The following is a 57,671-nucleotide window of genomic DNA, read 5'->3' as shown; positions in this document are numbered from 1 at the left end:
ATGACTTTACTTCCGATGGACATGACGAATCCGTAGATCATGGATTTGGTCTCAGGGTCCAACCCGTCGAGCTGTTTTTGCGATAATCCGAATTTATTGTTAATGGCAGGCAGTAGCTGCATGAGCATTCCCACATCAGCCAGGACGTCTGTACCTGGAAGAGGAACGAGTGTTGTACCAGCGGAAGCGGTGGCTCTCTTTTTGACCATGGTGCGGCATTCCTTGCGAACTTGCTCTAATTGTTCCAACGTTGCTGGAATCATAGGGAATCCCTCCATTCGTATATGGTATAGATATAACCGTTTTGACTCGTTTTGAATGGTGTTTTCTACAGTAGAAATTGGTGACCTTGGCATATGAGTGTAAAGTAACCTTTTTTCTCAACCGTACGTCTAGTAAAAAAAGGGAATCAGTAAATTGCTATGACGGGTATCTGAGTATTACGGATGAGGGGGGATTACGATGCATGCACGGTTAGGAGTACTACTGTTATTATGCTGTATAAGTGGGCTGATCATTACGAGCTGTTCAGCAAAGGGGGACCCGAACAAGATGCAATTCAATTCGAATCAGGAGCTGTCCGAGTCAGAACGAAAAGCTGCTCTGAAAGAGATCGAACCTGAAACAATCCAATCCATGAACACCATGGGACTGCACATCCTTCAACAGATGGGCGCAAAAGAGAAGACTGATGGGAATAATCTGCTCATCTCTCCTTATAGCATTGAGGCAGCGATTGGCATGGCATATAACGGTAGCGTAGGTGAGACTAGGCGAGAGATGGCAGAGGTCATGGGCTGGTCGGAGCTAGAAATGGAGCAAGTGAATGCTTCTCAAGCGGCTTTGCAGCAGTTGTTGACCCATCCGGGAAAAGGCATACAGATCGGTATTGCGAACTCCATGTGGGTGAAGGACGGAATTCCGGTAGAGGAAACGTACCAAACAGCCGTACAGCAAACGTATGAAGCCGAAATCAGGACACTCAATGGACAACCAGCACAAGCAAAGGAAGAGATCAATCAATGGGTGAAGCAGCACACCGAAGGTATGATTCCAAACTTGATGCAGGAGCCACCTGCAAAGGAAACCCTGATGATTCTGGTGAATGCCATTGCATTTGATGGAAACTGGATGGCTGAGTTTGACCCGGAGTACACGACGGATGATGAGTTTAAGCTGGCAAATGGAAAGGCATTATCTGTGCGGATGATGCATCAGACAAAGCAGTTCCAATACTCGGAGAATGAGGATTGGCAGGCGGTGAGGCTGCCTTACGGAGATGGCCAGATGCATCTGCTTGTCGTTTTGCCACGAGAGGGGCGTACGCTGGATGAGGTTCAGCAGCAGTTGCTGGATGACCCAAAACGGCTTGATCGTGGCTCCGAATATAGCCTAGTTGAGCTGTCCTTGCCACGTTTTCGTGCGGAGTATGGCATGAACCTGAAAGAGACGTTGCAGCAGATGGGGATGGAAATGGCCTTTGATCCGTATGCTGCCAATTTCACGGAAATGATGTCTCCCGGACCGAACTTGCAAGCATACATTGGTCAGGTAATGCATCGTGCCGTGATGGAAGTGAGCGAGCAAGGGACTGTAGCGGCAGCTTCAACGCTGGTAGAGATGCAGGCTGGAAGTGCTCCACCAACTGATCCAATCAAGATGGAGGTTAATCGTCCATTTATGGTTGCTGTAGTGCATAAATCCACTGGAGCATGGTTATTTGCCGGGAACGTAAACCAACCGGATGAGATTCCCTCCCGGTAGCACGTAGTCTTCGTTATCCAAGTATGCTGACATGCCGCTCTCGGAATTCATTCTCCAGCATGCTCATCTGAATGGAATCGTGATATTGATGATTGTAATACAAGGCATCTCGCCGTAAACCTTCACGTTGAAATCCTAGTTTCTCATATGTACGAATCGCACGTTGATTGAAGGCATACACTTCGAGCTCGATTCGGTGCAGATTGCAGATACCGAAGCCGTAATCCAGCATAAGCAGCAATGCCTCGCTGCCATATCCTTTTCCTTGATGCTCTGTATGATCAATGGCGATTCGGATGTGCGCACTGCGATTTTTGGTATGCATATCCATCAGGGCAATCTCCCCGATGACCTGGTCATTCTCCTGCAAGACAATCAGCAGCATCAAGCGTGAGTCATCCTGGGCCGCGTTTTCGATGTAACGTTCTACTTGGGTACGGGTGAAGCTGTTTTGTGTTCCAGTAAGTCTGCGCATCTCGGCGTCAAACAATCCGGGGAAATAGGTATCAACGTCAGTCGATTCAAATGGACGCAGATAGATGCGCTTCGTTTCCAACAGACGTGGGATGCGTGCGGATGGTGTTGGTTGAGACATGGGTTATTCCTCCTATGGGTTCAAATCGTCATGCAGGACTGATTGAGCTGGTATCGCCGCATTGGCAAAAGCATGGAGAGATCTTTAAGCCTTGTGAGCGGCTCCGTCCAAAAATAAAGCTACCAGCTCATGTGCCAGATCGGCAATCGTTGCATGCATGTCGCGCACGCCTTCGCGGTTTGCCAGCATCAGCAAGGACGTAAACGCATGGGCAAGCAGCATCGGATTGGCAGATCGCAAATAACCGTTGTCCATCTCCCGCTTAAAGTGGGTGGCGAGGACTTCATAGATGCGGACTTCGGCTTCACGGATCTGGGCCAGCTGATCTGCATCCAGATAGGTATTGGCTTCACGCATCATGGTCTCGGTATCGACGTGGGATTGTTGCATCCGTCCTTCCGCAACTTTCTCCAACCGCTCTTGTAATGTACCTGGTGCATCCATAAAGAGAGCTGTCTGCTGCATGCCCATAGCCATCATACTGGTGATGGCGACGGTGAATAGCTGCGGTTTGCTGGAAAAATGATAATAGATCGATGCTTTGGTTACGCCGCATAGCGAGGCGATTTGCTGGAGAGAGACGGGCTCATACCCGTATTCCATAAATAGCCGCGAGGCGGTCATTAGTATTTTTGACTGGGCTGAAGCCTGATCGGCACCGGCTTTGGGCCTGCCCGGCGAGCGGGGAGGGTTCGTTTTTTTGCTCATGGTTGCATACCTCTTTACTTATTCATGTTGGCTGTACAAAAGTGTTCACAAAATTAGTATTTGCAATATTAACCTTCCGGTATATATAATTAAGTCAATTATACTATGACCCGTGGTTCATTTCTATATTTATCACATAAAAACGGCTTCATAGAACCAAAATAGGGAGATGAAGAGACAATGCAAGAAGGTTCGGGCTACGGCCGCTGGGTTGCCGGCAAACGAAGCAAATGGATTACACTGTTGGTATGGATCATCATCGCGGTTGTTCTTGGTGTGGTGTGGCCTGCTGTTGGTGACCGTGAAACCAATAACGCGCAGGATCTGAGTGATTCCAAGCCCTCGGTGCAGGCGGCAGCAGTTGCCCAGAAAGAATTTCCCGGCGGCGAAGGTGTTCCCGCTCTTATCGTATGGCGTCAAGCCGGCGGGCTGACGGATGAACAGATTAAGAACATTCAGGCGTTAACGGAGCGACTGGATCAAGATCCGGTGGAGCAGCAGCAATCTGTGGTGCCACTATATCAGTTGCCGCCAGAGGCTCTGAAAGGTCAGCTTTCGGAAGACGGAAGCACCTTGGTTATGCCGCTCTTTTTCAATCAGGAAGCTGATTCGTCACAGTTGAAAGAAGGCATTGAAGCGCTAGAGCAGAAAACGAAAGATATTTTTGGCTCCGATCCATTTGATGTTGCCATTGATGATGCCAGCGCACTAAGTGCACGGGTTACAGGTCCGGTGGGGATATCGATTGATGCAAGTGGATTATTCTCATCTGCGGATGTATCTCTGCTGATTGCAACAGTTGTGCTGGTACTCGTGCTGTTGCTGTTGATCTACCGTTCGCCCGTACTGGCGATTATCCCGATTATTGCAGTTGGGTTCGCTTATATGGTCACCAGTCCGATTCTCGGATTTATGGCGGATCAGGGCTGGATTACAGTGGACGCGCAGTCCATCTCTATTATGACGGTGCTGTTGTTCGGTGCAGGAACGGACTATTGCCTGTTCATGATCTCCAGATTCCGTCAAGTTCTCTATCATGAGCCGGATAAAAAGAAAGCACTCTTCCAGGCGATTACCGGATCGTCCGGTGCGATTGCCATGAGTGGATTTACAGTTGTTGCAGCACTGCTTGTACTGCTGTTCGCAGAATATGGTGCCTATCACCGTTTTGCCGTACCATTCAGTTTATCCATCTTCATCATGTTTATTGCGAGCCTGACGCTGGTTCCGGCTTTGCTCGCGATCTTCGGTCGGGGTTCATTCTACCCGTTTGTACCGCGTACGCATGATATGGAAGTAGAACGTGCGAAGAAAAAAGGCAAACCAGCGCCTGCTCCGCGTAAAATCAAGGAAAGCTGGATTGGCCGTACAGTAGTAACCAAACCGTGGACAGTACTGGCGATTACACTGGTGTTGTTGGGTGGACTGGCTGCTTTCTCTAGCCAAATTAAATTCACGTATGACTTGCTATCATCCTTCCCGGAGAATGTTGCTTCTCGTGAAGGTTTCAAAGTCATTGGAGAACAGTTCTCGGAAGGTGAACTCGCTCCGGCGAAAGTGATTATCGATACAGAAGGCAGCCAGACAGATCTGAAACAACGCCTGGAATCGCTGGATTACGTAAGCAAGGTAGGTGAAGCGCAGCAGGGTGCTGAGAATGCAAACATCACCGCTTACGATGTGGAATTCAATCTGAATCCATACTCTATGGAGGCGATGCAGCATATCCCGGATCTGCGGGCAACGGCTGAACAGGCATTGAAAGATGCTGGAATAACAAGCGTGGACAGCCATGTCTGGATCGACGGTCAGACGGCTGAGCAGTATGATATCGAAGTCACTGGAGAGCGGGATGCCAGCATCATTATTCCAGTGGTGATCGGAATGATCACATTGCTGCTGCTGTTATACCTGCGTTCCGTCGTAGCGACGGCGTATCTGATCGCGACAGTAGTACTATCCTACTTCTCTGCATTGGGCCTGGGTTGGCTCATTATTCACTATGGATTGGGAGCAGACGCCATTCAGGGAGCGATTCCGCTGTATTCCTTCGTATTCCTTGTGGCGCTGGGTGAGGACTACAACATCTTCATGATCTCAAGCATCTGGCAAAAACGCAAAACGATGCCACTTCGCCAAGCGATCAAGGAAGGTGTGGGTGAAACCGGATCTGTTATTACTTCCGCAGGTCTGATTCTCGCAGGTACGTTTGCCGTGCTGGCAACACTGCCTATACAGGTGCTGGTGCAGTTCGGTATTATCACGGCTGCGGGTGTCTTGCTCGATACGTTCCTTGTTCGACCGTTCATGGTGCCAGCCATTACAACGTTGCTGGGCAAATGGGCTTTCTGGCCAGGCAAGTATGTGCCTGTTGCAGAGAAAGCCAAAGAGAAACAAAAACAATCCATGTAATCGATGGATAGATTCAGACAAGGACAGTGGGGCCTCTAGCCCACTGTCCTTGTTTTTTTTCATTTTCTTATTGGAGTGCAGGTTGATCCGGGCAATTGCTGAGATGGAATGGAGGAACTGTAAAATATCCGCAGAAACAAACCTGGTCGCTATTTTCTTTGTACGAGGAAGGTTTACGTAGCCAAGGGTTTTGGGACATAATAGAGGTAACGTCAGCCACGGGCAGACGGATGGGATGAACATCAATGGGACAACCAGGGGGAAGGATGAAAACTAGCATGACGAACCAACTTAATGTGTACTTTAACCATGACGGCGGCGTGGATGACCTCGTATCGCTGTTCATGCTTCTGCAAATGGACAATGTAAATGTAACCGGTGTATCGGTTATTCCGGCAGACGGATATCTGGAGCCAGCTACAGATGCCAGCCGTAAAATTATCGATCGCTTCGGCACATATTCCGTAGAGGTAGCGAAATCCAACTCCAGAGGGAAGAATCCGTTTCCTGCGGCGTGGAGATTGCACTCCTTCTATGTAGATGCACTTCCAGTACTGAACGAATCCGGCAAAATGGAAGCTCCTTTGTCTGCCGTTCCGGCTCACCAGCATCTGATTGAGAAAGTGCGCAGCACCGAAGGCAAAACGCTGCTCCTGTTCACAGGCCCGCTGACTGACCTCGCGCGTGCACTGGACGAAGCACCAGACATTGAAGAGAAAATCGACAAGCTCGTGTGGATGGGTGGAACGTTCGAAAGAGGGAACGTCGAAGAGCCTGAGCATGATGGCACAGCAGAATGGAACGTATTCTGGGACCCGGAAGCGGCTTACCGTGTATGGCAGAGCGGTATCCAGATTGATCTGGTAGCCCTGGAAAGCACAAACAAAGTGCCTCTGACACCTGCTGTACGTAACCGTTGGGCTGCAGAGCGCCGCTTTGAAGGCGTTGACTTCCTGGGTAACTGTTACGCAGGATGTCCGCCACTGGTGTACAGTGAAACGAATTCCACGTACTATCTGTGGGATGTGTTGACTACGGCTTCCGTTGGACGTGAGGACATCGTGAAGAAGAAAACGGTGAACTGTATTGTGATCCCGGATGGTCCAAGCCAGGGCCGTACGGTGGAACAAGCAGACGGACGTCCAGTACAACTCGTGTATGATACCGATCCAGAAGCGTTCTTCACATACATGACGGATTTGGGCAAAAAAGCTGCTCCGCAGCGTTATTAATTCAGGCAGCCGCGAGGCCAGCCTCCATTAAAGGTAGAACAATAAAAAGCCGCAGGCAGAGTGAGCAGGAATGGGGTAAACCCCATGTTCCTGTTCCCTGCCTTGCGGCTTTTTTGTATTCATCCGGTGGGCTCCCATGGATTGCCCACCTGCAATCCGATTTATATTTTGAATCGGCTTATCAACCCGTTCAATTCACTAGACAACACACGAAGGGATTCCGCGGACGTACTCATCTCATCCATCGATTGAAGTTGCCCGTCAGTTGCAGCCGATACTTCCTGAATGCTGGAAGAGGACTTGCGCGAGATATGTTCCATATCCTCAACGGAAGCGGATACTTCTTCTGCACTGGCGGAGAGCTGTTCGGAAGCGGCGGACACTTCGTGCAGGCGTTCATTCATCGTCTCAATGCCGGAATGAATGGACGTGAATGAACGTCCTGCTTCCTGAACAACAGCAAGACCGGCTTGAACTTCTGAGGTACTGGCCGACATATGCGAAGATAAAACGGCAGTCTGTCTCGTCATTTCGGCGATCAGTTCAGTCACATGCTGGGACGATTGCTCTGATTCCCCCGCAAGCTTCCGAACCTCGGAAGCAACAACGGCGAATCCGCTGCCATGTTCCCCGGCCCGAGCAGCTTCAATGCTTGCATTTAATGCCAGCAGACTGGTCTGAGAAGCGATGCCCTTCATCATGTGGGCTACCGATTCAATTTTGCTGGAGTATTGCGCAAGCTGGGAGGTAGATGCTTCCATCTGGGCGTTGGCCTGATGAATCTTGTCCATGCGGTCGATCGCGGTGTTGATGTTGGTCTGGCCCTGTATCGCGTTATGGGTCGTCTCCTCGGATACATCAGCCACCATGGAAGATGAATTCGCAATATGCTGCATGCTGCGTGTAATTTCCTCCATCGCTACAGTAACTTCCCCCGCGCGTGCAACCTGCTCCGCAGCCCCTTTGGCTGTGTGATCCGTGTGCTCAGCAATGCGCTGGCTGGCTTCCGCTGTCGCCTGCGAGTGTCTGGATACCCCTTCGGCTGCTTGCAGCAGGGAATCGGAGCTTTTGCGGATGCCTGTCATGACATCTCTTGTATCCGTGACCAGATGTTTGAACTCCGAAGCCAGTTGTCCGACCTCATCCTTCCGTCCAAGCTCGACATCGACGGTCAGATCACCATTGCCCACCTCAGCAATGATCTTCTTCAGTTTCACCAGAGGACGGGTCAAATAATGAGCAAATCCATAGACCAGCAGCACGCTGAGTAATACGATGGCAAGGGCAGTCCAGATCATGGTCATCCGATTGCGTGTCATTAACTCGTAGACGGCGGTGGAGTCGAGGTCGGCGCCAACCAGACCAAGCAGTTCCCCATTAGCCCCGTGAATTGGTACATAGGCTGTAATCGTTGCGCCGTACTCATCCTGGGTCAGATCGCCCCGGAAAGGTTCGTTTTGTGCAAAGGCTTGCAGCATTCCCACATAGTGGTTCTCTTCTGGGGACCCGTAGGGAGAGAAATCATCCTCTTCCACATCCGGAGCAGCGCCATCCACCACGTAATAATACGATGCGGCTCCGTTATCTTCACGCTTACCAAGCGTGTATAGATACTTCAATCCATTGGACTGGCGAAGCTGGCTGAGTTGTTCGCGCAATGTATCGTAATACTCGGTTTGATCCTGTCCTGTACTAAGTGGCGCATACAGGGAGGTGTCGATGGATTGCGCTGCTCGTTCGGCAACAGCCTGTGCCTGCATGCCCATCGATTGTTCAACCAGCTGTGCAGATGAGCGATACATGGTAATGCCAAGAACGGCTCCTGCCGCCAGCATCAGACAGGAAAAAAATAAAAAGATACGCATAAACAAACTGTTCATTAGTAGAAATGTTCCCCCTTGATATGTAGGACTATGAATTCTTATATTGAAGTTGGATGAATCTTCTTATTGGGAATGCGTTTGCTACTTTGCTAACGTACATATATGTATTTCATTTCTATTTAAAATATCGGCATCTGCATGATAAAGAATTAGCCCCCGGATCAAGTAGATCCAGGAGCTTATCTTGTTTGAAACGTATAAATGGATATCTCATCTCTTGGACTCCCCATGATTGCAGGAACCATTTGCTGCTGTTACTACAAAGAGGGCATTACATCGTCCCGCCACCCTGGCGGATGGAGGCAGGGATCTTCTCAGGTCCCTGATTAATATATTTATTAATAAAAGTGCCTACTTTGGCATCATCGAATTGGTCCAGCTTCATCGTTTTGGTCCATGCCGTCACGATGACCTCACTGCCCTCGGGGATGTCTTTGTTCGGTACAGCGAGAATACCTGATCCAGCTTTGCGGAACTTGGCAAGGTATTTCAGATGCTCCTTCAGCTCATCACTTGCATTCTCACGGTAATAAATGATGATATCCCCATGCTCTAGATTATGTACTAGATATGGATAGCCGGGGAAATCGGTGTAGAATCCAAATTTGATATCATGCGGGTTATGAGGCCCCGATGTCGGGATGGTCATCTCATATTGAATCGGCTCTTCCGTATGATCGGCTCCGTAGTATTTATCGTCAGTCACTTCGATCGCAGCACCGGCATTCAGATCCGCAACGTCATACTTGGTAAATGCGCCCTGCATGAAGAAAAGAACAAACGCAATGATCGATACCCCCAGTAGTGCATGAGCAGCCAGGCGGATAGATCGGGTTTTCTTTTTAATCACAGCTCGTTCATTCTTCTTCATATGTGCCAGTACAGACTTCTGGGTGCGTGAAGACCAGATATAAGCTGCGATGGAGAGCAATAGAACGACTGCCCCAATGATAAGCCAAAGATAGGATGTCCCTGCCTCGTGCTCCATTTGCATATGATTCATATTCATATCCATTTCCTCTACCCTTCTTAATAAAATAAATGATCACAACAATACACTACATAATGTAGTGTTAATGACAATGGTGCAGATCCGATATAAGCATGGAGTGTTTCTCACCTCATATCCTTACGTAAAAAAGGACATACCTTTTACACTACACATTATAGTGTATGGAACGCAACGAGTGCAATCTGCTGACGTTGAAAACAAAAGAAGACCCTCCTCGCATAAGCAGGGAGAGCCTTCGTAAGAGCTTTTGAACTAGATACTACATACGACCGTATGGAGAAAACATGAAACTAATCAATCCAATGATTGTAGTGCCCAGAAAGCGAGATAGAATAAAAAACAATACAACATTGGCAATCAACACGCTGTACATGCTATCGATGGCTGCCTTCGTACGATTCAGCGGATACTGGAACAGCACCGTGTTAAGAGATACAAAGATAATCAAATACGAGACAACGAGGAAGAAGATAGCGATGGAATACGAGATAACAATAAACAGATTCGCCAGAACGAGCGACGCTACAGCGGGAACTAGTAATGATCCAAACTGGGCAACCAGCGTTTTGGGGCGAAACGTTATTTTCTCAATCTTCAGTATGGCATACATCAATGCGATCGCAACGATCAAGGAAATGGCGGTGAACAATAGCGGTCTGATAAACCCGCCAATGAACAATCCGTCCATATCCATCCGGCCGAATGTAATCAAAAAGTATGTAGAGGATAGGACCGCAATCAGAGCCATCGTGATCCAGCCGTTAAGAGAGTGCTGTTCACCAACGGTTTTCATGGTTTGATAAGGACGAGTGAGCACACTAAGGAAATAGGATAGATACTGTTTGCTTACTTCTTTGGCTTGCTGAAATTTCTCATTTTGTACGATGTTATTCCACTGATTGGTGTTTTTGTCTCCTGAAGATGAAGCGCCCTCTGTGCTGGAAGAGTCGGATACATGTTGTACAGGTCTGGGAGCAGAAGGTGTGTTGGGAGAAATGGGAGCGTGAGAAGGTGTCGTCTGTGTGCTCGACCAACGGGTATATTCAGGTTCGGCAGCAGCGGATTGTTGCTCCTGAGCGGAATTTGCAGTAGGGGAGGAAGGGGCTAGATTAGCGCCGCACCTCTCGCAAAAACTGGCATTTCCATTTTCATGATTACATACTGGGCATTTCATGGCATGAGCCTCCAATTTGATAAATTAAAGTAATCTAGACATTTTGTCTCATTTTAACGGCTGATGACGAAGTTTGTCTATGTTTTCAAGGGAATTAATACCCGGTATTTTCCACCTGAGTATATGATTAAACCGGTCCCCTTATTTTCATATTGACATAAGTATGCGCCGGAATTATGATGTCATTACCGAAATTGATAATCATTATCATTAAATGAACGTTAATCCAAGGGTTTGTACTCATCGACATATTAATCGCACGAGTATAGACAAATCAGTCTAACCATAGGGAGTGTATCGTGTTGAAAAAAATATTGACATTGCCGGCTGTTGTGCTGGCAACTTCGGTTTTACTCGCCGCTTGCGGCAATAATGAAGCGGCTTCGGACAAGCAGGCAGAAACGCCTGTTGCTCAAAGCGAAAACCAAACTTCCACAGAAACCACGGATGCAGCAGATCAGGAAGCGACCGGGAGCGATTATACAACCGCAGTGGATGGCTATCGCGCGTTTGCAATTGAGCAGATCGATGAATTCGTGAAGCAAACGGAGAAGTTCACGGATGCCGTGAAAGCTGGTGATCTGGAGACTGCCAAATCATTATATGCACCAGCTCGTATGTATTATGAACGCATTGAACCGGTAGCCGAAGCACTTGGCGATCTTGACCCGAATATCGATGCACGTGACGGAGATGTGGAGGCTGCCGACTGGCGCGGATTCCACCGGATTGAGAAATCACTTTGGGAAGACAAGACGACCGAAGGCATGACTGACTTTGCGGATACATTGTTAAGTGATGCGAAGCTCCTGCGTGCTAAAGTCGAGACGATGGATATCGATGCGAGTCTGATGGTAACGGGTGCGGTAGAACTTCTGAATGAGGTTTCCTCCAGCAAGGTAACCGGTGAAGAAGAACGTTATTCCCATACGGATTTGTATGATTTTGCAGCGAATGTAGAGGGAGCACACGAGATTTATAACCTGCTCAAGGATGATCTGGCTGCCAAAGACAAGGATCTGAATCAGCAAATTGCGGACCGATTCGATGCGCTGGAGAAAGAGCTTGCTCCATTCAAGGATGGAGACGGGTACGTTTCCTATGAGAAGCTGAAGGATGAAGACGTGAAGAAGCTGAGTCAGAACCTGGATGCATTGGCTGAGCCACTGTCGAACATGGGACAAGTACTGGGAGTGTAGAACAATGACTGAGCAGAAAAAGGATTCGCTGAAAAAGCCGTTGTCACGGCGTGAAATGCTGAAGCTGACCGGCGTGGCCGGATTGGGTCTGCTCTTGGGCGGAGGCGGTGCCAGCGGACTGATGGCGCTGGGCCGCAAAAGCAGTTCGGCGGTAGTGAAAGAGGCCGCGCCAGACAAGGGCCTGCCCTTCTATGGCAAGCATCAGGCGGGCATCACCACCCCGGCTCAGGATTTCATCTGCTTCGCTGCCTTTGATGTGACGGCGGGAAGTGCGGATGATCTCCGCCGTCTGTTCAAGAACTGGACGGCTGCCGCCGCTGCCATGGCCGCCGGAGAAATGATTGGCGAACATAATACAACGCTGAATACGCCCCCTACCGATACGGGCGAAGCGGCAGGCCTGACACCGTCACGAACCACGTTGACGTTTGGTGTGGGGCCCTCTTTGTTTGACGGGCGCTTCGGGCTGCAGGGCCGGAAGCCCAAGGGCCTGCGCGATCTGCCGGCATTCGCCGGAGATGCGCTGGACCCGCAGTGGTGTGGTGGCGACCTGTGCGTGCAAGTCTGCGCAGACGATATGCAGGTCGCCTTCCATGCCATCCGCAATCTCGCGCGCATCGCACGCGGGCATGCGGTATTGCGCTGGACGCAGGAAGGATTCCAGCGCACGGGCCGAGCTGACCCTGCGGGTGGAACACCGCGCAACTTGCTCGGCTTCAAGGATGGCACCGGCAATCCGGATACAACGGATGCCGTGCTGATGGACCAGACCGTCTGGGCGCAGCCTGCTGACGGTCCGGGATGGATGGCTGGCGGCAGCTATATGGCCGTCCGCCGGGTTCGTATGCGTGTGGAGGTGTGGGACCGCTCCACACTGAAAGACCAGGAGGCGACATTTGGCCGCCACCGGGATAGCGGAGCGCCGCTCGGCAGCCGCGGCGAGTTCGATCCGGTAGATCTGAAGGCCAAGTCTGCCGATGGACAGCCTGTCATTCCGGCAACGTCACATCTGCGTCTCGCGAAGGGTGATGGCAGTCAGCAAATTTTACGCCGCTCCTACTCGTATTCGAGTGGGCTCGATGCCAAGACCGGACAGCTGGATGCAGGTTTGCTGTTCATTAGTTATCAACGGGACCTGGAGAAGCAGTTTATTCCGATTCAGAAACGACTGGCAAAGAACGACAAGCTGAACGAATATACCGTGCACACAGGCAGTGCTGTATTTGCCTGTTTCCCGGGGATTACGAATGGCGGATATATTGGGGACACCTTGATTTAGTAGAAGGTTAGATGGCACTGATCGGTTTCAGAGGAATGGGGAGGATGACAAAGATGAGCAGGATCGCAGATCGGAAGGCGCAGAAGCGGCTGCTGCACAAAGGAAGGTTGATGCGCTCCTTGCTGATGCTGCTGGTGTTTCTGATGGTGGGGTCCAGTGTAATTCGTTTACCGGGCATGCCACACGCTTCTGCTGAGGGGCTCCAAAACAATGAGCAGTCCGTGCAAAAACAACTGGATAGTCTATTGCCGCCTGTGGGCAGCGCCTTAGTTGAAGCGGGACAGGGCAAGCTGGCAGAAGCCACGGAGGACGTCGCCGAATTCCGGCAACTGTGGGATGCTGCCAGCACGTTGGTGCCGGAGCAGAACGCAGATCAGGTTGCGACGACCGCCAGCGTTGTAGTTGAAGCTTTGTCTAAAGCGGAACAGGCACTGTCGGGCAATGATTCTGATGCTGCCAAGAAAGCATTGGCGGATCTTGCCCGTGCGACCAATCAGTACATTGAGGCGTTTCAGGGTGCGGAAGAGAGCAGCGACGCAGGCCGTAAAGCGGCCGAAAGGCTGCTGCCAGACGCACGTAAAAGTCTGAGTGCAATGGAACAGGGCGATTGGACCCAGGCAGAGCATGCCTATAAACGGATTGTTACGGCCTGGAAAGGCACCGAAGCTCCGATCCGTCAGGATCATTTTGGCGTATACAGCCAGTTAGAAAAAGACATCAGCCTGGTTCGTATTTCAATGCAGGCCGAGCCCCGCAAGGAAGAACAGGCAACAGAGCGTATGCAGGAACTAGTCACGTTGCTCACGGACTACAGTGCAGGGACACTCAAGGAAGGGGAAGTTGAGGATACGTCAGCATCCTCTGGTGTTTCTTCATTGTCCGACCTGCTGAAATTACTGGAGCAAATAGAGCAGCAGATTCAAGCCGGGGATACCACTTCTGCTGCAACGGGATTGGAGCAGTTTATCGTGGCCTGGCCTTTGGTTGAAGGTCAGGTACAAATATCATCTCCCGCTTCATATACGGCCATTGAGAATGAAATGGCGGAAGCATCCGGATATGTCGTCTCCAATCCGCCCAATACGGCGAAGGCAACCGAGGTTGTAACCCGCATGATCAATCGGCTGGAGCCGTTAACGGCTACTACCTCATACACGGCATGGGATGCAGCATTGATCCTGCTTCGCGAAGGATTGGAAGCCATTCTGGTACTGGCTGCATTGCTCGCTTATGCCAAGAAAAGTGGCGAGACTGCGGCCCGGCGCTGGATCTGGGCTGGTGCCGGTAGTGGTCTGCTGCTTAGTGCGGCGCTGGCCGTTGTACTGTCGCTGACCCTTGCTGTGGCATCATCGGGTAGCACACGGGAGATGATTGAGGGGTATACGGGGCTTGCAGCCGTTGTACTAATGTTGACGGTTGGACATTGGATGCATAGCAAATCGAATACCCGCTCCTGGAATAGTTATGTACAGCGACAGGTAGGTGGTGCACTGGCAAGGGGGAGTCTGTGGTCACTCTTTGCTGTGGCGGGACTCGCCATCTTGCGAGAAGGTGCGGAGACTGCGATCTTTTATATTGGCATGGCGCCTGCAATTGATACCTCGCAGATGTTGATCGGTATGGGGGCAGCATTGCTCATCCTGATTGTATTGGCTGTGGCCATTATTCAGTTCAGTGTACGTCTGCCTGTACGATGGTTTTTCCTGACCGCTACGCTGCTGATTTATTATCTGGTATTTCGTTTCCTTGGAGAGAGTATTCACTCCCTTCAAGTCTCAGCAGCGCTGGGGGCTCATGTTGTGCCGAGTCTGCCAACGATTGGCTGGCTTGGCATGTATCCGACATGGGAGACCTTTATTCCACAACTCGTTGTTCTGGTCTTTATGATCTTTAATTTGATTCGCACAGAGGTACGTTCGGCCAAAGGAGCATCCAAGGCATCCGTGTAGCACGGAGCTACGAATGTTGGTTAAAGGCTGCGTCCTGTTCGCATCATATTGTGAATGCATCATACAAAGGGCATATAGAAGTCCCTTTAAAAAAAGCCGTATCCTTCACGATCTACTCTGCGTGAAAGATACGGCTATTTATTTTTTTAGAGATTCATGAGATAAGTTAAACGGTTTGTGGATTGGCATTCATAAGTGTGGGAGTGGACTCCCGTATGATCGGTTTGGTCACGATATGCGAGACCTGATAAGGCTGTGACGGATGATCAATCCGGGATAACAGCATCTCCGCAGCCTTGATGCCCATTTCGTTGCTGTAGATATGAACCGTCGTTAATGCAGGCTCAATAATCCGTGATTCAGGTGCGTTATCAAAGCCGCATATGACGATATCCTGCGGCACTGTAACACTCCTCGCTCTCAAAGCTCTGATGAGATCGACTGCGATAAAGTCGTTGGCACACACATACGCATCAGGCAGTGACTTCATCTCCGCTACTCGCTCGTTCAACCAGCCGGGCTTCGAGAAGAACAGGCGGTCATCATCCACAATGCATTCGGATGGATCGACCTGCAGGCCCGCTTCCAGCATGGCCCGCTGATACCCTACCCAACGTTCATTAAAGCTTTTGCAATGATTGTAATCCCCGGCAAATCCAATATGGTTATAACCGCTCTCAATTAACTTTCTGGTTAACTGGTACGTGCTGTGCTCATTCTCCATCAGCAGCAAATCTGCATGAAATTCCGGAAAACATATGTCAGAAGCGCAATCGATGAAGATTGTGGGAATTCCCAGATCGGTAATAAGCTGCGTATATTTCAGATCGAACAATTCAATGCAGATGATGCCATCTACGTTGGAAATATCAAAATTGTTAGGAAGTGTAAGTGAATCCTGATCAACCTCACGCACAATATGAATGGAGAGATTGTACCCCTCTGCGCTGATTCTTTTCTCCAGACCGCTGATTAACATTGAACCAAAGTGAGATGTATTGGGCAGATTTTCCGTTAACAGGGCGATATTGCTTGGAGCTTTGGTTAGAACATGCTCATTTTCCATATAGGCAAACTGTTTATATTTAAGTTCAATTGCTTTTTTAATTACACGATTACGTGTCTCATCCGGGATGTTTCCGCTATCATTCAAGGCTTTGGAAGCTGTATTCCGGGAGATGCCCAAAGCATCCGCGATGTCCTGTATCGTAACCTTTTCTTTTGCCATCTAGTGCTTCACCTCTAATGATCATATGGTCGTCCATAGTATTATCTTAGTCAAATGTATAATAGATCGAAACAAATAGCAATCTCAATTTTACATATGCACAATTTAGTTTACATTTTTAATTCAGATAATGCGCTATTATTTATATTCAGAAGTTTCGTTACAAATGATAATTAGTACAAAATATCCTACCTCTGATAAGGAAAATGACAGGTTGAAGGCTAAAGAGTAAACGTTATATATACCATTTAATGCACATTCATAACTCGAAAAATACACAAAATGTTATCAAATGCACAATTATTTTTTTACAAAATGTATTGACTAATGCCTAGATTACCTGCTAAATTGTAAATTATTAAATGAGCAATTGTAAATATTGAAAGCCCTTACTACAAACAATTGTCAACTTCAGGAATGAACGGAGGTCATGTGTTGGATAACACGGTGGATACCAAAAAGGGTACTGGAAGGGCGTTGAAAGAGAGGACATCAACCGGTCACAGGATGCAGCAGTTCAAAAAGAATTATTTTTTGTATTTGTTACTCGCACCAGCTCTGATCCTGACCCTTATCTTCAAATACATCCCGATGTACGGAGCCATTATCGCATTTAAGGATTTTAGTCCAATCAAAGGCATCATGGGCAGTGAGTGGGTAGGACTGAAGCATTTCGAGAAATTTATAGCTTCACCCAATTTCGATATCATTTTAATGAATACGCTTAAACTGAGCTTTTTGGGGTTGATATTCAGTTTTCCGGTGCCCATTCTACTTGCTCTTATGCTCAATCAGGTACGTAAAGCCGGAGTGAAAAAAAATATTCAACTGTTTCTGTATGCACCCAACTTCATATCGGTTGTTGTCGTTGTGGGTATGCTGTTCATCTTCCTATCCCCGACAGGACCGGTTAACCAATTCGCGACATGGATTACCGGTCATCCAATCATGTTCATGTCCGAGCCGGAATATTTCCGCTGGATCTACATTTTGTCGGATATTTGGACCGGAGCAGGCTGGGCTTCCATCATTTATGTCGCTGCTTTGGCCAATGTCGATCCGGAACTTCACAATGCAGCCAATCTGGATGGAGCCAATCTACTTCAGCGTATACGCCACATCGACCTTCCGACGATTCGTCCGATTATGGCTATCGTATTTATTCTTGCCGCTGGCGGAATCATGTCAATTGGATTTGAGAAGGCCTACCTGATGCAGACGTCCATGAACCTGCCTTCCTCCGAGATCATTGCCACGTATGTCTACAAGGTGGGCTTGCAGTCCGGAGATTACGCTTATTCTGCGGCAGTGGGATTGTTCAACTCGGTCATCAATGTCATTTTGCTGGTGACTGTGAATCTGATTGTGAAGAAATTGAATGAAGGCGAAGGCCTCTATTAGGAAAGGAGTATTATCCATGGTAGTCAAACACACGGGAATGGATCGTCTGATCCTCGCACTGAACGCCATCTTTCTCACCTGTGCTGTACTGGTTGTGGTCGTTCCTTTGATTTACATCGTTATCGCCTCATTTATGGACCCTACTGTGCTGCTGAATCGGGGATTGTCCTTCAATGTATCCGACTGGAGTCTGGACGGGTATCAGATGATTCTATCCAATCCGGCCATGATTCGAGGGTTTGCCAATGCGGTGCTGTACTCGGTTTCCTTTGCACTCGTAACGGTGACTGTCTCGATATTTGCAGGTTATGCCTTGTCTGATGAAAGGCTGGCTGGGCGGGGATTTTTCATGATTATATTTATCATCACGATGTTCTTCGGTGGCGGTTTAATTCCTACCTATCTGCTTGTTCGTAATCTCGGCATGCTGGACACGGTATGGGCCATTATCATCCCAGGCGCAGTCAACGTATGGAACATCATTCTCTCCAGAACCTTCTTCAAAGGGGTACCGCGAGAACTGAGAGAAGCCGCCAATGTGGATGGCGCCTCCGAGATGAAGATTTTCTTCCAGATCGTCATTCCGTTATCAAAACCTATCATTTTTGTCCTCGCGTTGTACGCGTTTGTAGGGCAGTGGAATTCCTATTTTGACGCCATGATCTATCTGGACAACCCGAACCTTCATCCGTTACAGCTCGTTCTGCGCTCCATTCTGATTCAGAATCAGGCTGCACCGGGCATGATCAGTGATCAGCTTGCGATGGCAGAACTGAAACGGCTCTCGGAAATGATCAAATATTCAGCCATTGTCATTTCGAGTCTGCCACTCATCATCATGTATCCGTTCTTTCAGAAATATTTCGAAAAAGGTGTCATGGTAGGTTCGCTCAAATAGTGAACAGCCTGAAATATAGCGCGCTCGATCCAACATAATCCACGGAGGTCATTATCATGAAAAAAGTGAACAAGTCCAGAAAAGCCGCTACAACGGCATCCATCTCCATGTTGTCAGCTATGCTCCTGCTCTCGGCCTGTGGCGGGGGAGGAGGCGGTGCAGCGAGTGAAGCCCAGTCGCCTGATGGCAAAGTGACATTGAATTTTATAACACAGAGTTCTCCGCTGGCCCCTGCTGATCCGAACGAGAAGTTGATTAACAAGAGACTCGAAGAGAAAACCAATGTGCATATCAACTGGAAAAACTACACGAGTGATGTGTTCGCGGAAAAAAGAAACCTGGCGGTAGCCAGCGGTGATTTGCCGGATGCTATTTTTGACGCAGGTTATGGGGATTATGATCTCCTGAAACTGGCGAAGGACGGGGCCATCATTCCACTGGAAGACCTGATTGAGCAATACATGCCGAATCTGCAAAAGGTGCTGGAGGAAGCTCCCGAATACAAAAGCATGATTACGGCACCAGACGGACATATTTATTCCTTTCCCTGGATTGAGGAGCTCGGAAGTGGCAAGCAGCGCATACAGGCGGTTGATGACTTGCCCTGGATCAATGTGGAGTGGCTGAACAAGCTTGGATTGAAGATGCCAACGACGACCGAAGAGCTGAAACAAGTGCTGATTGCGTTCAAAACCCAGGATCCCAACGGTAATGGTAAGGCGGACGAAATCCCGTTGTCTTTCATTAACAAGCCTGGCGGAGAAGATCTGACATTTCTCTTTGCCGCATTTGGACTTGGAGAGAACTCGGATCACACGGTTGTAACCAACGATGGAAAAGTGGTATTCACGGCAGCTGATGAAGGCTACAAGGAAGCGGTCAAATATATTCACGAATTGGTTCAGGAAGGTCTCGTGGACATCGAAGCGTATCAGCAGGATTGGAATACGTATCTGGCCAAGGGCAAAGACAACAAGTATGGCATGTACTTCACTTGGGATAAGGCCAACATTACAGGCATGAATGATACCTATGATGTTCTGCCTCCGGTTGCCGGGCCCAATGGAGAGGTTAATGTTGCACGTACGAATGGTATTGGTCTCGACCGCGGACGTATGGTTATTACGAGTAGCAATAAAAATCTGGAATCCACGGCGAAGTGGGTGGACCAATTGTACGATCCGCTCCAATCCGTGCAGAACAACTGGGGAACCTACGGCGATGAGACACAGCAGAATATATTTGAATTCGATGAAGCCAAAGGCATGCTGAAGCATCTTCCGCTGGAAGGCTCTGCACCTGTTGAGCTCAGACAGAAAACGAGTATATCAGGACCACTGGCCATTCTCGACAGTTACTATGATAAATACACGACCAAACCGGATGATGCCGCATGGCGTATGGAATTGCTTGACAAAGTTATGGTTCCACATATGAAAGCAGAAAACGTCTATCCAAAAGTGTTCTTCTCGATTGATGAACTCGACCGCCTCTCCACGATTGAGACCGATCTGTTCGCCTATGTGCTGCGTATGCGCACGGAATGGTATCAGAACGGAAAGATCGATCAGGAGTGGGATGCTTATCTGAAAGAGCTGGATCGTCTTGGCTTGCAAGAGTGGCTTCAAATTAAACAAGCGGGATATGACCGCAATACCCAATAAAACAAACTCGATGAGGAGACTCTGCCGTACATAGCATTAAGGTGCGTGAGTGAAGCAAGTCTCCTCTTCAACGGTTTGAATCAAAGGAGTAAACCAACATGTCTACCATTTCAACAACGGATTACCGGGGCGCCTATCACTTCTCGCCCAAGAAAAATTGGATGAATGACCCCAACGGTATGGTATTTTTCAAAGGCGAGTATCACTTGTTCTATCAGCATCATCCATTTGGCACAACATGGGGACCGATGCATTGGGGACACGCGGTGACCAAGGACCTGGTTACCTGGGAAGAGCTGCCTGTGGCTTTGGCGCCGGATGAGCATGGCATGATATTCTCCGGCAGCGCCGTGGTGGACTGGAACAATACGTCCGGATTCTTTGACGATGAGCCAGGACTTGTGGCTATTTTCACCCATCATCAGGAGGTGCCTAACAATCCTCCCGTTCAGTCTCAGAGCCTCGCATATAGCAAGGATAGCGGCAGAACATGGATGAAATACGAGGGCAATCCGGTACTGGAGCATGAGTCGTTCGTGGATTTCCGTGATCCCAAAGTGTTCTGGCATGAACAGACCAAGGAATGGATTATGATTATCGCTTGTGGTCAAACGGTATGTCTGTACCATTCCCCCAATCTGAAGGATTGGACACTGGGCAGTGAATTCGGCGCAGGGATCGGTTCGCATGATGGCGTATGGGAGTGCCCTGATCTGTTCCCGCTGGCCGTGGATGGAGATGCGAGCCAGGAGAAATGGGTGATGCTCGTCAGCATTGGTGCAGATCCGGCCTTCAAAGAAGGCTCCAGAACGCAATACTTCACCGGAGATTTTGATGGCATTACATTTGTTCCTGATGAAGCTTCCCATACCGTTCGCTGGCTTGATCATGGTCGGGATAACTACGCAGGGGTCAGTTGGTCCGACATTCCGGCCGAAGACGGCAGACGTCTGTTTATGGGCTGGATGAGCAACTGGATGTATGCCAATCAGACACCAACCGAAGCATACCGCGGCGCGATGACCATTGCGAGAGAGCTGACATTGGAGAAAAGGGACGGAGAAGTCCTGCTGGTTCAGCGTCCTGTACGCGAGCTGGAGCACGCACGCACGCCAGTACTGTCCTTACAGAATACTTCTATTAGACAAGTGAGTGAGCAGTTGAACACCTTGGGCCTTGTAAACTATGAGATTCATGCGGAATGGCCTTCTGATCAATCTGTTCAATTTGCATTACGAAGTGGTGCGGACAATGAAACTCTCATCGGCGTGGACGTTCGTCAGAATGAGGTATATGTTGATCGCAGTCGATCGGGTATTATCGATTTTCATGAACATTTCCTGGGTCGCCATGCAGCTGGATTAAAAGCAGTGGACGGCAACCAACATCTGCGTATCTTTGTGGATTACTCATCCGTAGAGGTATTTGCCAATGACGGTCAAGCGGTGATTACCGATCTGATCTATCCGGATGCGGGTTCTGAGGGAATCTCTGTTCAGTCCGAAAATAAGGATGTAGTATTTGCTTCGCTTCATATCTACGAGCTATCCCCTATCCGAGCTGAAGTCCAATTGAAATGAGCACTAGGGGGACAGCAAGATGCGTATAGGAGCAATAGAAGCCGGTGGAACAAAGTTTGTATGTGGTGTAGGTAATGAGCGAGGGGGAATTGAAGATTGGTGCAGCTTTCCAACGGAACATCCAGAGACCACACTGGCGAAGGTTATTGACTATTTCAGGGATAAAGGAGTAGCCGCAATCGGAATCGGCTCCTTTGGTCCGATTGATCTGCAACCGGATAGCCCCACCTGTGGTTACATTACAACAACGCCCAAGCCAGGGTGGGGAAACTGTAATGTTATTGGAACCTTGAAGCGCGAATTCCCGATTCCCTTCGGATGGGATACGGATGTGAATGCAGCGGCCCTTGGAGAAGTCACTTGGGGAGCAGCAAAGGGATTGGAAAACTGTGTGTATTATACAATCGGCACAGGTGTTGGGATTGGACTTGTAGCGGGAGGTAAACGTGTGCATGGATTGCTGCACCCAGAGGGTGGGCACATCCGGACGAGACGGCACCCGGAGGATCATTTTGCCGGATTATGTCCGTATCATGGCGATTGCTTGGAGGGCATGGCTGCGGGGCCAGCCATTCAAGCCCGTTGGCAGAGCCCTGGCAGCGAACTGCCGGCAGACCACCCTGCCTGGGAGATCGAATCCTTTTACATTGCGGAGTCCATCACGACAGCCATTCTGCTTCATTCCCCGCAAAAGGTCATCTTGGGCGGAGGGGTGATGCAGCAAAGTCATCTGTTCCCCATGATCCGGGAGCGGGTTGTACGAAATCTGAATGGTTATGTGAATGCAGCCTCAATAACGCAACATATCGATCAATATATTGTCCAGCCGGGATTGGGCCAGCACGCAGGACTATGCGGTGCCCTTGCATTGGGTTTAGAGGCATTGCAGCAACATCCAACGTCGGCTTTATAATTTCTTATATTAATAATGTCCCAGAAGGGACGGATGCAGGTTCACTTGGCTATGTGACCTCACCGTCCTTTGTGGGATTTTTGTCTCATTTACTACAAGAAAAAGTACGCCACGGTTCAAGGCGGATCAGGAAAAGGTGATGCTCAGTCGTTTTGAGTTTCATCCAGAGAACGAGTATCAAAATTGGGTTTTTAAGCAAGAATAATAGAGAAAAGAGATACAGGTAACGCTAAGCACGCTCACGGTGAATATTTACGAATTGTTTTCGCTAGTTTATACCTATCGTTCGCTTTTATGTGTTATTTGCATGTTAACTATATCTTTTGGGTTGCCTAAAATCGTAGATATATGTATAATCAATCGTGTTAACACGTCGAACGTACGGTAGTAAATGATGTGGGTGAGTTCATGGAACTGCTGGACAGCAATGAGAGCAAGAAGAAGATGTGCCAGTATTATAACGAAATTTCGAAGGAACTGTTCGGCTTTGGGACCACTCTCCTGAGAGTGACCATTGATCAGAACATTGTGACCTTCTACGCGAAGCACCGACGTTCACCGCGCTCTGACGCCCTGGAAGGGGAGGCCCCCGGCTTGAAGCTGGAAGTGGACTTCCGCATGTCTGCCTTGTATAAGAAGAAATTCAGGGAGAAGTTGGAGCAGCACATGGGTTTGCCAATCGAAGCTGTATTACGGGATTATGATGCGTCCACGCAGTGGGCCATCACGAATGTGATATTGGAACAAGCATAGGATGGATCGACAGGTTCGATGTATGCGTTGCACACGATTCTAATTCATAATTCGGATTCCAAACAATTTCATATGATGGCGTCTGACTTCGGATTGATTCTGAAGCAGAAACCGATGATGTACCGGCAGCGGGTGTCGCTTTCCTTTGTTTACGAAGAAAAGTGTTCTTGTTTATACAAGAATGCTTTTCTTTTTGTTTTTTTAAGTTGAACTAGCCCTAAATAACGCATGTACCCTTCGAAAATCAGAAGACCTTCCGATCGCTGTTATCCCCAGATTTCTTTTATTCCCTTTAATAAAGGTAGAAATCTTGTGATAGCTTATGCTTTCGAAGAAGCTTTCTTTCAGAAAGCTTTTAGGCGAACACTTCGTTTCTCCAGGTTCTTTCTGTTTTCTAGGTGAAATGCGTTATCAAGCTAGTTCAACTTAATGGTTTGGGTTGTTAAATCACACATATCAGGGGGAATCAGGATCATGATGAAAAAGTGGATTAGCGGTTTGGCGGCAGTGGCAATGACATCGGTATTACTTGCAGGTTGCGGCAGCAGCACAGAGAACGCAACAGGCGGATCAGGCAGCGGAGGCACGGCGCCAACTAAGCTGGTCATCTCCACTTGGGGGTTCTCGGAAGATTTCTTCAATGAAGAAGTATTTGGTCCATTTGAAAAAGAACATAATGTAGACATCGTGCTTGAAGTGGGTAACAACGCTGAGCGTTTGAACAAAATCCGCCAAGGTACATCCAATGTGGATGTGATCTATTTGTCCGATTACTATGCACAGCAAGGTATTGATGAAGGTTTGTTTGAGAAAATCAACCGCTCCAAAATTCCGAATGTGAATGATATTTATGATATTGCCAAAGCACCGCTTGGCGAAGATTACGGCCCGGCCTATACGGTTGGACAGCTCGGAATCGCTTATAATCCAGACCTCGTTAACAAAGAAGTCACTTCATGGGCAGATCTGTGGGACCCGGCGTTTGCGGGTAACCTGACCATTCCGAATATTACGGCAACAGCAGGCCCAATGGTATTGGATGCAGCTTCCCGTGTAGCCGGAAACGAAACGTTTAATGAAGATGCAGCATTTGCGGAACTGAAAAAATTAAGCAGCAACGTTGTTAAATTCTACACGCAAACTTCCGAATTCGTGAACATGTTCTCCCAAGAAGAGATTGCGGGCGGACCGATTATGGAAATGTACTTCAAAGACCTGAAAGCTGCAGTTCCAAATGCGAAGTTTGTTACACCTAGCGAAGGTGCATATGCAGTCATGAATACGATCAATGTCGTGAAAGGCAGTAAGAACAAAGAACTCGCCGAAGAATTCATCAACTGGCAGTTGAGCCAGGATGTACAAACCAAATCCGCCAAAGCTAAAGTGGATTCCCCGGTAAATACGAAGGTTGAATTGAATGCCGAAGAAGCTGAAGGCGTAACATATGGTGCGGACGTAGTTGGCAAGCTGAACAAGCTGGATATGGAATTTGTGAATCAACAGGCTAAAGCATGGACAGATCGTTGGAACCGCGAGATTGCACAATAAGCATAATTAGCGTTAGAACGATAAGGTTTAGAGACAGGTATAGATTGTGCTCGACAAACAAAAATTTGCAGCAAGCAATCATTGAACGACAGAGGAGTTGGGAATGTATGAGTGAAACAGGAAATCGCATCATTCTGGATGTGGATACCGGTATTGATGACGCGCTGGCGATCTTGCTGGCCGTCAAGAGTCGGAAGCTGGACATTCTCGGAATTACCACGGTCTGTGGGAATGTATCGCTCCAGCAGGCAACGGATAATACATGCAAAATTCTCGAGCTGGTGGGAGCACCCTCCATTCCGGTCATTGCCGGAGCGGCTGGGCCACTCACACGCAAGTCTCACTATGAGCACCGGGTACATGGGCAAGACGGATTGGGTGGTGCGCTGCCCGATCCGGCCGTGTCCAAGCAGGCTGATGAAGGTTTTGCCCCGGAATTTATCGTTGAACAAGCGAAGTTGTACCCAGGCGAACTAACATTGATTATGACTGCGCCGTTAACGAATCTGGCGCTTGCGTTAATGAAGTGTCCTGAGCTGCCTACATTATTGAAGGAAGTCATCTTCATGGGTGGCGTCGTTCGTGGACATGGCAATGTTACCCCTACTGCGGAGTACAACACGTACGCCGATCCCGAAGCCGCACGCATTGTATTGCATGCAGGTTTCGAGAAGCTTACGCAGGTGGGCTTGGATGTTACCCGCCAAACGCTGCTGAATGAAGAAGCCATCGGACGATTAACTGATCCGGTATTGCGCAATTACGTGGCACAGAGCACGGAGATTTACATCAAGCGGTATGAAGAAATGAACGGCATTCGCGCTTGTGCCCTGCATGATCCACTGGCCGTTGGTGTCGCTCTTGCCCCGGAACTGGTTGGACGCAAATCGTATTACGTTGATGTAGAGACGGCCAGCCGTTTGTGCGATGGTCAGATGGTATGTGACTTCCAAAACCGTTTGGGTGAACAACCCAACACATTGGTATGTGAAACGGTAGATGCCGAAGCATTCCTTGAGTTGTTTATTAATGCGTTAAATTCTTAATTGCTCGACCCAATAAGATATTTATACGATTGCGGAGAGTGCAGAACCGATCTGGAGAAGCGAAGCGTTCCCCTTTATCCCCCGATTTTCTCCATTGATAAGGAATCAGAAAAATCGGGGGATAACAGGGATCGAAGGACGGTACTGCAATCGGAGTATCCGAGTATAAATCTCTAATTCTTATGTCAGGAGTACCGCGATGAAGAAATCAGTATACTGGCTATTGCTGCCGGGATTTGTGTTTTTGGCGGCATTTATGATCATTCCGATTGTCCTGACGATCGGATCGACGTTTTTTCAAGAAAACTCCTTCACGTTTGAAGGATACATGCATTTTTTCAGAGACCCTTACTTTTTGAAAATATTGCTTACGACGCTGCAGGTCAGCGTGGTCACCACCATCGTCTGCGTGGTGCTCGGATTCCCGACAGCTTATTATATTTCACAGAAAGCGCCGCGCCGCAAAGGCATTCTGCTCGCGCTGGCAATCTTCCCACTGCTGACGAGCCCGGTTGTGCGCTCGTTTAGCTGGATGATTATTCTCGGACGCAAAGGGCTGATCAACAACGCTCTTGTTGGGCTTGGTATCGTGGACAAGCCGCTGGATATTCTGTATACGCCGGCAGCCATGATGATTGGTTTGACCCATCTGTTCCTGCCACTCATGATCATTTCCCTGGTCGGTGTGCTTGAGAACATCGATGGTGATCTGCTCAAGGCAGCACAGAGCCTGGGTGCATCCCGCTTCACGGCATTTCGCCGGGTGGTGTTCCCGCTGGCTGTGCCAGGGCTCGTTATCGGAGCCGTACTTGTTTTTGTCGGAAGCCTGACGGCTTATACAACGCCTGCACTATTGGGAGGCAAACAGCGTGTAATTGCGACGTTCCTCTATCAGAACGCCATGACCCTGAACGACTGGTATCTGGCCTCGGTCGTTGCTGCGATTATGATTGTCATTACGTTTGTCGTGGTCGGTGTCATGAACAAAATGGCCAAAACTTTAAATCCGAAGGGGTAGACATATGCGGGAGAAACATATCGGGCTGGGCCTGTTCAGTCTGCTGGTCTTTATCTTTCTGCTGGGCCCGCTTCTGATCATCTCGGTGACTTCGTTTGAACCGGGGACGGTACTCAAATTTCCGCCGGAGGGCTTTTCCCTCCGCTGGTACGAGAATATTTTCAACACAGGCGGTTTCCTCCGCACGTTCCAGACGTCCATCATCATTTCCCTGCTGGGGAATTTGCTGGCGCTGTTGCTCGGGGTTCCAGCTGCGTACGCACTTAGTCGTTATGATTTCAAAGGCAAGTCCGTGCTGAATGCATTGTTCCTGTCTCCGGTACTCATTCCGGGAATCGTGCTTGGTTTTACATTGATGAAATACCTGATCGTGATCTATCATCTGCCGATGTATTTGGGTTTGCTGATCGGTCACACGATTATTATGCTTCCATTTATCATTCGCGTTATCGCATCGAGTCTGTCGAGCTTTGACTTTGCAGTAGAAGAAGCAGCCCTGAGTCTCGGCGCAGGACGGGTTAGAACGTTCTTCCAGATCGTGCTGCCCAACATTCGCTCAGGAATTCTCGCGGCGGTGCTGATTGCCTTTTTGGAGTCGTTCAACAACGTGGACATTTCCGTGTTTATGACCGGACCAGGGGTAAGCACATTGCCAATTCAGATGCTGACCTATGTAGAAAATTATTTTGACCCAACCATTGCAGCCATTTCCGTGCTTTTGATGGTATTAACTGGACTTTTAATGTTCGTGATCGAACGGATCATGGGCGGATTCTCATACTTTACTAAACGTTAATTGGAGGCGCAGAACGCTATGGCATTGCTGACATTGGATTGCGTATCGGTGGCTTACGATAACCAGACGATCCTGAAGGATTTTCAATTGGAGCTGGAAAAAGGTAAGCTGCTCTCCCTGCTTGGACCGAGCGGTTGCGGCAAAACAACTACGCTGCGCCTCATCGCCGGATTCCTGGAAGCAACACAGGGCAAGTTTATGTTCGGCGGCAAGGATTATACGAAGGTTCCGGTAAACAAGCGGAATTTCGGATTTGTATTTCAGAGTTATGCGCTGTTCCCGCATCTGTCTGTCTATGACAACGTGGCCTTCGGCCTGCGGATGCGCAAGGTAAAAGACAAGGATATTTCTTCACGCGTAATGCGCATCCTTGAAGTGGTGAACCTGAACGGCTTCGAGAAACGCTTCCCGCAGGAACTGTCCGGTGGACAGCGTCAGCGTGTGGCGATTGCCCGCGCACTCGTCATTGAACCGGATTTGCTGTTGTTTGATGAACCGCTCAGTAACCTGGATGCCAACCTGCGGCTGAATATGCGGGTCGAGATCCGCCGGATTCAGCAGGAACTGGGCATTACGACACTTTATGTCTCTCATGATCAGGAGGAGTGCTTCTCCATCTCGGATCAGGTAGCGATTATGAACAAAGGCGTTGTCGAGCAGCTCGACCGCCCAGAGACGATTTTTAAATACCCGGCCACAGAATTTGTAGCCCAATTTATCGGCTTCCACAATTTTATTGAATTCGCAGAGCGCAGTGATGCAGGAGAGGTGATCACGCTGAAAGCGGGTGGTCGTTTGTTCACGGCAACAGCGCATCCCGGAACAGCACGTCCCGGTGCACGCAAAGGTGCGATTCGTCCGGATGATCTGATGGTTAGCGGAGATACCTCTGGGGACATGGCAAATGCTTTGCCAGGGATTATCAAAGTAAGCACGTATCTTGGACGCAGTTATCAGTACGTCATTGAGACAGAACTTGGCGACTTCACAGCCAATCAGGAGATGGAGACACCTTATCTCAGCGGACAGCGGGTTAATCTGATTTTCCCGCAGGATAAACTTGTCCTTGTGGAATAGCCGCAGGAAGCAGAAGCAGCAAAAGAGGCATTTATCAGCTGAATCCAGAGCAATATAGCTAGTTGTAACTGCTGCTCTGGATCGCTGTAAGATGCTCATGAAGAAGGAGATTATGCCCCATGCGTGCAGATCAACTAATTAAGAATGTACATGTGTATAACAGTTATTATAAACGATTCGAAATGAACAACGTGGCTGTACTGGACGGTAGATTTATGTATGTTGGTCCAGGTGGACCGGAGATGATTGAAGCCGATGAAGTGATTGATGCACGCGGACGTTACATGATTCCGGGCCTTATTGATATTCATCTGCACATTGAGAGTACGATGGTGACACCGGCAACCTTTTCCCATGGCCTGATCCGCTGCGGGGTAACGTCCATTGTGGCGGAACCGCATGAGATGGCGAATGTGTTTGGGCTGGAAGGTGTGCAGGAGATGATGTCGGCCAGTCGTGAGACAACGGTGGACATGTTTTACGCCATCCCAAGCTCCGTTCCGGCGACTCCCATGGAAACAACAGGTGGTTCAATTGAAATCGAAGACATGGATGTGCTGCTCGCTACTGGAGAGATCATCTGTCTGGGTGAGATCATGAACTATGTGGACGTCATCCGTGATCCGGAATGCAAGACCAATCAGATTCTTCAGCATATTCGCAAAAACTATCCAGATCTTGTGATCGAAGGTCATACACCGAAATTGCTTGGGCTGGATCTGCACCGACTGATCTATGCGGGCATCGATTCCGATCATACGCATCAGAGCATTGAGGGCTTGCAGGCGCGAATTGCGGCAGGTATGTTCATTGAAATTCAGGAAAAATCGATGACGCCAGAAGTCATGGAGTACCTGATTCAGCATGATGTCGCTCAGCATTTTTGCTTCGTAACGGACGATGTTATGCCGGATTCGCTGGTAGAACGGGGACATCTGGATCATATCGTACGTAAGGCCATTCGGATGGGTATGCGCCCCGAAGATGCGATTTACGCTGCAACCTCTACCCCTGCAATCCGTATGAAAATGACTGATCGCGGTAGCATTGCCCCAGGCAAAGTGGCGGATTATGTGCTGCTGTCCAACTTAGATACACTTGCTGTAGAGCAGGTATACAAAAATGGCCGTAAAGCTTATGACGACTACGAACCGTACAAGCAGGACCGAATTAGTGGACAGTTCCCACCTCACTTTTACAAAAGTGTGCAATTGGATCTGCTGGGAGCCGAGGATTTCGCAATCCGTTTGTCTGATCCAAAGGTGAATGGGCAAAGTGAAGCATCTGACTCAGACGCGCAGTTATCTGAAAATGGTTTAAACAACTGCCGGGTTATGATGGTGAAGGATGGTTCAACCTTTGTGGAAGAGCATATTGCACAGGTTCAGGCTGCGAATGGTGAACTTCTCTGGGAAGAAAGTGAATATGGACAGATTGCGACCTTTGAACGTTATGGTGTGAACGGTAACCGAGCACATGGTTTGATTGGTGGAGACACGATCAAGCGTGGTGCCATTGCAACAACATATTCACATGATAACCACAACCTATTGGTCGTAGGACGCAATCGTGAAGATATGATCTTAGCAGCTAACACGGTAATTTCGAGCCAGGGTGGGTTCTGTGTGGTGGAAGACGGCAAAGTGTTGTCCCATCTCGAACTTCCTGTGGGTGGTATATTGACGGAGGAACCGCTGGCAGTAGTATCACACCAAGTGAAAGAGCTGCGTGCAGCGATGTTGTCTCTTGGTTATGTGCACTATAACCCAATCATGTCCATCAGTACCCATTCCCTTGCGGTAAGTCCGGCTCTGAAAATTACGGATCACGGCCTGATTGATGTGAATGCAGGCAAGGTTGTACCGTTGATACTTTAATTGGAATACACATAATCCGTAGGTATCTCTAATTAGATGATTGATCGCGGAATACTGTAAATAAGTTAAAGTGAAGAATTAGAAAAAGGTAGGTATACTGTAGAGAAAGAATACAGTGCACCTACCTTTTTTTTGAAGCTCATTTATGGCAATGATAACATTTATATATTCGATGTGAATTATCAATGCGTCTTCATTTTCTTGAGAGTTGCTGCATAGTACACTGATCTTATGGCACAACTGATCATAGGACCCATGAGTATTAAGTTGCTGTATGTTGGTACAGCAGTGTAACTATAATGGATATAAATTAGCACTGATGCCGAAACAACAAAAAGGAAGAGATTTAAGACTAAGTTGTATACTTTTCGCTTGTGTTCTTTGGGATATAAGGAGAATGTCATATAATCTACCTCCTTGCAATATTCGTTATAGAAAAATGCTAGCATTTATCAGGATTTATTTCCACATTATTGTAATTATTAATTAAATTTTATGAGATCGAATAAGGGAGATCCATCATGTTATCTAACGACAACGCCCCAAAAGCTATATTTTTCGATGTAGACGATACTTTGTATGACCACTTGCAGCCGCTTCGTGGCGCTTTACAGCAAGTTCTTGGTTTATCAGATGAGTTCCCATATGGGGAGGCATACCATCGCTTCCGTTATTATAGCGACTGGCTGTCTGCCCAAGAAGACTTGTCTGCTGTACCGGAACCGGAAGCGGTGGAACGGATGCGTCATCGCAGATTTGAGCTAACCATGGCGGAATTTGGACATCCTCTACAGCCGGGGCAGGCTGAAGAACTGCAAGCAGAGTATTTGAGTAGACAGTTTCAGATCCAGCCCTTTGAGGGAGTATATGAGCTTATTCGAAGACTTCTTGCAGAAGGGCATATGGTAGGGTTAATTACCAACGGAGAAGGAAAGCATCAGCAGCGGAAGCTCGAAGCACTGGATGTATTCAGCCTTATTCCCGAGGAACGGATCTTCATATCGGGTACCCTTGGTTACGCCAAGCCGGATCGCAGATTGTTTGAGCATGTAAGCGGGAAGACGGGATCGGATTCCGACTCCAGTTATTATATCGGCGATTCCTGGCGCAATGATGTTGTCGGTGCAGTGGATGCCGGATGGAAAGTGATCTGGTTCAACCATCGTGATGCTTTGCCAGAATCAGAGCATCAGCCTCATCACGTTGCGCGTAGTTATGAAGAGGTAAGCTGTATCCTTACATCCGAGTTAATTCAACAATAAAGCGTGCGCTATGTGCGTTGGTGCAGTCCTGATCCTCAATGAGGATTAGGGCTGTTTTTTGTTATATGGGACGTGAGGATTGTCATTGTACATCGGTGAAAATCGAGGTATAGATACTGTGTGTAAAGGTGTTTAAGGGGTCTTCTCACACTGTCCAAACATGAAGCGTAGCTTCATGGAATCTTCATTCGAAAGAGTAGGCTAAAGCCTTCACAAAGGATAAGGGCAGTGTTATAATTAAAACAAGATTTAGATTAAGTCTAAATTAAAAAAACGGAAGCGAGTTAAATTACGTGATCAAAATCAAAACTATATCGTATTCGAGAGGGGATAAATTCCATGAGCACAATCCAAACTAGAAACAATACTTTTGCAAACCATGCCACTGAACTTCAAGAGGTCCTGAACCGCCAGATCGCTGGTTGGTCTGTACTGTATACTAAATTGCACCACTTCCACTGGTATGTGAAAGGTCCTCATTTCTTCACTCTGCATGCTAAATTCGAAGAGTTGTATAACTTGGCTACGGCGAATATGGACGAAGCCGCAGAACGTCTATTGGCGATTGGTGGACGTCCGGTCGCAACGATGGCTGAACAACTGCGGTTGTCACCTGTTGAGGAAGCACAGGGACAGTTGTCGGCTGAAAAAATGGTAGAAACCGTAGTTACTGATCTGCAAGCGATGGTGGGTGTAATTAACGAGGGTATTCAAGCAGCTGGCGAAGCTGAGGATAATGCAACTGAAGATATGTTGATTGGATTCACTGCTGCATTGGATAAAGAGGTCTGGATGTTAAACGCATTTCTGGGCAAATAAGCTAAGTTACCCTGCATCCTGAACAACGATATGTAGAGTCCGTGAACAAAGTGCCCGTTCGCTTACAAATCCGGTGTGCTTGCCGTATAATGATGGCATTCAAGATGTATAGATTGGTGGAGTGAATAATGCGGACAGACCTGGAAGAACTGCGGGATGAAGCTGAACGGTTTATATATAGATGTTATGAAGAGCTGGGCCATTCGCGTGAAGACGCGCAGGCCCGGCTTGTTGCAGTTTTGAACGAGATTGAACACACAGGCACATATGTGCATACTGCGGAGGAACTGGAGCATGGCTGTAAAATGGCATGGCGGAACAGCAATCGCTGCATCGGGCGGCTATTCTGGGATAAACTGCGCATTGTGGATGCACGTCATGCAGATACGGTTGGAACGGCAGCGGATGCTGTGATGGCGCACATCAGAGTGGCCTCCAACAAAGGGAAGATTATTCCCATGATTACCATCCTTCCACCTGATGGACCGAATGGAGCCCCTGTGCGAATTTGGAATCACCAGTTAATCCGTTATGCCGGATATGAGACGACGGAAGGCATTGTAGGTGATCCTGCCTCCGTTGAGCTAACGAAGACAGCAATGTCGCTTGGCTGGCTGGGGGAAGGCACGCCTTATGATGTGCTTCCATTGATTATCCAGGCTAAGGGGCAAGCTCCAGAGTGGTATCCTGTGCCCGAGGAAGACATCGTGGAAGTGAAGTTTGAACACCCGGAGCGTCCCGAGATTGCTGAACTGGACATGCGCTGGTACGGTGTACCAATGATTGCCGATATGCGGCTGGAGATTGGCGGCATATCCTACCCGGCAGCACCATTCAACGGCTGGTATATGGGCACTGAGATTGGCGCACGCAATCTGGCAGATACGTTTCGGTATAATAAACTACCAGCGGTAGCGGCAGCACTTGGCTTGAATACGTCGAGTGAAACGACGTTGTGGAAGGATCGGGCTCTGGTAGAGCTGAATGTAGCGGTGCTGCATTCGTTCAAGAAAGCAGGCGTTAGCATTGTGGATCACCACACAGCGGCAGCGCAATTTGCCTTGTTTGAGCAGCGGGAAGAGAAGGCCGGGCGCGAACTGACAGGAGATTGGGTCTGGCTGATTCCGCCGGTGTCGCCGGCAACGACGCATATTTTCCACAGTTCCTATCGCAATGAGATTGTGAAGCCCAACTTTTTCTATGGAGATCATTCTTACACATCGGATTCAGAGAAATTGGAAGCTGAACGGATGGACAGGGGAAAACAACAACCCGAGGGGGATCAGCAGCCTCATGCTGAGAACCCACCAATGAAATGCCCGTTTGCACACTGATGTGTGAACGGGTTGTTTTTTTTCTGTTTTTTCATCAAAGCACGGATTCTAAAATAGGAAATAAAGCTGAAGATTCTTTCTCTATATGGAAATTAATTGCACTTCTATAATGAGGATCATGACTTAATATAGGAGGCTTACCCATGGGTTACATTGAATCGCTTCGAGAAATGGTTGGCAATGCACCGGTTATTCTGGTGAGACCGAGTATTTTGATTTTGAATAAATCAGGTGAAATTTTGTTGGTTCGACATGTGGATCATACCTGGGGAGTACCGGGTGGGTTTATGGAGTTGGGCGAATCGGTGGAAGAGTCTGCGAGGCGAAAGGTCAAAGAGGAAATTGGAATACAGATCAAGAAACTCGTGCTATACGGCGTCTTTTCGGGGAAAGAGTTATATACGAAATTAAGAAATGGACATGAATATTATAATGTGGTCATTGGTTATATTTGCACGGAGTTTGAAGGTGAGTTGAAGCCCGATGGGGTGGAAGTTCTTGAAGTGAAGTTTTACAAGCCGACGGAATTGCCTGAGAACACAGACCCTTATTTGAAAAATAAAATCAAAGAAAATGCACTACATATCGCAGCACTATTGGGTAAAAAATGAATGGAGGCTGCCCACAGATGTGGGCAGTTTTGTGCGTCTACACTCGTTTCGATCTGTAACGTCTGCGCATCACTGCCTGAACGGCAATTGCAGCAGCAATGAGAAGCAGATTGAACACAAACACGGTATACAGCGATCCACGCTCCACAAGCAGAGCAGCCACCAGAGGGGATACGATGGAACCGATCTCTGCCACAGAGACAATTTTGCCTATGACGGAGCTCCTACCCTCGTCCGGGATATGATCCCCGATATGAGCAAAGAACGAATCCATGTAACATGCACCGCCTACGCCACCGATCAGCATGCCCACGTAAACCAGCACATACGAAGATGTGCTCAGAAAAACGACCACTTCGATACCAATCATCAGCATGCCGAACATGCAGAGCAGCAGACGATCACCCATCCGATCAGACAGGTAACCGGCTATCGGAGCAGCCGCGAGTGTAGAAATACCAACGACGGTAAAGGCAAGACTGATCGCAAACGGGTCCCAGTGCATGATATGAGCTGCATACAATGCAAAATAAGTCAGAAACACGGCATAAGCACTCATCTCTAGGAAATGAACCGTACCGTAGCCAATCAGTTGCTGCCGCCGGGTAAGTCCGGTGGACGGTTCAGGAGTGATTGGGCTAGGAGTAGCGTTTACTGGAGAAACTGTATAATCGGCAGGCGTTTGCGTTGGTTTGGCATGCGTTGGAGACTCGCTTAAGTCGTGGCCGTCCGCCACATTTTCAGATACAGGATTGGGCTTTGCTGCTGTCTTCATCCCCATTGCTGCAACCACAGCCATCAGGCAGCACACGGTAACGAGTAAAAAAGGCACCGACAAAGGCCAATGCAACGAGAGCCAACCGCTGATGACCGGACCCAGCACCATGCCCCCACCTTCACTGCTGCTGATATAACCGTTGTAGAGCCCCCGGTTGTCGACGTTCCCCTCATCCCCAATGATGGAACGTACGACGACCGTAAGTCCGGTAGAAGCGAGCCCTTGCAGCAGCCGCAGCAGACCAAATACTAGTGCGGCAGAAGATACAGCGAAACCGCCCATACAAACAGCGAGCAGCAGAAGCATGGCAATAAGTGCCCGCTTGCCCCCGATTTTTCGATAGAGTGCCGCAGCGGGCACCCCGCCAATCACTTTACCGACATAAAAGAGTGCAAAAATAACCCCCATCATCCAGCCGGACAGGCCGAATTCCTCAATAAACAAAGGGAACAGGGGCAGGATCATGAAACCGCCCATCTGACTCAGAAAACAAATGATCATCAGCAAAGGCAGGTTACGACGAATATCCACGAACAGGACTCCTTTCACATGACTTGATTCCGAAATCCTCATGAAATCGCTCTACATGGATGCGTAGATATCGACATATACCCGTAATGTATGCTGTATTTGTGAGAATAAGAAGAAATAACACATGGCGTTTACATCAAAACCATTGCGGATATAGCTGAATCATATATAATAGATGGGATTTGTAATGAAGCATGCATGAAAAGAAGTGTACAGGCTCAAGGTATACCTCAAGTTTAAAGGGGGCGAAATGAAGCATGTCAGAACAACAACCGATTATCCGGTTCGACCGGGTGACCCAGCAATACGATCAGGATGAAGCCGTATTGAAGGAGGTCAGCTTCGAGATTGAGCGGGGTAAATTTTATACGCTACTCGGCCCGTCAGGCTGCGGGAAAACAACGATATTGCGCCTGATCGCCGGCTTTGCGGAGCCGACACAGGGCAGTATTTATTTTAACGGTGCACTGATTAACCAAGTGCCGGCTCACCAGCGGCAGGTGAATACCGTATTTCAGGATTATGCGTTATTTCCACATTTGAACGTATTTGAGAACGTAGCTTTTGGTTTGCGAATCAAAAAAATGAAAACCGCTGAAATTCAAGGCAAAGTGCTGGAAGCACTCAAGTTCGTCAATCTCTCTGGCTATGAAAACCGTGAAATTGGCGAGATGTCTGGCGGACAACGGCAGCGTGTCGCCATTGCGCGGGCGATTGTGAATGAACCCGAGATTTTGCTGCTGGACGAGCCGCTCTCAGCGCTCGATCTGAAGCTGCGGACCGAAATGCAGTATGAACTGCGTGAGCTGCAACAGCGATTGGGCATTACGTTTATTTTTGTCACACATGATCAGGAAGAAGCCTTGGCGATGTCGGATGAGATCTTTGTCCTGAACGGCGGCGTCATTCAACAGAGCGGCACACCGAATGATATCTATGATGAGCCGATTAACCGTTTTGTGGCGGACTTTATTGGTGAATCGAACATTGTATCCGGCAAAATGAAGCAGGACTTTGTGGTGGAATTCGCTGGCGCAGAGTACGAGTGTGTCGATCAGGGTTTGCAGCGGGACGAGCCTGTGGAGATTGTAATTCGTCCAGAGGATATGGAGATTACAACCGAGGAACAGGGCAAGATGCAGGTCAACGTGGACTCTCAGCTGTTCCGTGGGGTTCATTACGAGATATCCACATACGATGATGCGGGTAATGAGTGGCTGGTGCATTCCACGAAGAAAGCCGTCGTAGGCGCTCGTATTGGATTGTATTTTGACCCGGAAGCCATCCACGTAATGCGCTTTAACGAGACGGAAGAAGAGTTCGATAAACGTCTGGAAGCCTATCAAGAGGCCGTTCATGCAGACTAAGGCGAGTACACGCAATGCGTATCTGATTCCATATGTATTGTGGATGGTGTTGTTTGTAGTTGCTCCGGTTCTGTTGGTGGTGTATTACTCGTTCTTCGATGTGGAGGGCAATTTCACGCTGGGTAACTACGCTCGGTTCTTTACACCTGTGTACATGCAGATGACCCTGAGCTCGTTCTGGTATGCATTTCTGATCACGGTGTTCTCGCTGTTGGTCTCGTATCCGACGGCGTATCTACTGACTCGTACGAAGCACAAGCAGCTGTGGCTGCTGCTTATAATTTTGCCAAGCTGGATCAATCTGTTGTTAAAAGCGTACGCCTTTATCGGCCTGTTCGGCACGTATGGCTTGACCAATTCCTTGCTGGAAGTGGTGGGAATTGGCACGCAACAGATTTTGTTCACCGATTTCAGTTTTATCTTTGTCTCGGTGTATATCTTCATTCCATTCATGATCCTGCCGATCTTTAACGCGCTGGAAGAGATGAATCCGTCTCTGATCTATGCGGCCCGGGATCTTGGGGCATCGTCATGGCTGACGTTCCGCCGGGTTATCTTCCCGTTGACGCTCAGCGGAGTGAAATCCGGCTGTCAGGCCGTATTTATTCCGGCGCTATCTTTGTTCATGATTACCCGCCTTATTGCGGGGAACCGGGTAATTACGCTGGGAACAGCGATTGAGCAGCATTTTCTCGTCACCCAGGACTGGGGGATGGGTTCGACGATTGCCGTCTTTTTGATTATTGCGATGGCGATCATTATGTTCCTGACTGGATCAGGCAAGAAGGAGGTGCGTAATGGGAAGAAACGGAAAGCTGTCTAACGTCTATCTGGCCGTTGTATTCGCCATACTGTACGCACCGATTGCGTATCTGATCTTCTATTCCTTCAACAGTGGCGGGCATATGCGCGGTTTCGAAGGATTTACATTGAAATGGTACAGGGAAGTATTTGCCGATACCCGGCTGCTGATCATTGTACTCAATACGTTCATTATTGCGCTCCTGTCCTCTGCGATCTCGACGATGCTCGGTGTGGCAGGGGCACTGGCGATCTACCATGTGCGGCGCAAACGGACCAAGAATACGTTGCTGTCACTCAATAACGTGCTGATCGTTAGTCCAGATGTCATCATTGGTGCATCCTTTCTGATTCTATTCACCATGATTGGCATCAAGCTTGGATTCACTTCGGTATTGTTGTCTCATATCGCATTCAGCGTGCCGATTGTTGTGATTATGGTACTGCCAAAGCTTCAGGAGATGAGCCCGACATTGATGGATGCGGCGCGCGATCTGGGTGCTGGATCATGGCAGATCCTAACTCGTGTCGTGCTTCCATACGTTAAACCGGGTATTTTTGCCGGATTCTTCATGGCATTGACTTACTCGCTGGATGACTTTGCGGTAACATTCTTTGTCACGGGTAACGGATACTCCACACTCTCTGTGGAGATTTATTCAAGAGCAAGGCAGGGTGTGTCATTGTCCATCAATGCGCTGTCCACGCTGCTGTTCCTGCTGACGGTGCTGCTGGTGGTTGGGTATTACTTCATTAACCGCCGTGCAGCGCGAACGCCTGCGGGAAGGGGGCTGCGTCCATGAGGCAACTGGTTCGGACATTTGCGATTGTATTTGTGGCTGCCTTTGCCTTGATGATTCTCGCTTCGTATCTGAACAAGAGTCAGGGGTATTCCGGCGGCAACACGCTGACGATTTACAACTGGGGCGATTATATCGATCCTGATTTGCTGAAGGAATTTGAACAAGAGACCGGCATCAAGGTGATCTATCAGACGTTTGATTCGAACGAAGCGATGTTAACCAAGATTGAGCAGGGCGGAACGACGTTTGATGTGGCGATTCCTTCTGAGTATGCGATTAGCAAAATGAAAGAGGAAAACCTGCTCATTCCGCTGGATCACAGCAAGCTGCCCAATCTAAGCAACATCGACTCCCGGTTTATGGACCTATCCTTTGATGAGGGCAACAAGTACTCCATCCCTTACTTCTGGGGAACGGTGGGTATTGTGTACAATCCTGAACTGGTCGATGGGTTAACGTTTGAGAGCTGGAATGATCTGTGGGACCCACGTTTGAAAAATCAAATCCTGCTGCTCGACGGTGCCCGTGAAGTCATGGGCATGGGGCTGAACAGCCTCGGGTATTCGTTGAACGATACGAACGAAGATCATCTGCAGGAAGCTTTGAAGAAACTGTCCACCCTCACGCCTAACGTCAGAGCGATTGTCGGAGACGAGATCAAAATGCTGCTGGCAAACGAGGAAGCGGCGGTAGGACTCGTATGGTCCGGTGATGCGTCAGAAATTATGGATGAGAACGACAAGCTGGATTACGTGGTTCCGGAGGAAGGCTCGAACCTTTGGTTCGATAACATGGTCATTCCGAAGACCGCGAGTAATATTGAAGGTGCTCATCAGTTTATCAACTTCATGCTGGACCCTGATCATGCGGCTCGTAATACTGAATATGTAGGGTACTCTACACCGAACGCCGAGGCATTGAAGCTGCTGCCAGAGGATATTTCGGAGGATGAACGATTCTATCCAGATGAGACACTGACGGGTAAGCTGGAAGTGTACAATAATCTGGGCAAAAAAATGCTCTCGCATTATAACGATTTGTTCCTTGAATTTAAAATGCATAGCAAGTAAAAGGTATTCGAGTGAGATGCACAGCGTCTCTCTAATTCATTAAAACTCCAATGGGAGTTAATGACCACCAATAGCGCGTGTACAGTTCGTTAGAATAAATAGGGGTGCAGCTCGTCATTTCAATTGAATGACGAGCTGCACCCCTACATTTTTACTCTGCCTCAGAGCAAATAGCTCAAGTGTTTTGTTCTATTTAGTTTACACGTTAACGGAGAGGACAGAACAAACTGAAGAAGCGAAGCGCTCGCCTTTATCTCCGGATTTTTCCCTTTATTAAAGGGGAATCAAGAAAATCTGGAGATAACAGCGATCAAAAGTTGTTTTGTCATCGGAGTGGTCAAGTGGAAACAATCAGAAGTTTACATGCGCTTTTTGCGACCCACAATGATCCACGCTCCACCCATAATCAGCACAATCGCCACGAATGGCTGGATAAAGGACAGACTGTTCAGCATCGTGCCAATCGACATGACGGCGAAGAATAACAGTGAGATAACCGTCAGAATGTTGATCGGAATCAGCAACCATTTGTTACGGCCACCGAACCAATACAATTCGAACAGACCTACCGCTACCGCAAGAATGAAGCCGGGCCACATCGTGCTCCAGTTACCAAAAAGCATGGCGATCTGGGAGACAACACCTACCGTAAGCAAGATGCCCCCGGGAACAAGTAATCCGATCCCTCGTCCAATCATGGAGAAGTAGAGCCAATGGAAGAATAAACCCAATGGAATTACAAATAGGGTGGGCCAGAACGTGGCAAAGATTGTACCTGGACCGAGTGAACCTCCCTGGTTCAAAATCAGGTACACGCCGAGCAAAATAAGCACAGGCGCAAGGATGGTGCGTTTAGCCATGATATCTCTCCTTTTCAATACAAGATCAATTCCCGAACGGTCATGGAGTATGTTTTCTCGTTATTCACAGCATACCATGAACCGCAAAAGGGTATCCTCGGTCTTTGGAGTTAAACTTCACCTAGACTAAAGTCTAGGTTCAAAACATGTAATCACTAATCCCCTTAGGAGGATTGGATTCGGGATTATTCAACTACGGGGCTGCATGGGCTGTTTGAGACTGGAACGGTATTGCCCGGGAGTCTGTCCCGTCCACTTTTTGAAGGCATTCTGAAACGCGCTTTGCTCCGAAAAATGTAAGGCATACGCAATATCCCCCACGGAATAGGTTCCCTTCTGCAAATATCGCAATGCCATTTCCTTGCGTACCTGAACGGATATCTCATGATACGTTGTATCTTCTTCACGCAATCGGCTCTGAAGTGTGCGAATGCTCACGCCCAGATACTCTGCGGTGTGTTGTAATGTGGGAAAGAAGGTTGGTAGGCTCTCCATCATCCATCGACTTACTTTGCCAGAGAAGGATTGAGATGAATGAAGCTCATCTTTGCTTTCCTGAGCCATGGTTTCAAAGACCTTCAGCATTCTTGCATCCGAATATAATACGGGCTGATCCAGAATGTCTTTGTGCATTCGCAGGAGTGTACGGGTAGCCCCGAATCGAGGCTCTATTCCGAACATGCCAACATAAGGAGATAGATCGCCTGAAGCATCGGGGGCTTGATGACTAAACTGAACCTCTTTTAACTCCACCCGGCGATTCGCCAGTTTGCTGATCAAATACACCATCGAGACAGCCATATCTTCCACACAATGACGGGACATCTGCTTCTCCGAATTTTGCAAAGACAATTGAAGGATCAAATCCGTTCCGGCTACTTTCCAATCCAGATTAAATCCACTATATAGAATGATGTTATATCGTTGATAAGCAGCGAGTGCATCTCCAATCGTCTTGGAATGCATCATGACGTAACCAGGAAGGCCAAGGTCCGCAAAGTCCAGCAGTTGTCCCTGGTTCAATCCAAAATACAGATCATCCGAGTATCTGGCAGCATACTGCATAATCCGTTCCAACTCTTCAACTGGAATACGTGCTTCCGGATTCTGCATAATAGCAGGATCTACGCTGACGTACTCGAAAAACGCTTCGGATTCGTACCCTTTGTTCACCAGCGTCTTCATAATCGGATACAACATGGAAATGGACACACCGTGATTATGGTTGTTCATGCTACCCCCTTTTGCGCGAATCAGCAATGTTTTGGCGCCGTTGATCATTTGTTTATGTATGCGTTCATTCTATGCTTGTGATATGCCTGCTTCTTCGGCCTTCATGAACTTTATTATACAGGAGGAACAGATGTATGAAGTCAAATATTTTGGTAATTAATGGTCATCTGGATCCGCAAAGTTACTGCAAAGCACTGTCAGAAGCCTATATAAAAGGAGCTCGACAATCGGGCAGTTCTGTGGAACTGATCGACCTGAGCCATATTCAGTTTAATCTCAATCTTCAGTACGGGTACCGTCAGCGGACGGAATTGGAGCCTGATTTGGTGAGAGCTCAGGAATTGATCCGATGGGCGGACCATCTGGTGTTTGTATATCCGACGTGGTGGGGAGTGATGCCTGCTATTTTGAAAGGGTTTATTGATCGGGTGTTTTTGCCTGGATTCGCGATGAAAGATCGGGAGGACTCACCCCTATGGGACAAATTGCTGAAAGGAAGGTCTGCCCACATCATTGTGACCATGGATACACCACGCTGGTACAATCGATTGATTTACAGACATGCAGGGCACCGGGTCATGAAATCCAATATTCTCAAATTCTGCGGGGTCTCCCCGGTACGTGTAACCGAGATTAGTCCAATCAAAGGCTCCACTGAGGCGTTCCGTCTGAAATGGCTGGATAAATTGATGAAGATGGGCATGAAGCAAGGTGGCAGAAGTAAACCCCATGCTGGTCACTCAGCGAATTCTAACCAACAAGTTTAGCCCAACTTTAGCAGCCATGGAGTTATATTAGCTATGTCACGTTGTTTGCTATGTAAAGAAGCCCACTCCGCGAAGAGTAGGCTTCTTTTATCTTTTATAAAAGGGAGCAGGCCCTTATTTCACCACATCAGAATGCTTCTTGCCCCAGCTGTTCACACCATCATCTTCGATAATAGAGATGGCCGCATCGGCGATGTCTGGATCTGTCATTAACTTCTCTTGGATACGGAACTTGATATCATCTGCATCGGCAAGGCTCAATCCTTTGGTCAGTTCGATCAGACCCTCAACGTGGTAATAACGACCTTCCTGAATAATGCGCATCATCTGGATATCTGCAACATGAGAGTCTGCCAGAATGGTCTGGGATACTTTATCCTCAACATCCTGTGGAGCCGCTACACCAATCAGTCCGATCATATTGTCATAACCGACACGGAAAGCGACAGCAATCATCAAGCATCCAATAATGGTCGTCACGATTCCATCCAGCAATGCAAAATTGGTCAGTGCAATGACGACGACAGAGATCAGTGCGAGTGTCGCACCGAGTACCGCTACAATATCTTCGTAAAATACAAGCCGTGTTGGCGGTGCGGCGCGTCCTACATTTTTGATTGCAGCAGGGAACAGGGCGAGGCCTGACGCTTTGGGCGCACGTGCTTCGTGTAGAATTTCTTTCATTGCTTTAATCAAAATGGCTCCATCGATCACAATGTTAAGCACCAGCACGCCGATGTTAATCCAGATACCGCCGGAATGAGCAGCTGGATGCAGTAATAGATGAATGCCTTCATGGATCGTTTCATACGCCATAATGGTAACAACGATAACGGCAATCATACAGAAAATGTTGATGACTCGCCCGAATCCGGTCGGAAAGCGGCGTGTAGGTTTTTTCTCGGACAACACACTTCCGACAAAGACAAACCCTTGGTTGATGGCATCGGCTAGAGAGTGCATCGCCGAGGCGAACATGGCGCCACTGCCACTGAATAGAAAGGCTCCTCCTTTGCACAGTGCAAGTACAGCATTTCCTGCCATAGCTACAGCCGAGGATGTGTTCCCCTTTTTGACGAGAGACATTAAGCTCTCAGACTTTGGTTGTTCAGCCACTTCGAATGTTCCTCCCAGAAAGATGTGATAGGTGTAGAAAGAGTATTCCTTAATTACAGCTTGGTCATTTCCACTAAATGTTATTATAGCTTGCTTTACAACTCCCAGCATTATGCAAAAAAGGTCATATCACTAAAAACACTCGTACGAGTTCGCACGAGTGTCTGGTTATTTTTATATAAAATGTTATATCAATCGATCAATCAAATCTCCAGCAGGACAGGCTCAGGTTGCCATACTGATAGGCTTTGAACAGGAGTGATGCCTGCTTGTTCTGATCTCCCGCACCCATGGAGAGCAGCAATGGTACAAAATGCTCTGGCGTAGGCACGGCTGCTTGGGCTGATGGCGCCAGCTTGTCATAGGCGAATAGGGACGCTGTATCCCAGCTCACAAGTTTGTCTTGCAGCCAGTTGTCAAACGCCATGGCCCAAGGGTCAACGCCTGCGCTTTCCCAGTTTAACTGACGCAGGTTGTGTACCGTCCCACCACTGCCAATGACGAGAACGTCCTGCTCACGCAATGTGGCGAGTGCCTGCCCAACCTGATACTGCTGTTCATTGGACAGATAACGGTTCACGGATAAAGCAACGACCGGAATGTCCGCATTTGGATAGAGCAGGCGAAGCACAACCCAAGCACCGTGATCCAGACCACGAACAGAGTCGCTTTCCACCGGAATACCAGCATCCCCGAACAGGCGCTGAATCTCCGCTGTTGTCTCTTCATGTCCTTGTGCAGGGTATTTGATCTGATACAGCTCGGGCTGGAAGCCGCCAAAATCGTAGATGGTCTCGTAGTTGGCTACTGAAGAAACCAATTGAGTTGTAGATTCCCAGTGAGCAGAGAACAATACGATCGCTTTGGGTTTCGGCAGTTCCTGTCCAAGTTTTTGCAGAAATTCAGTATATGCATTTTCCTCCAGTGCAAGTGATGGCGCACCGTGAGCGATAAACAGGGATGGCATCATTATGAATTCAGTCCTTTCGGGTCTTCGGCAGTCAGCTTGGCGGCATCCGTCCGAAGCCATTGTTGAAATTGTTGATATAAGTCGGGGATGACTTGGTGTCCACCGTGATATGGAACATACGTAACGTTATTGGTCTGTTCCCGGAAGAAGCTGGCGTTATCTTCGCCAAGTTGCAGCGGGAAGAGATGATCCTGATCGCCATGCGATATAAATACAGATAACTCTGAGTTGGGCTGTATCTTGTATTCGTCTTTCACAAATTGCGGAATGTAACCACTCATGGCTACAATTCCCTTGATTGCATCTCCCATGATCAGCGAGAGCGTCATCGCCATAATGGCTCCTTGACTGAATCCGGCGATATAACGCCGTGCGGGATCAATGGCATATTTGGCAGACAAGTCAACCATTAGCTGTTGCAGTCCCTGAACAGAGGCGTCGAACAACTCACGGACGGGGTTGCCAATGCTTTTAATTTGAAAAAAGGCGTAGCCGCTACCCTGAACAATGGGCCCACGTACGGCAACGATAATAAAATTGGACTGAAGAGGCTCCATTAAGCGAAGCATATCCTGTTCATCCGAACCCATGCCATGCAGGGCAAAGATAACGGGATATTGTTGTTCTGTATTGTAATTGGAAGGAAGCCGAACCTCGTAAGTCAATGAATAATTCAATGCAACCACCACCTGATAAGAAATGAGTAATCAAAATAAAGTTTACTAATATGAAATTAATATTCTTATTGATGAACAAAATTTATCATGATTCCATTGTAGGGTCAATATTTTTTTTGTATTATGAAAATATGTTCCGTATAAGAAATCTATAATGCTCAATAACGATGGTTGGGTATCGGATATACAGATCAAAGGGGGAGGATTGCAACATGGATATTGGTCTAGCCATTCGTACGATCCGCAAACAAAAACAGATCACCATCATGCAAATGTGCGAGGGTACGGGGCTGTCCAAGGGATTTATCAGCAACGTGGAAAATAATAAAACATCACCGTCCATCGCGACGCTTGAAAGTATCGCAGATTATCTGAAAGTGCCACTGCCATACTTGCTGCTGTCACCGGAGCAGCGGATGAACGTGGTGCGCAAGGATGAGCGCAAAGAGACGACTGCCGGAAGTGGGCAGATCAAAGTACAGCATCTAACGGCAAAGGGTGCCATGCGCATGTCCATTGTAGAGCTGCCAGCAGGTGCATCGACTGGGGTTAATAAGCACGCCGGAGAAGAGAGTCATCTGGTTCTGCAAGGCCGAATTCGCGCAGAGCAGTGTGAGGACGTAGAGATTCTGGAAGCGGGGGATTCATTCAGCTGGAATGCCATCGTTCCCCACGAAGTAACCAATATTGGGGAGGAACCCGCGGTAGTACTAATCGCCGTGTCCAAGGAACTGGATTTGGACCATTTGTGGAACGCATAAGCAGAGAATCGCGGAATGGAGAATGAGAGAAGTAACGCTGCATTAATCATAAGGGTAGAGATTCAGCGTGATGAATCGTATTCGGACACGATGGCGACTGCTGAATATGTAAAAGGCCGCCCAGAGGTTTCTCGGGCGGCCGGATGGCGACGGAGTGCATCATTAGAAATGGTTGCTTCCGTCATTCATTGTTCTTTATAAATGGTCTCACTACTCCTGCTTACTGTGGATTAGTTGTCCAGATGCCTGCGGCTTTAACAAATACACGGTCCGACAGTTTGAGCGTCGCCAAAGCCAGTTCAGCTACGTCTTCCGCTTGCATCATGCGGTCTTCGTCTCCAATTTTGAGTCCGGCATTCGTCGCCAGCTCCGTGTTCACTGTACTTGGTGTTAACGCAGTAACCCGAATATTGGATTTGCGCACTTCCTGCATCAGGGATTCGGTCATGCCGAGCAATGCGAATTTGGAAGCACAGTAAGCTGAGCCTGTAGCAAATCCACGCTCGCCTGCGGTGGAGGCGATGTTGATAATGCTGCCGCTGCTTTCCTTAATCATGCTTGGCAGTACAGCACGAGTTACATAGTATGTACCCATGACATTAACATGCAGGATACGTTCCCACTCTTCCGGGTCCATATCCAGCAGTGTGCCGAAGCTTGCAATGCCTGCATTGTTGATCAGAATATCGACTGCGCCAAGCTCCATCTCAATCGCAGCTACGGCTGCTTCAGCCTGAGTGCGATCGGAAATATCCGCAATAGCACTGGTTACTTTTACACCATATTCCTGGCTCAGCGATTGCTGGAGAGCCTCCAGATCGGAGGCCGTCCGAGCGATCAGGCCGAGATGTACACCTTCCTTGGCAAGTGCTTCAGCAATGGCACGGCCAATACCTTTACCGGCGCCAGTGATGACAGCCGTTTTATTTTTAAGTTCCATGTGGGTAACTCCTCCTTAGAATTGGACTAGCATTTAATTATACTATATTACCCACAGTTCGAATATTTGCTTCATCATGATTGTTTGATTTTGATACTGCCTGAGGTAGTGCGAGCTTTGATGACCTCACGGCTTACCATGGGGGAATCAGGTATATTTACATCACCGGAAGTGGCCTGTGCATCGTAAATGCCGTCAAAATCGGGCGCTGCCTGTATGGAAATATCTCCTGACTGTCCCGATACATCAATTGGACCGGAAACTTCTTGCTCAATTTTCACACTACCGGAAGTGAAGTTAACATTTGCTGCACCGTTCAATTGCGTAATTTTGGTATCTCCCGACTGTACACTTCGGGTCACATCGCCATCAATGCCATTCAGCGTGAAACTTCCGGACGTTTGTTTGACTTCCATATCTCCTGCAATTGATGCAGCTTTAATGTCTCCTGAAGTTAGATCGAGTTGAATGATTGGTACGGTAATGTCCTGAAGGTGAATGCTTCCAGACGTAGTGTTAAGGTCCAAGGTATTGGCATGCAGACCCTTCAGATCCAGGTCACTGGAAGAAGAGACGATGTTAACTTCATCCAGCTGATGTCCTTCAGGTAACGCTACTGTGATCGTTTGCTGCTGATTATTCCAATAAAGGGTGAAAAATTGCAAACGCAAACGCTCTTCCTGGTTTAACGTAAAGGTTCCATCCGTGATCGAAGCCTGTTTAAAAGCTTCAATGGTGGCCGGGTCCCACTTTCCGTCGACTTCAATGTAGCCATTGGAATCCGGACTGACAACGAATTCAATATCTGCGCTTAAGTTGGCATTCATCATGATATTGTGCAGCTCATCATTTTTGAATTCCCAACGTTTGGAGTAGGGTTCTCTCTCGTCTCCGAACTGAACTCCGTATATGGAGGTTCCGAGCAAACCGATGCCGATACATAGTATCGCTAAAGCGATCCATTTTTTGGTGCTCATGATTAGACATCTCCCTTCATCGTCTTTTGATTCCATCTTATATACTGAAGAGTGATCAACTTAAAGGCTGTAAACACCCTTTTTGTCGCAATGGCGAATAGAATGCCTATACCGAATACTCCAATCGAAACGAATAATTCAGAATACTCGAAATGGCCGAGATATAAGAAATCCACAGCAACAGCAACCGGGGCTACGACCAGCAGCGACAAACTGGCAATCGTGAGCCATACCGACCACAGAGTCAGTCCTAGCGGAATCGCGAGTATGATGTTCAAGAAAAAAAGTCCGATTGCCGTGAAGAAGTTGCGTGCAGCTCGATTTCCCTTCTTTTGCTGTGAACGCATTTCTTCGAATGTCCGTGCGTAGAACGGATCAGATCCTGGCGTTTGTGCATCATACCGGTCACCGAGCGCTTCTTTGGCAATCTCGATCGGATGCCCCAGTTCCCGTGCAATCTCTTCTTCCGGTCTTCCTTCTCTTAATCCCATCTCAAAATGCTGTTCATAATCAGCGAGCAATTCTGCCCGTTCCAGCGGGTCCATCGGTCTTAAATGAATCTCCATTGCCTGCATGAATTGTTGTCTATTCATTGGGGGTACCTTCCTCTATAAGATTTGCGACATTGCGCACAAAACCATTCCATTCATTCGTCAGAGTCTTCATATAGTCACGGCCGGTATCAGACAGTTTGTAATACTTACGTGGTGGTCCTTCACTGGATTCCTGCAGGTAAGTCGTACAATAGCCGTCATTGACCAATCTTCGCAAAAGGGGATACAGCGCACCTTCCGCCACTTCAATATGCTGGGATACAGCCTGAGCCAGTTCGTAGCCGTAACGATCCTGGCGGTTGATTAACACGAGGACGCATAGTTCCAGCACCCCTTTTTTGAATTGAATATTAACATTCACTTGGGTTCCTCCTTGTTGCTCTATCCAATCACTAGTGTGTATTGTTCAGTAGTCGTAAATTCATCATAGCATCCGGTACTGTTTAATGCAAGGTAGTGATTTTAAAATAGTTCCGTATCACGATGTCCCGCTAAGTTGGATTAACTTCGTTTTCTCGCTATTTTATCTATAGATCAGCATACGCAAAACCCGAATCGGTTACTTCCGTCTGAAGGCGGATTCCGATCCGGGTCTATGGGATGAAGATATACGCATGGGGGTATCAGCTTGGTTTATTCTTGTGCTTCCAGCATCTTAAGGTCTTTAACGGCAGGTCCTTCAATGACTTTGCCCGCGTAATCGTAGCGTGATCCGTGGCATGGGCAATCCCATGAACGTTCCCCGGCATTCCATTCGACTTCACAACCCAAATGGGTGCAGGTGGTATCCACAAGAAAGAGTTTGCCAGTCGGGTCCTTATAGGCGCCAGCACGTTTGCCGTCATGGCGAACAACAGCCCCTTCATCGTTGCCGAGTTCTCCCGTGTTCTTGTGAATAATGCCGACTTTGCCAGAGATCAGTTCCGCGGCTACATTGACATTCTCTACAAGGAAGTTTTTCACACCAGGGTCTACCTTGAATCTTGCAGGATCGAATACTGCTGCGTAAGAGTTATCTCGTCCAGTAATCCGGTCTGTAAGGATATGTCCAGCCATCGTTCCTGTGGTCATGCCCCATTTGGCAAAGCCGGTAGCCACATAGACACGTTCATGTCGTCCAGTAATTGGCCCAATGTAAGGGACCTTATCGATGGAGATCAGATCTTGAGCTGACCAGCGGAAAGGGATGTTATGAATGCCAAATGTATCGGCTGCATAACGCTCCAAATTTTCATAATGACCGACAGTGCATATGCCCTGTCCGGTTTTGTGATTTTCTCCTCCAAAGAGGATGTGTTCCTTCCCTTTATGAATGACGGTACGCAGGGAACGATAGGGTTCATCGTCAGAGATATACATGCCACCTGTGAAAGGTTTCTGAGGTTCAACAACAACAGCATAGGAACGCTCGGCGTGCAGCCTTGAAAAATAAAATCCGGGGTCATAGACCGGGAAATGGGAGGCAACAACGACATGTTCGGCCGTTACGGATGGACCATTCTCATATGTCCGCACATGTAGCGAGGCATCTTCCTCCACATCGGTTACCGTTGTATGTTCGTAGATGCGGACACCTTGCTTGACTGCGGATTCCAGCAGGTAATGTAAATAACTAAGCGGGTCAAAGCGAGCTTGTCCCGGCATCTTAATACCTGCTCTGGCCGGAACAGGGATGGGAAGGGGATCAACCCATTGACCAGGAATATTCAGCTTGCCATAGGCAGTCAGCTCAATCTCCAGCTTCTTGAGATTCTCCTCGGATTGAATGTAGACATAGGCTTCTTCCTCTGCCCACTGGCAATCAATCTGTTTCTCTTTTATCAGATCGCGCATCCACTTGGCAGCTGTTGCATTGCCTTCATAATACATGCGGGCCTGTTCTTCTCCAAAATGATGAAGCAATTCATCAAATATCACGCCATGCTGTGCCGATACCTTGGCCGTTGTATGGCCTGTTGTGCCATCCAGTACTTTTCCAGCTTCAAGCACGACCACGCTCATTCCTGTCTGGGCCAGCAAATAAGCTGTTGTGATACCTGCAATTCCTGCACCAATAATGGCTACATCGGCGGTTGTATTTTCTGTCAGTTTCGGATATTCATTGAATGTGTTTGTCGCTCTCCACAGGGATTCCGGTATGGAAGGCAAACCTGTCGGGGGCTGTTGATGCTCACTCACTTGATTTTCCTCCTTCAATATTCTTCTTCATTAAGGACTATGCTTAGCTCAATAAGTACGTCATATCTATACTCCTATCCATGATTACCATACTGTGCCAGAATAAAACGATTGTCCGCATACTTTCCTGAGGAAAGTTCACATTTTCCTGTGAAGCCCCCCTGTTTTTTTTGCTAAACATGCTATATGATAGATTTACCGAAACCGTTTTAGTAAATGAAATGAAGAGTTAACGACGGCTCGTAAAGTGCTTGTTCTAAAAGGTTAAATCTTCGAATCGTGAGGTCGGATATGTCAAGAATACATCGTATTAATTTATCAATTATGTATCCGCTATCATTCTAAATAAATCAATGAATTCCCAAAGGAGATTCCATATTATGACCAACCAAACGAAATATCCGTTTCAGGATACAACGATCGAACTGGATACACGTGTAAAGGACCTCGTGTCCCGTCTGTCGGAAGATGAGAAAATCGAATCGATGCTGCAATACCAACCCGCAGTTGAACGACTGGGTATCGCAGCATATAAACACGGTACAGAAGCAGCCCATGGTCTGGCCTGGCTTGGCGAAGCGACTTCCTTCCCGCAGCCAGTAGGGCTGGCGTGTACCTGGGATGCGGACCTGATGAAAGAGATCGGCTCCGTGATCGGAGACGAGGCACGTGTATTTTATAAACGCAATCCAGCAGTAAACGGTCTGACTCTGTGGGCACCTACGGTTGATATGGAGCGTGATCCACGTTGGGGGCGGAACGAAGAAGCTTATGGTGAAGACCCGGAACTGACTGCTGAACTGACAACGGCGCTGGTTAAGGGAATCCAGGGCGACCATCCGAAGTATTACAAGGCGGTTGCTACGTTGAAGCATTTCCTTGCAAACAATAATGAAGTGGATCGTGGCAGTGGTTCATCAAGTATTGATCCGCGCAACATGCGTGAATATTATCTGAAAGCGTTCGAGAAACCGTTCAAAGAGGGCGGCGCACAATCAATGATGACCGCGTACAACTCTATTAATGGTACACCGGCATTGCTGCATCCGTTTGTAAACGAGATTGTGAAGGGCGAATGGGGCATGGATGGCTTCATCGTGAGTGATGCAGGGGATGTCATGGGGATCAAGAACGATCATAAATACTATGATTCCCATACACCAGGTACAGTAGAGTCCGTCAAAGCCGGAATTGACAGCATTACCGATGATGCCGATCTGTCGAAGCAGGCGCTGCGCGAAGGACTGGAGCAGGGCACACTCACAATGGAAGACATCGATCTGGCGTTGTTCAATACGTTCCGTGTGCGTTTCCGTCTAGGTGAATTTGATCCGGCTGAGGGCAATCCATATGCTTCGATTGGTGAAGAAGCGATGATGACGGAGAAGGCGAAGGCCCTTTCACTGAGAGCAGCGAGAGAACAAGTTGTATTGCTCAAAAATGATCAAGGTACGCTTCCACTGGATAAAAAAAAATCCGGCAAAGTGGCTGTGATTGGTCAACTGGGTGGAACAGTCTATCGCGACTGGTATGCAGGCACCATGCCATATAGCGTATCCCCGCTTGAAGCGATCAGCGGCAAAGTAGGCGGCGACAAGGTTGCATTCAAGGATGGCAATGACCGCATTACATTGACTTCAGTGGCAAGCGGTAAGGCTGTCGGATTGGCTGAGGATGAGAAATCATCCATCATTACTTCGGGAAATGCGGAGACATTTACACTAAGTGACTGGGGCTTTGGCAGTTACACGCTGAAGGCAGACAGTAATGGGAAATACCTGACGACGGATGAAGAAACGGTTACGGCATCGGCGGATGAAGTATATGGCTGGTTTGTGAAGGAAGTATTCCATCTGTTGCCACAACAGGACGGAAGCGTCGGGCTGACGACTTGGAACGGTAAAACAGTAACGGCACCCAATGGTGGAAACGATGCGTTTGCGGTATCCGAAGAGATGAAATCTTTCGGTGCTACGGAAACGTTCAAAAAGGATATTGTGGTGAATGGGTTGGAGGAAGCGGTAGCGGCGGCGAAGGAAGCGGAGACAGCGATTGTATTTGTCGGCAACAATCCACTTGTGAATGGTAAAGAAGAGATCGACCGCCCAAGTCTGGACCTGGCTGAATCCCAGCAGCTGTTGGTTGAAGCCGTTTATGCAGCGAATCCAAATACCGTTGTAGTTATCGTGGGAAGTTACCCGTTCACGTCCAACTGGGTGCAGGAGAACATTCCGGCTGTATTGTATACATCCCATGCAGGACAAGAGTTGGGGAACGCTGTGGCTGACGTATTGTATGGCGATTATGCACCAGCAGGCCGCCTGAATATGACGTGGGTGCAATCGGCAGATCAGCTGACCGATATCAGAGACTACGATATCATTCAATCCGGACGTACGTATCAGTATTTTGAAGGTGATGTACTATATCCATTCGGACATGGATTAACGTATGCATCGTTTAAATACAGTAATTTGGAACTGAACCCGGCCCAAGCTGGAGTCGAAGAGACCATTACTGTGCATGTGGATGTGACGAATACAGGAACGATCGCCAGTGATGAGGTTGTGCAGTTGTATGTGCGTGCCGGGCAGTCCCGTGTTAAACGTCCACTCAAAACGTTAAAAGGTTTCCGTCGTCTTCATATTGAAGCTGGGGCTACAGTGAAAGTCAGCTTCACACTGCCAGTTCAGGAACTGGCGATCTGGGATGTAACCCGTGATCGCTATGTGGTCGAAAGCGGTACCTACTCCATTATGGTGGGCAAATCTTCTGCTGATGTTCAGCTTGTTGCTGACCTGACGGTACAAGGGGAGACTATTCCTTCACGTAATCTGGGTGTGGCTACACGTGCCGAGAATTACGATGCATACTTCGGTGTGGATCTGGATGAGAGTAAGGAAGGCGGAACTTCTGTCCGTGTGACTGGTGAACAAGGCTGGATTGCCTTCAAGGATGCAGATCTGGGCAGCAATGCAGCAGCGCTTGAAGCTCGTGTATCATCAGAGCAGGTAGATGCGGTATTGGAAATTCGACTGGGCGCACCTGACGGTACACTGGCAGGACGCGTGGAGCTGGCACAGGGTAAGGCACAGCAGTGGTCCACGGTTAAGGCAGACCTGAAAGGTGTATCAGGTCAACAGGATGTATACCTCGTGTTGTCCGCAGGAGTACGTGTCAGCCATTTCGAGATTCATTAAGTCGGATAGAATAACATTAGTAAGATGACCAAGATGGAATGATAGTAAATGAAAAATCCTCCGAAGAGATTCGGAGGATTTTGTTTGTGCATTTGGTTGAGTGGGTTAGGAGTTTCTTTTTCCTTTTTACTTTCCGTCAAATGTAATCAGTTTGTGCACAAATTGTTTCAATTGTTGGTTCGTTGCATTCAACTGCTCAATCGTGCTCATAAAATTGTTAACTAGTTCCGCTTGCTCCTGAGAACTCGCGGTAATCTCCCCAAGTTCATTCTCCATCCCCTGAATGGATTGGCGGACGGAGAGGAGGGACTCTTCAATACGCGTGGTCGCTTCCTTTGTATCTACGGACAGCTTGCGGATTTCCTTGGCGACAACGCCAAATCCTGCACCTGCTTCACCGACACGAGCAGCTTCGATGGCGGCATTCAGGCCGAGCAGATTCGTTTGCTCCGAGATTTCACGGATGAAGCTGGCGACCTGAGTCACGTTGCCTGATTTCTGTACAGCTTGTTTGGAGTTGTTGCGAATTTCTTCGGTGGTGGCGCTCAGCTCCTCCGAATGTGCAGCTACGTGCTGAACGCTGTCAATCAACTGGTTGGTCAGGTTTTCGGTAGCATTCATGAGCTGCTGCAGCTGATCCTGATCATCCATACTATAGAGCAGGTTGAATATAGCGATGACCTCGCCTTGTTCATTTTTGATCGGAAGGTAGGCGACATCAAACGGCACTCCAAATAACTCCTTCGGGTAATGATCAAATTGTTTGTCCGTACCGCCTTTCAGATCGGCAAAATCACGATTAGACTCGAGCAGTGGATCACCTGCTTTGAACTCCAGTTGTTTTAACGACTCTCCTGCGGAAAAATACAGGAATTTCTCCCGGTCAATAATGGAAAGGGTTACATCTTGGCGAATCGTATCCCGAAAAAAGGGCATACATGCGATTAGTGATTGAATCATATCCATTGGAAAGGTCCATCTCCTCAATTTTCTGATCTGATAAACGATTGTTTTAAATTGTTATTTAATAACTGCCTATATCATATATCGTCATGCAATAAGGAATAAAATAGAGAGAAATGATAATATATGATCCTTTAGAAGAGTTAGCTGCAGTTTCAAATACTTTTAGCTTCTGCATGGTTGTTCCGGGTGTACCGGACGGTAACTGGCAGGACACGTTGAACTGGCGCAGGAGTACGTGTCAGCCATTTCGAGATTCGTTAAGTCGGATAAAAAAGACATTGCCAGATAAACAAATAGAATGATAGTAAATGACAAAAGCCTCCGAAGGAATTCGGAGGCTTTTATTTGCATTCTCAAGCTTTGTTTAGATTGAGGAATCAGCGGTTACCCGTTCTCTTGCTGTACGAGCAGCATCCACCATGATGCTCAATGCATCTACGACTTCCGCTTTACCACGTGTTTTCAGTCCGCAGTCAGGGTTTACCCAGAACAGATCTGCTGGCAGCACTTGAAGTGCACGCTCAATCATATTCAACATCTCGTCCTTGCCTGGAACACGCGGACTGTGGATATCGTATACACCGAGTCCGATGCCTTTGTCATACGTATTCTGCTCGAAGCTGCCTACCAGTTCCCCATGGCTACGGGATGTTTCGATCGAGATCACATCTGCATCCAGGTCGCTGATGGCTTCAATAATATCATCGAACTCGCAGTAGCACATATGGGTATGCACCTGCGTTGTTGGTTTTACGGTAGCAGTAGCTAAACGGAAGGATTCCACGGCCCATTGCAGGTACTCATCCCACTTGCTCCGTTTGAGCGGAAGTCCTTCACGCAGAGCTGGCTCATCGACCTGAATCATCTCAATGCCTGCTTGCTCGAGCGCTTCAACCTCGTCGCGAATGGCGCGAGCAATTTGGTAGGATACTTCACTGCGTGGAATATCCGAGCGGACAAAGGACCAGTTCAGGATCGTTACCGGACCTGTGAGCATGCCTTTCACCGGTTTGCTGGTCAGTGTCTGGGCATAGGCCGTTTCTTTCACCGTCATCGGTTCATTGAACAGTACATCTCCGTAGATTACAGGTGGCTTCACGCAGCGTGAGCCGTAGGACTGTACCCAGCCATTTTTGGTGAAGGCGAATCCGGTCAGCTTCTCACCGAAAAACTCAACCATATCGGTACGTTCGAACTCACCGTGTACCAGCACATCCAGACCAATTTCCTCCTGGATAGTAATCCATTCTTGGATCTGTTCACGTACATAGGCATCATATTGCTCCGCATTCCATTCCCCTTTACGGAAGAGTGCACGTGCTTTGCGCACGTCTGCCGTTTGCGGGAAGCTGCCAATGGTTGTTGTTGGCAGCAGCGGGAGCGACCATTTTTGCTGCTGCAATTCGCGTCGCTCATGGAATGACGCGTTGCGAAGCAGCTGCTCATCAGCATGCACCCCTGCAGGCGCACCACTCAGGCGTGTCCGTGATTCGGACTCGCTCAGCAGGCGCACCGCTTCGGTGCTTGCCTGGGCGCGGCGGCTGGCTTCAGCCAAAGCCGCTGCTTGGTCCGCCTGCTTTGCACCGCCGGACAACAACGTGCCGAGCGTCGCTATTTCCTCCAGCTTCTCGTCGGCAAAGGCCAGGGCATTGCGCAGTACCGGATCAAGCGCGCTCTCCTGAGCGGCAGTAACCGGTACATGCAACAGGCTGCAGGAAGGCTGAATGATCAGCTTGCCTTCGGCTGCGAATTCAGCCACCTGCTCCAGCAGCTTCGCCGTCTCTGCGAGATCGGCACGCCAGATGTTGCGCCCGTCGATGACACCGGCGCCCAACCATTTATCCTGCGGGAAGCCATGCTCCCGCAGGCTGGCGAGGTTGCCTTCATAGCCGTGGACCAAGTCCAGGCCGATTCCGGCAACAGGCAGTGCTGTCACGACCGGATAAGCTTCCACCGATTCGAAGTACGTTTGAAGCAGCAGCTTCAATTCCGGTGCAGCTTGTGCTAAGGCAGCATACACCTGTTGCAGCAAGGCTTCATCTTCGGAAGAGACAGCCAGCGTCAGAGCAGGCTCGTCGATCTGTACCCAC

At 48.4% G+C, this 57,671-nt stretch carries 50 protein-coding genes (2 of these 50 only partly in view); 30 read left to right on the top strand and 20 right to left on the bottom strand.

The genetic code is table 11. The features are described 5' to 3' along the window. Positions 1–263, bottom strand: the 5' portion of a protein-coding gene (locus BLS14_RS13265; protein WP_063567312.1) for a hypothetical protein. The gene continues 328 nt to the left of window position 1, outside the view; 263 of the gene's 591 nt are visible here — the first part of the coding sequence; the start codon lies at positions 261–263; its stop codon lies beyond the left edge, outside the window. A 199-nt stretch (positions 264–462) separates the two neighbouring features. Between BLS14_RS13265 and BLS14_RS13260 the strand changes: the two genes are divergently transcribed. After that, a complete protein-coding gene (locus BLS14_RS13260; protein ID WP_090952155.1) occupies positions 463–1,764 on the top strand; it encodes a serpin family protein in 1,302 nt (433 codons plus the stop codon). A gap of 13 nt (positions 1,765–1,777) precedes the next feature. On the opposite strand, the gene BLS14_RS13255 is transcribed toward BLS14_RS13260, so the two are convergent. Then, positions 1,778–2,359 carry a GNAT family N-acetyltransferase gene (locus tag BLS14_RS13255; RefSeq protein WP_090952152.1) on the bottom strand — a complete coding sequence of 194 codons (582 nt, stop codon included), beginning with the start codon at positions 2,357–2,359 and terminating at the stop codon, positions 1,778–1,780. An 84-nt stretch (positions 2,360–2,443) separates the two neighbouring features. Beyond that, positions 2,444–2,983 (bottom strand): TetR/AcrR family transcriptional regulator, encoded by a 540-nt coding sequence (locus BLS14_RS13250; protein WP_256336442.1) that lies wholly within the window; start codon positions 2,981–2,983, stop codon positions 2,444–2,446. 264 nt (positions 2,984–3,247) lie between these two features. On the opposite strand from BLS14_RS13250, the gene BLS14_RS13245 reads away from it, so the two are divergent. Further along, positions 3,248–5,479, top strand: coding sequence for an MMPL family transporter (locus BLS14_RS13245; RefSeq protein ID WP_063567308.1), 2,232 nt, complete (start codon positions 3,248–3,250; stop codon positions 5,477–5,479). A 278-nt stretch (positions 5,480–5,757) separates the two neighbouring features. Then, positions 5,758–6,711, top strand: a complete 954-nt coding sequence (locus BLS14_RS13240; protein ID WP_090903632.1) for a nucleoside hydrolase — start codon at positions 5,758–5,760, stop codon at positions 6,709–6,711. 161 nt (positions 6,712–6,872) lie between these two features. Here BLS14_RS13240 and BLS14_RS13235 read toward each other — a convergent pair whose 3' ends face one another. From BLS14_RS13235 to BLS14_RS13225, 3 genes are all read right to left on the bottom strand, one after another. Continuing rightward, on the bottom strand, positions 6,873–8,591 hold the full coding sequence (locus tag BLS14_RS13235) for a methyl-accepting chemotaxis protein (protein ID WP_090952145.1): 1,719 nt from the start codon (positions 8,589–8,591) through the stop codon (positions 6,873–6,875). A gap of 274 nt (positions 8,592–8,865) precedes the next feature. After that, positions 8,866–9,597, bottom strand: a complete 732-nt coding sequence (locus BLS14_RS13230; RefSeq protein ID WP_176854499.1) for a DUF3105 domain-containing protein — start codon at positions 9,595–9,597, stop codon at positions 8,866–8,868. A 268-nt stretch (positions 9,598–9,865) separates the two neighbouring features. Further along, a complete protein-coding gene (locus tag BLS14_RS13225; RefSeq protein ID WP_090952140.1) occupies positions 9,866–10,780 on the bottom strand; it encodes a zinc ribbon domain-containing protein in 915 nt (304 codons plus the stop codon). 302 nt (positions 10,781–11,082) lie between these two features. Between BLS14_RS13225 and efeO the strand changes: the two genes are divergently transcribed. The 3 genes from efeO to BLS14_RS13210 are packed head-to-tail and all read left to right on the top strand — an operon-like array spanning position 11,083 to position 15,207. After that, a complete protein-coding gene (gene efeO, locus BLS14_RS13220) occupies positions 11,083–11,979 on the top strand; it encodes an iron uptake system protein EfeO (RefSeq protein ID WP_090952139.1) in 897 nt (298 codons plus the stop codon). Positions 11,980–11,983: 4 nt separating this feature from the next. Further along, a complete protein-coding gene (efeB, locus tag BLS14_RS13215) occupies positions 11,984–13,258 on the top strand; it encodes an iron uptake transporter deferrochelatase/peroxidase subunit (protein WP_072733707.1) in 1,275 nt (424 codons plus the stop codon). A 53-nt stretch (positions 13,259–13,311) separates the two neighbouring features. Next, positions 13,312–15,207 (top strand): FTR1 family iron permease, encoded by a 1,896-nt coding sequence (locus BLS14_RS13210; RefSeq protein WP_256336441.1) that lies wholly within the window; start codon positions 13,312–13,314, stop codon positions 15,205–15,207. Positions 15,208–15,373: 166 nt separating this feature from the next. On the opposite strand, the gene BLS14_RS13205 is transcribed toward BLS14_RS13210, so the two are convergent. After that, the gene (locus BLS14_RS13205) at positions 15,374–16,435 is read right to left on the bottom strand and encodes a LacI family DNA-binding transcriptional regulator (RefSeq protein WP_090952136.1); all 1,062 of its coding nucleotides are present in this window, start codon (positions 16,433–16,435) and stop codon (positions 15,374–15,376) included. Positions 16,436–16,942: 507 nt separating this feature from the next. Here BLS14_RS13205 and BLS14_RS13200 point away from each other — a divergent pair. The 16 genes from BLS14_RS13200 to BLS14_RS13120 all read left to right on the top strand — a co-directional run bounded on the left by BLS14_RS13200 (position 16,943) and on the right by BLS14_RS13120 (position 35,032). Beyond that, entirely contained in the window at positions 16,943–17,836 is an 894-nt protein-coding gene (locus tag BLS14_RS13200) for an ABC transporter permease (RefSeq protein ID WP_240321538.1), read from the top strand. Between the two features lie 16 nt (positions 17,837–17,852). Beyond that, positions 17,853–18,734, top strand: a complete 882-nt coding sequence (locus BLS14_RS13195) for a carbohydrate ABC transporter permease (RefSeq protein WP_072733705.1) — start codon at positions 17,853–17,855, stop codon at positions 18,732–18,734. 56 nt (positions 18,735–18,790) lie between these two features. Continuing rightward, on the top strand, positions 18,791–20,398 hold the full coding sequence (locus tag BLS14_RS13190) for an ABC transporter substrate-binding protein (protein WP_090952133.1): 1,608 nt from the start codon (positions 18,791–18,793) through the stop codon (positions 20,396–20,398). Between the two features lie 98 nt (positions 20,399–20,496). Continuing rightward, positions 20,497–21,978 carry a glycoside hydrolase family 32 protein gene (locus BLS14_RS13185; RefSeq protein WP_090952130.1) on the top strand — a complete coding sequence of 494 codons (1,482 nt, stop codon included), beginning with the start codon at positions 20,497–20,499 and terminating at the stop codon, positions 21,976–21,978. Positions 21,979–21,997: 19 nt separating this feature from the next. Further along, positions 21,998–22,891: an ROK family protein gene (locus tag BLS14_RS13180; RefSeq protein ID WP_090952127.1), complete on the top strand. Its 894-nt coding sequence runs from the start codon at positions 21,998–22,000 to the stop codon at positions 22,889–22,891. Positions 22,892–23,299: 408 nt separating this feature from the next. Further along, positions 23,300–23,644, top strand: a complete 345-nt coding sequence (locus tag BLS14_RS13175; protein WP_090952124.1) for a Na-translocating system protein MpsC family protein — start codon at positions 23,300–23,302, stop codon at positions 23,642–23,644. A gap of 477 nt (positions 23,645–24,121) precedes the next feature. Next, a complete protein-coding gene (locus tag BLS14_RS13170) occupies positions 24,122–25,192 on the top strand; it encodes an ABC transporter substrate-binding protein (RefSeq protein WP_090952656.1) in 1,071 nt (356 codons plus the stop codon). A 107-nt stretch (positions 25,193–25,299) separates the two neighbouring features. Further along, positions 25,300–26,238 carry a nucleoside hydrolase gene (locus tag BLS14_RS13165; RefSeq protein WP_064641787.1) on the top strand — a complete coding sequence of 313 codons (939 nt, stop codon included), beginning with the start codon at positions 25,300–25,302 and terminating at the stop codon, positions 26,236–26,238. 199 nt (positions 26,239–26,437) lie between these two features. Beyond that, positions 26,438–27,256 carry an ABC transporter permease gene (locus BLS14_RS13160; RefSeq protein WP_063567190.1) on the top strand — a complete coding sequence of 273 codons (819 nt, stop codon included), beginning with the start codon at positions 26,438–26,440 and terminating at the stop codon, positions 27,254–27,256. A gap of 4 nt (positions 27,257–27,260) precedes the next feature. Then, positions 27,261–28,052 carry an ABC transporter permease gene (locus tag BLS14_RS13155; RefSeq protein WP_024632851.1) on the top strand — a complete coding sequence of 264 codons (792 nt, stop codon included), beginning with the start codon at positions 27,261–27,263 and terminating at the stop codon, positions 28,050–28,052. A gap of 18 nt (positions 28,053–28,070) precedes the next feature. Further along, on the top strand, positions 28,071–29,129 hold the full coding sequence (locus BLS14_RS13150) for an ABC transporter ATP-binding protein (protein ID WP_090952122.1): 1,059 nt from the start codon (positions 28,071–28,073) through the stop codon (positions 29,127–29,129). A gap of 119 nt (positions 29,130–29,248) precedes the next feature. After that, positions 29,249–31,006 (top strand): adenine deaminase, encoded by a 1,758-nt coding sequence (locus BLS14_RS13145; RefSeq protein WP_090952119.1) that lies wholly within the window; start codon positions 29,249–29,251, stop codon positions 31,004–31,006. 521 nt (positions 31,007–31,527) lie between these two features. Further along, positions 31,528–32,268 carry an HAD family hydrolase gene (locus tag BLS14_RS13135; RefSeq protein ID WP_090952114.1) on the top strand — a complete coding sequence of 247 codons (741 nt, stop codon included), beginning with the start codon at positions 31,528–31,530 and terminating at the stop codon, positions 32,266–32,268. Between the two features lie 339 nt (positions 32,269–32,607). Continuing rightward, the gene (locus BLS14_RS13130) at positions 32,608–33,087 is read left to right on the top strand and encodes a Dps family protein (protein ID WP_063567195.1); all 480 of its coding nucleotides are present in this window, start codon (positions 32,608–32,610) and stop codon (positions 33,085–33,087) included. A 128-nt stretch (positions 33,088–33,215) separates the two neighbouring features. Then, positions 33,216–34,421 (top strand): nitric oxide synthase oxygenase, encoded by a 1,206-nt coding sequence (locus tag BLS14_RS13125; protein ID WP_090952112.1) that lies wholly within the window; start codon positions 33,216–33,218, stop codon positions 34,419–34,421. Positions 34,422–34,564: 143 nt separating this feature from the next. Continuing rightward, a complete protein-coding gene (locus BLS14_RS13120; RefSeq protein ID WP_090952110.1) occupies positions 34,565–35,032 on the top strand; it encodes an NUDIX hydrolase in 468 nt (155 codons plus the stop codon). Between the two features lie 37 nt (positions 35,033–35,069). On the opposite strand, the gene BLS14_RS13115 is transcribed toward BLS14_RS13120, so the two are convergent. Continuing rightward, a complete protein-coding gene (locus BLS14_RS13115; RefSeq protein ID WP_176854497.1) occupies positions 35,070–36,341 on the bottom strand; it encodes an MFS transporter in 1,272 nt (423 codons plus the stop codon). A 257-nt stretch (positions 36,342–36,598) separates the two neighbouring features. Between BLS14_RS13115 and BLS14_RS13110 the strand changes: the two genes are divergently transcribed. From BLS14_RS13110 to BLS14_RS13095, 4 genes are read left to right on the top strand one after another with little or no spacing between them, the layout of a single operon-like run. After that, positions 36,599–37,708, top strand: a complete 1,110-nt coding sequence (locus tag BLS14_RS13110; RefSeq protein WP_063567198.1) for an ABC transporter ATP-binding protein — start codon at positions 36,599–36,601, stop codon at positions 37,706–37,708. Then, positions 37,698–38,531, top strand: coding sequence for an ABC transporter permease (locus BLS14_RS13105; protein ID WP_024632841.1), 834 nt, complete (start codon positions 37,698–37,700; stop codon positions 38,529–38,531). Before BLS14_RS13110 ends, BLS14_RS13105 begins: the two co-directional genes overlap by 11 nt. After that, positions 38,506–39,312: an ABC transporter permease gene (locus BLS14_RS13100; RefSeq protein ID WP_063567199.1), complete on the top strand. Its 807-nt coding sequence runs from the start codon at positions 38,506–38,508 to the stop codon at positions 39,310–39,312. Before BLS14_RS13105 ends, BLS14_RS13100 begins: the two co-directional genes overlap by 26 nt. Further along, positions 39,309–40,382 carry an ABC transporter substrate-binding protein gene (locus tag BLS14_RS13095; RefSeq protein ID WP_090952104.1) on the top strand — a complete coding sequence of 358 codons (1,074 nt, stop codon included), beginning with the start codon at positions 39,309–39,311 and terminating at the stop codon, positions 40,380–40,382. Before BLS14_RS13100 ends, BLS14_RS13095 begins: the two co-directional genes overlap by 4 nt. Before the next feature lie 359 nt (positions 40,383–40,741). Here BLS14_RS13095 and BLS14_RS13090 read toward each other — a convergent pair whose 3' ends face one another. Beyond that, a complete protein-coding gene (locus tag BLS14_RS13090; protein WP_063567201.1) occupies positions 40,742–41,242 on the bottom strand; it encodes a hypothetical protein in 501 nt (166 codons plus the stop codon). 189 nt (positions 41,243–41,431) lie between these two features. Next, positions 41,432–42,475: an AraC family transcriptional regulator gene (locus tag BLS14_RS13085; RefSeq protein ID WP_072733692.1), complete on the bottom strand. Its 1,044-nt coding sequence runs from the start codon at positions 42,473–42,475 to the stop codon at positions 41,432–41,434. Between the two features lie 134 nt (positions 42,476–42,609). Here BLS14_RS13085 and BLS14_RS13080 point away from each other — a divergent pair, with 134 nt between their 5' ends. Next, positions 42,610–43,242: an NAD(P)H-dependent oxidoreductase gene (locus BLS14_RS13080; protein WP_090952101.1), complete on the top strand. Its 633-nt coding sequence runs from the start codon at positions 42,610–42,612 to the stop codon at positions 43,240–43,242. 114 nt (positions 43,243–43,356) lie between these two features. Here BLS14_RS13080 and BLS14_RS13075 read toward each other — a convergent pair whose 3' ends face one another. From BLS14_RS13075 to BLS14_RS13065, 3 genes are all read right to left on the bottom strand, one after another. Next, positions 43,357–44,358, bottom strand: coding sequence for a cation diffusion facilitator family transporter (locus BLS14_RS13075; protein ID WP_090809032.1), 1,002 nt, complete (start codon positions 44,356–44,358; stop codon positions 43,357–43,359). A 199-nt stretch (positions 44,359–44,557) separates the two neighbouring features. Next, positions 44,558–45,328, bottom strand: a complete 771-nt coding sequence (locus BLS14_RS13070) for a DODA-type extradiol aromatic ring-opening family dioxygenase (RefSeq protein WP_090952099.1) — start codon at positions 45,326–45,328, stop codon at positions 44,558–44,560. Next, on the bottom strand, positions 45,328–46,005 hold the full coding sequence (locus BLS14_RS13065; RefSeq protein ID WP_090952096.1) for an alpha/beta hydrolase: 678 nt from the start codon (positions 46,003–46,005) through the stop codon (positions 45,328–45,330). Before BLS14_RS13065 ends, BLS14_RS13070 begins: the two co-directional genes overlap by 1 nt. Positions 46,006–46,217: 212 nt before the next feature. Between BLS14_RS13065 and BLS14_RS13060 the strand changes: the two genes are divergently transcribed. Both BLS14_RS13060 and BLS14_RS32305 read left to right on the top strand, forming a co-directional pair. Next, positions 46,218–46,766 carry a helix-turn-helix domain-containing protein gene (locus BLS14_RS13060; RefSeq protein ID WP_063567206.1) on the top strand — a complete coding sequence of 183 codons (549 nt, stop codon included), beginning with the start codon at positions 46,218–46,220 and terminating at the stop codon, positions 46,764–46,766. A gap of 15 nt (positions 46,767–46,781) precedes the next feature. Then, entirely contained in the window at positions 46,782–46,967 is a 186-nt protein-coding gene (locus BLS14_RS32305) for a hypothetical protein (protein WP_139209297.1), read from the top strand. Positions 46,968–46,986: 19 nt separating this feature from the next. Here the strand turns inward: BLS14_RS32305 and BLS14_RS13055 are convergent, their stop codons facing one another. The 5 genes from BLS14_RS13055 to BLS14_RS13035 all read right to left on the bottom strand — a co-directional run bounded on the left by BLS14_RS13055 (position 46,987) and on the right by BLS14_RS13035 (position 51,415). Then, positions 46,987–47,706 carry a 3-ketoacyl-ACP reductase gene (locus BLS14_RS13055; RefSeq protein WP_064641804.1) on the bottom strand — a complete coding sequence of 240 codons (720 nt, stop codon included), beginning with the start codon at positions 47,704–47,706 and terminating at the stop codon, positions 46,987–46,989. A gap of 74 nt (positions 47,707–47,780) precedes the next feature. Further along, a complete protein-coding gene (locus tag BLS14_RS13050) occupies positions 47,781–48,683 on the bottom strand; it encodes a DUF4097 family beta strand repeat-containing protein (RefSeq protein ID WP_176854495.1) in 903 nt (300 codons plus the stop codon). Between the two features lie 2 nt (positions 48,684–48,685). Beyond that, positions 48,686–49,276, bottom strand: coding sequence for an HAAS signaling domain-containing protein (locus BLS14_RS13045; protein ID WP_063567209.1), 591 nt, complete (start codon positions 49,274–49,276; stop codon positions 48,686–48,688). Next, positions 49,269–49,598: a PadR family transcriptional regulator gene (locus tag BLS14_RS13040; RefSeq protein WP_063567210.1), complete on the bottom strand. Its 330-nt coding sequence runs from the start codon at positions 49,596–49,598 to the stop codon at positions 49,269–49,271. The genes BLS14_RS13045 and BLS14_RS13040 overlap by 8 nt, the downstream gene beginning before the upstream one ends. Before the next feature lie 272 nt (positions 49,599–49,870). After that, the gene (locus BLS14_RS13035) at positions 49,871–51,415 is read right to left on the bottom strand and encodes an FAD-dependent oxidoreductase (RefSeq protein WP_090952091.1); all 1,545 of its coding nucleotides are present in this window, start codon (positions 51,413–51,415) and stop codon (positions 49,871–49,873) included. A 380-nt stretch (positions 51,416–51,795) separates the two neighbouring features. Here BLS14_RS13035 and BLS14_RS13030 point away from each other — a divergent pair, with 380 nt between their 5' ends. After that, a complete protein-coding gene (locus tag BLS14_RS13030; protein ID WP_090952088.1) occupies positions 51,796–54,615 on the top strand; it encodes a glycoside hydrolase family 3 C-terminal domain-containing protein in 2,820 nt (939 codons plus the stop codon). Between the two features lie 126 nt (positions 54,616–54,741). On the opposite strand, the gene BLS14_RS13025 is transcribed toward BLS14_RS13030, so the two are convergent. Both BLS14_RS13025 and metE read right to left on the bottom strand, forming a co-directional pair. Then, on the bottom strand, positions 54,742–55,581 hold the full coding sequence (locus BLS14_RS13025) for a methyl-accepting chemotaxis protein (protein WP_090952085.1): 840 nt from the start codon (positions 55,579–55,581) through the stop codon (positions 54,742–54,744). A 364-nt stretch (positions 55,582–55,945) separates the two neighbouring features. After that, positions 55,946–57,671, bottom strand: the 3' portion of a protein-coding gene (gene metE / locus BLS14_RS13020) for a 5-methyltetrahydropteroyltriglutamate--homocysteine S-methyltransferase (RefSeq protein ID WP_090952082.1). The gene runs 623 nt beyond the window's last position; only the last 1,726 of its 2,349 coding nucleotides appear in the window; its start codon lies off the right edge, out of view; the stop codon is at positions 55,946–55,948.

This window comes from Paenibacillus sp. OK060 (genome assembly GCF_900101205.1).
In the GTDB taxonomy this organism is placed as follows: Bacteria; Bacillota; Bacilli; order Paenibacillales; family Paenibacillaceae; genus Paenibacillus; species Paenibacillus marchantiae.
The sequence above is the reverse complement of the archived record's forward strand: the minus strand, read 5'-3'. Positions and strand labels throughout refer to the sequence as shown.

Excerpts from the sequence above, each read along its gene's own strand:
- BLS14_RS13250 (WP_256336442.1), bottom strand. The coding sequence starts at position 2,983 with ATGACCGCCTCGCGGCTATTTATGGAATACGGGTATGAGCCCGTCTCT.
- BLS14_RS13180 (WP_090952127.1), top strand. The coding sequence starts at position 21,998 with ATGCGTATAGGAGCAATAGAAGCCGGTGGAACAAAGTTTGTATGTGGT.
- BLS14_RS13095 (WP_090952104.1), top strand. The coding sequence starts at position 39,309 with ATGAGGCAACTGGTTCGGACATTTGCGATTGTATTTGTGGCTGCCTTT.
- BLS14_RS13155 (WP_024632851.1), top strand. The coding sequence starts at position 27,261 with ATGCGGGAGAAACATATCGGGCTGGGCCTGTTCAGTCTGCTGGTCTTT.
- BLS14_RS13050 (WP_176854495.1), bottom strand. The coding sequence starts at position 48,683 with ATGAGCACCAAAAAATGGATCGCTTTAGCGATACTATGTATCGGCATC.
- BLS14_RS13100 (WP_063567199.1), top strand. The coding sequence starts at position 38,506 with ATGGGAAGAAACGGAAAGCTGTCTAACGTCTATCTGGCCGTTGTATTC.
- BLS14_RS13240 (WP_090903632.1), top strand. The coding sequence starts at position 5,758 with ATGACGAACCAACTTAATGTGTACTTTAACCATGACGGCGGCGTGGAT.
- BLS14_RS13110 (WP_063567198.1), top strand. The coding sequence starts at position 36,599 with ATGTCAGAACAACAACCGATTATCCGGTTCGACCGGGTGACCCAGCAA.
- BLS14_RS13090 (WP_063567201.1), bottom strand. The coding sequence starts at position 41,242 with ATGGCTAAACGCACCATCCTTGCGCCTGTGCTTATTTTGCTCGGCGTG.
- BLS14_RS13185 (WP_090952130.1), top strand. The coding sequence starts at position 20,497 with ATGTCTACCATTTCAACAACGGATTACCGGGGCGCCTATCACTTCTCG.
- BLS14_RS13230 (WP_176854499.1), bottom strand. The coding sequence starts at position 9,597 with ATGAATCATATGCAAATGGAGCACGAGGCAGGGACATCCTATCTTTGG.
- BLS14_RS13225 (WP_090952140.1), bottom strand. The coding sequence starts at position 10,780 with ATGAAATGCCCAGTATGTAATCATGAAAATGGAAATGCCAGTTTTTGC.
- BLS14_RS13255 (WP_090952152.1), bottom strand. The coding sequence starts at position 2,359 with ATGTCTCAACCAACACCATCCGCACGCATCCCACGTCTGTTGGAAACG.
- BLS14_RS13145 (WP_090952119.1), top strand. The coding sequence starts at position 29,249 with ATGCGTGCAGATCAACTAATTAAGAATGTACATGTGTATAACAGTTAT.
- BLS14_RS13055 (WP_064641804.1), bottom strand. The coding sequence starts at position 47,706 with ATGGAACTTAAAAATAAAACGGCTGTCATCACTGGCGCCGGTAAAGGT.
- BLS14_RS13125 (WP_090952112.1), top strand. The coding sequence starts at position 33,216 with ATGCGGACAGACCTGGAAGAACTGCGGGATGAAGCTGAACGGTTTATA.
- BLS14_RS13070 (WP_090952099.1), bottom strand. The coding sequence starts at position 45,328 with ATGATGCCATCCCTGTTTATCGCTCACGGTGCGCCATCACTTGCACTG.
- BLS14_RS13135 (WP_090952114.1), top strand. The coding sequence starts at position 31,528 with ATGTTATCTAACGACAACGCCCCAAAAGCTATATTTTTCGATGTAGAC.
- BLS14_RS13105 (WP_024632841.1), top strand. The coding sequence starts at position 37,698 with ATGCAGACTAAGGCGAGTACACGCAATGCGTATCTGATTCCATATGTA.
- BLS14_RS13205 (WP_090952136.1), bottom strand. The coding sequence starts at position 16,435 with ATGGCAAAAGAAAAGGTTACGATACAGGACATCGCGGATGCTTTGGGC.
- BLS14_RS13160 (WP_063567190.1), top strand. The coding sequence starts at position 26,438 with ATGAAGAAATCAGTATACTGGCTATTGCTGCCGGGATTTGTGTTTTTG.
- BLS14_RS13200 (WP_240321538.1), top strand. The coding sequence starts at position 16,943 with ATGCAGCAGTTCAAAAAGAATTATTTTTTGTATTTGTTACTCGCACCA.
- BLS14_RS13235 (WP_090952145.1), bottom strand. The coding sequence starts at position 8,591 with ATGAACAGTTTGTTTATGCGTATCTTTTTATTTTTTTCCTGTCTGATG.
- BLS14_RS13120 (WP_090952110.1), top strand. The coding sequence starts at position 34,565 with ATGGGTTACATTGAATCGCTTCGAGAAATGGTTGGCAATGCACCGGTT.
- BLS14_RS13025 (WP_090952085.1), bottom strand. The coding sequence starts at position 55,581 with ATGGATATGATTCAATCACTAATCGCATGTATGCCCTTTTTTCGGGAT.
- BLS14_RS13080 (WP_090952101.1), top strand. The coding sequence starts at position 42,610 with ATGAAGTCAAATATTTTGGTAATTAATGGTCATCTGGATCCGCAAAGT.
- BLS14_RS13245 (WP_063567308.1), top strand. The coding sequence starts at position 3,248 with ATGCAAGAAGGTTCGGGCTACGGCCGCTGGGTTGCCGGCAAACGAAGC.
- BLS14_RS13170 (WP_090952656.1), top strand. The coding sequence starts at position 24,122 with ATGAAAAAGTGGATTAGCGGTTTGGCGGCAGTGGCAATGACATCGGTA.
- BLS14_RS13210 (WP_256336441.1), top strand. The coding sequence starts at position 13,312 with ATGAGCAGGATCGCAGATCGGAAGGCGCAGAAGCGGCTGCTGCACAAA.
- BLS14_RS13130 (WP_063567195.1), top strand. The coding sequence starts at position 32,608 with ATGAGCACAATCCAAACTAGAAACAATACTTTTGCAAACCATGCCACT.
- BLS14_RS13085 (WP_072733692.1), bottom strand. The coding sequence starts at position 42,475 with ATGAACAACCATAATCACGGTGTGTCCATTTCCATGTTGTATCCGATT.
- BLS14_RS32305 (WP_139209297.1), top strand. The coding sequence starts at position 46,782 with ATGGAGAATGAGAGAAGTAACGCTGCATTAATCATAAGGGTAGAGATT.
- efeB (WP_072733707.1), top strand. The coding sequence starts at position 11,984 with ATGACTGAGCAGAAAAAGGATTCGCTGAAAAAGCCGTTGTCACGGCGT.
- BLS14_RS13190 (WP_090952133.1), top strand. The coding sequence starts at position 18,791 with ATGAAAAAAGTGAACAAGTCCAGAAAAGCCGCTACAACGGCATCCATC.
- BLS14_RS13030 (WP_090952088.1), top strand. The coding sequence starts at position 51,796 with ATGACCAACCAAACGAAATATCCGTTTCAGGATACAACGATCGAACTG.
- BLS14_RS13045 (WP_063567209.1), bottom strand. The coding sequence starts at position 49,276 with ATGAATAGACAACAATTCATGCAGGCAATGGAGATTCATTTAAGACCG.
- BLS14_RS13175 (WP_090952124.1), top strand. The coding sequence starts at position 23,300 with ATGGAACTGCTGGACAGCAATGAGAGCAAGAAGAAGATGTGCCAGTAT.
- BLS14_RS13150 (WP_090952122.1), top strand. The coding sequence starts at position 28,071 with ATGGCATTGCTGACATTGGATTGCGTATCGGTGGCTTACGATAACCAG.
- BLS14_RS13165 (WP_064641787.1), top strand. The coding sequence starts at position 25,300 with ATGAGTGAAACAGGAAATCGCATCATTCTGGATGTGGATACCGGTATT.
- BLS14_RS13195 (WP_072733705.1), top strand. The coding sequence starts at position 17,853 with ATGGTAGTCAAACACACGGGAATGGATCGTCTGATCCTCGCACTGAAC.
- BLS14_RS13060 (WP_063567206.1), top strand. The coding sequence starts at position 46,218 with ATGGATATTGGTCTAGCCATTCGTACGATCCGCAAACAAAAACAGATC.
- BLS14_RS13260 (WP_090952155.1), top strand. The coding sequence starts at position 463 with ATGCATGCACGGTTAGGAGTACTACTGTTATTATGCTGTATAAGTGGG.